General features: G+C 67.7%; 45 protein-coding genes (1 of these 45 running past the window's edge). 17 read left to right on the top strand and 28 right to left on the bottom strand.

Features of this window, described 5'->3' with window-relative positions:
- From G3N62_RS04100 to G3N62_RS04090, 3 genes are all read right to left on the bottom strand, one after another.
- Positions 1 to 1187, bottom strand: partial view of a hypothetical protein gene (locus G3N62_RS04100; protein WP_124669995.1) — the 5' portion only. It extends 118 nt beyond the left edge of the window; the window shows 1187 of its 1305 coding nt (coding positions 1-1187); its start codon is at positions 1185 to 1187; the stop codon falls past the left edge of the window.
- A gap of 363 nt (positions 1188 to 1550) precedes the next feature.
- The gene (locus G3N62_RS04095) at positions 1551 to 1787 is read right to left on the bottom strand and encodes a hypothetical protein (RefSeq protein WP_206141144.1); all 237 of its coding nucleotides are present in this window, start codon (positions 1785 to 1787) and stop codon (positions 1551 to 1553) included.
- A 34-nt stretch (positions 1788 to 1821) separates the two neighbouring features.
- Positions 1822 to 2208, bottom strand: coding sequence for a MerR family transcriptional regulator (locus G3N62_RS04090; protein ID WP_034191796.1), 387 nt, complete (start codon positions 2206 to 2208; stop codon positions 1822 to 1824).
- A gap of 133 nt (positions 2209 to 2341) precedes the next feature.
- Between G3N62_RS04090 and G3N62_RS04085 the strand changes: the two genes are divergently transcribed.
- From G3N62_RS04085 to G3N62_RS04075, 3 genes are all read left to right on the top strand, one after another.
- On the top strand, positions 2342 to 3205 hold the full coding sequence (locus G3N62_RS04085) for an alpha/beta hydrolase (RefSeq protein WP_233623003.1): 864 nt from the start codon (positions 2342 to 2344) through the stop codon (positions 3203 to 3205).
- Between the two features lie 65 nt (positions 3206 to 3270).
- Positions 3271 to 3753: a cupin domain-containing protein gene (locus G3N62_RS04080; RefSeq protein ID WP_034191798.1), complete on the top strand. Its 483-nt coding sequence runs from the start codon at positions 3271 to 3273 to the stop codon at positions 3751 to 3753.
- A gap of 110 nt (positions 3754 to 3863) precedes the next feature.
- Complete coding sequence (locus G3N62_RS04075) at positions 3864 to 4598, top strand: ABC transporter substrate-binding protein (protein WP_034191799.1); 735 nt, start codon at positions 3864 to 3866, stop codon at positions 4596 to 4598.
- 79 nt (positions 4599 to 4677) lie between these two features.
- Here the strand turns inward: G3N62_RS04075 and uvrA are convergent, their stop codons facing one another.
- The gene (gene uvrA / locus G3N62_RS04070; RefSeq protein WP_124669997.1) at positions 4678 to 10572 is read right to left on the bottom strand and encodes an excinuclease ABC subunit UvrA; all 5895 of its coding nucleotides are present in this window, start codon (positions 10570 to 10572) and stop codon (positions 4678 to 4680) included.
- 223 nt (positions 10573 to 10795) lie between these two features.
- The gene (locus G3N62_RS04065) at positions 10796 to 11014 is read right to left on the bottom strand and encodes a DUF3820 family protein (RefSeq protein WP_049035341.1); all 219 of its coding nucleotides are present in this window, start codon (positions 11012 to 11014) and stop codon (positions 10796 to 10798) included.
- 162 nt (positions 11015 to 11176) lie between these two features.
- Here G3N62_RS04065 and G3N62_RS04060 point away from each other — a divergent pair, with 162 nt between their 5' ends.
- On the top strand, positions 11177 to 11365 hold the full coding sequence (locus tag G3N62_RS04060) for a hypothetical protein (RefSeq protein WP_034192021.1): 189 nt from the start codon (positions 11177 to 11179) through the stop codon (positions 11363 to 11365).
- A 79-nt stretch (positions 11366 to 11444) separates the two neighbouring features.
- Here the strand turns inward: G3N62_RS04060 and G3N62_RS04055 are convergent, their stop codons facing one another.
- Together G3N62_RS04055 and G3N62_RS04050 are read right to left on the bottom strand one after the other, a co-directional pair.
- Positions 11445 to 11840: an outer membrane protein assembly factor BamE gene (locus tag G3N62_RS04055; RefSeq protein ID WP_049035342.1), complete on the bottom strand. Its 396-nt coding sequence runs from the start codon at positions 11838 to 11840 to the stop codon at positions 11445 to 11447.
- 44 nt (positions 11841 to 11884) lie between these two features.
- Positions 11885 to 16360, bottom strand: a complete 4476-nt coding sequence (locus tag G3N62_RS04050) for a YadA-like family protein (protein ID WP_124669998.1) — start codon at positions 16358 to 16360, stop codon at positions 11885 to 11887.
- Positions 16361 to 17799: 1439 nt separating this feature from the next.
- Between G3N62_RS04050 and G3N62_RS04045 the strand changes: the two genes are divergently transcribed.
- Complete coding sequence (locus G3N62_RS04045; protein ID WP_059562620.1) at positions 17800 to 18633, top strand: response regulator; 834 nt, start codon at positions 17800 to 17802, stop codon at positions 18631 to 18633.
- Positions 18626 to 20974 (top strand): ATP-binding protein, encoded by a 2349-nt coding sequence (locus tag G3N62_RS04040; protein ID WP_124669999.1) that lies wholly within the window; start codon positions 18626 to 18628, stop codon positions 20972 to 20974. The genes G3N62_RS04045 and G3N62_RS04040 overlap by 8 nt, the downstream gene beginning before the upstream one ends.
- Positions 20975 to 21041: 67 nt before the next feature.
- On the opposite strand, the gene G3N62_RS04035 is transcribed toward G3N62_RS04040, so the two are convergent.
- Positions 21042 to 21932: a LysR family transcriptional regulator gene (locus G3N62_RS04035; protein ID WP_034191804.1), complete on the bottom strand. Its 891-nt coding sequence runs from the start codon at positions 21930 to 21932 to the stop codon at positions 21042 to 21044.
- 119 nt (positions 21933 to 22051) lie between these two features.
- On the opposite strand from G3N62_RS04035, the gene G3N62_RS04030 reads away from it, so the two are divergent.
- The 3 genes from G3N62_RS04030 (at position 22052) to G3N62_RS04020 (ending at position 26720) form a co-directional block, all read left to right on the top strand.
- Positions 22052 to 22792 carry an SDR family oxidoreductase gene (locus G3N62_RS04030; protein WP_124670000.1) on the top strand — a complete coding sequence of 247 codons (741 nt, stop codon included), beginning with the start codon at positions 22052 to 22054 and terminating at the stop codon, positions 22790 to 22792.
- A 281-nt stretch (positions 22793 to 23073) separates the two neighbouring features.
- Positions 23074 to 24594 carry a sensor domain-containing diguanylate cyclase gene (locus G3N62_RS04025; protein WP_124670001.1) on the top strand — a complete coding sequence of 507 codons (1521 nt, stop codon included), beginning with the start codon at positions 23074 to 23076 and terminating at the stop codon, positions 24592 to 24594.
- A 167-nt stretch (positions 24595 to 24761) separates the two neighbouring features.
- Entirely contained in the window at positions 24762 to 26720 is a 1959-nt protein-coding gene (locus tag G3N62_RS04020; protein ID WP_069704837.1) for a phosphatase PAP2 family protein, read from the top strand.
- A gap of 55 nt (positions 26721 to 26775) precedes the next feature.
- On the opposite strand, the gene G3N62_RS04015 is transcribed toward G3N62_RS04020, so the two are convergent.
- The 9 genes from G3N62_RS04015 to G3N62_RS03975 are packed head-to-tail and all read right to left on the bottom strand — an operon-like array spanning position 26776 to position 36358.
- Positions 26776 to 27069, bottom strand: a complete 294-nt coding sequence (locus tag G3N62_RS04015) for a hypothetical protein (protein WP_226229111.1) — start codon at positions 27067 to 27069, stop codon at positions 26776 to 26778.
- Positions 27070 to 27124: 55 nt separating this feature from the next.
- Positions 27125 to 28648 carry an altronate dehydratase family protein gene (locus G3N62_RS04010; RefSeq protein WP_124608731.1) on the bottom strand — a complete coding sequence of 508 codons (1524 nt, stop codon included), beginning with the start codon at positions 28646 to 28648 and terminating at the stop codon, positions 27125 to 27127.
- Positions 28645 to 29808, bottom strand: a complete 1164-nt coding sequence (locus tag G3N62_RS04005) for a mannitol dehydrogenase family protein (RefSeq protein ID WP_124670002.1) — start codon at positions 29806 to 29808, stop codon at positions 28645 to 28647. The genes G3N62_RS04010 and G3N62_RS04005 overlap by 4 nt, the downstream gene beginning before the upstream one ends.
- A 31-nt stretch (positions 29809 to 29839) precedes the next feature.
- Positions 29840 to 30850: a zinc-binding alcohol dehydrogenase family protein gene (locus G3N62_RS04000; RefSeq protein WP_124670003.1), complete on the bottom strand. Its 1011-nt coding sequence runs from the start codon at positions 30848 to 30850 to the stop codon at positions 29840 to 29842.
- 22 nt (positions 30851 to 30872) lie between these two features.
- On the bottom strand, positions 30873 to 31748 hold the full coding sequence (locus G3N62_RS03995) for an amidohydrolase family protein (RefSeq protein WP_124670004.1): 876 nt from the start codon (positions 31746 to 31748) through the stop codon (positions 30873 to 30875).
- A complete protein-coding gene (locus tag G3N62_RS03990; protein WP_059562596.1) occupies positions 31745 to 32761 on the bottom strand; it encodes an aldo/keto reductase in 1017 nt (338 codons plus the stop codon). Before G3N62_RS03990 ends, G3N62_RS03995 begins: the two co-directional genes overlap by 4 nt.
- A 38-nt stretch (positions 32762 to 32799) precedes the next feature.
- Positions 32800 to 33747, bottom strand: a complete 948-nt coding sequence (locus G3N62_RS03985; RefSeq protein ID WP_124670005.1) for an ABC transporter substrate-binding protein — start codon at positions 33745 to 33747, stop codon at positions 32800 to 32802.
- A 42-nt stretch (positions 33748 to 33789) separates the two neighbouring features.
- Complete coding sequence (locus tag G3N62_RS03980) at positions 33790 to 34821, bottom strand: ABC transporter permease (RefSeq protein WP_034191814.1); 1032 nt, start codon at positions 34819 to 34821, stop codon at positions 33790 to 33792.
- Positions 34814 to 36358 carry a sugar ABC transporter ATP-binding protein gene (locus G3N62_RS03975; RefSeq protein ID WP_124670006.1) on the bottom strand — a complete coding sequence of 515 codons (1545 nt, stop codon included), beginning with the start codon at positions 36356 to 36358 and terminating at the stop codon, positions 34814 to 34816. The genes G3N62_RS03980 and G3N62_RS03975 overlap by 8 nt, the downstream gene beginning before the upstream one ends.
- Before the next feature lie 234 nt (positions 36359 to 36592).
- Between G3N62_RS03975 and G3N62_RS03970 the strand changes: the two genes are divergently transcribed.
- Positions 36593 to 37294: a FadR/GntR family transcriptional regulator gene (locus tag G3N62_RS03970; protein ID WP_069704844.1), complete on the top strand. Its 702-nt coding sequence runs from the start codon at positions 36593 to 36595 to the stop codon at positions 37292 to 37294.
- 230 nt (positions 37295 to 37524) lie between these two features.
- Here G3N62_RS03970 and G3N62_RS03965 read toward each other — a convergent pair whose 3' ends face one another.
- Positions 37525 to 38853 (bottom strand): MFS transporter, encoded by a 1329-nt coding sequence (locus G3N62_RS03965; protein ID WP_124670078.1) that lies wholly within the window; start codon positions 38851 to 38853, stop codon positions 37525 to 37527.
- A gap of 541 nt (positions 38854 to 39394) precedes the next feature.
- Between G3N62_RS03965 and G3N62_RS03960 the strand changes: the two genes are divergently transcribed.
- The 6 genes from G3N62_RS03960 (at position 39395) to G3N62_RS03935 (ending at position 47243) form a co-directional block, all read left to right on the top strand.
- Positions 39395 to 40339 (top strand): helix-turn-helix domain-containing protein, encoded by a 945-nt coding sequence (locus tag G3N62_RS03960; protein ID WP_034191818.1) that lies wholly within the window; start codon positions 39395 to 39397, stop codon positions 40337 to 40339.
- A gap of 283 nt (positions 40340 to 40622) precedes the next feature.
- The gene (locus G3N62_RS03955) at positions 40623 to 42062 is read left to right on the top strand and encodes an APC family permease (protein WP_124670007.1); all 1440 of its coding nucleotides are present in this window, start codon (positions 40623 to 40625) and stop codon (positions 42060 to 42062) included.
- Positions 42063 to 42322: 260 nt separating this feature from the next.
- Positions 42323 to 43768 (top strand): aldehyde dehydrogenase family protein, encoded by a 1446-nt coding sequence (locus G3N62_RS03950; RefSeq protein ID WP_124670008.1) that lies wholly within the window; start codon positions 42323 to 42325, stop codon positions 43766 to 43768.
- A gap of 62 nt (positions 43769 to 43830) precedes the next feature.
- The gene (locus tag G3N62_RS03945) at positions 43831 to 45195 is read left to right on the top strand and encodes an aspartate aminotransferase family protein (RefSeq protein WP_124670009.1); all 1365 of its coding nucleotides are present in this window, start codon (positions 43831 to 43833) and stop codon (positions 45193 to 45195) included.
- A gap of 142 nt (positions 45196 to 45337) precedes the next feature.
- Entirely contained in the window at positions 45338 to 45901 is a 564-nt protein-coding gene (locus G3N62_RS03940) for a cytochrome b/b6 domain-containing protein (RefSeq protein ID WP_124670010.1), read from the top strand.
- A 193-nt stretch (positions 45902 to 46094) separates the two neighbouring features.
- A complete protein-coding gene (locus G3N62_RS03935) occupies positions 46095 to 47243 on the top strand; it encodes a porin (RefSeq protein WP_124670011.1) in 1149 nt (382 codons plus the stop codon).
- Between the two features lie 57 nt (positions 47244 to 47300).
- Here the strand turns inward: G3N62_RS03935 and G3N62_RS03930 are convergent, their stop codons facing one another.
- Positions 47301 to 48356, bottom strand: coding sequence for a porin (locus tag G3N62_RS03930; RefSeq protein ID WP_124670012.1), 1056 nt, complete (start codon positions 48354 to 48356; stop codon positions 47301 to 47303).
- 311 nt (positions 48357 to 48667) lie between these two features.
- On the opposite strand from G3N62_RS03930, the gene G3N62_RS03925 reads away from it, so the two are divergent.
- On the top strand, positions 48668 to 49396 hold the full coding sequence (locus G3N62_RS03925; RefSeq protein ID WP_034191825.1) for an IclR family transcriptional regulator: 729 nt from the start codon (positions 48668 to 48670) through the stop codon (positions 49394 to 49396).
- Between the two features lie 42 nt (positions 49397 to 49438).
- Here G3N62_RS03925 and G3N62_RS03920 read toward each other — a convergent pair whose 3' ends face one another.
- The 9 genes from G3N62_RS03920 to G3N62_RS03880 form a co-directional block, all read right to left on the bottom strand.
- Complete coding sequence (locus G3N62_RS03920; RefSeq protein WP_185733079.1) at positions 49439 to 50890, bottom strand: NAD-dependent succinate-semialdehyde dehydrogenase; 1452 nt, start codon at positions 50888 to 50890, stop codon at positions 49439 to 49441.
- Between the two features lie 84 nt (positions 50891 to 50974).
- A complete protein-coding gene (locus G3N62_RS03915; RefSeq protein ID WP_124670014.1) occupies positions 50975 to 51307 on the bottom strand; it encodes an NIPSNAP family protein in 333 nt (110 codons plus the stop codon).
- Positions 51297 to 52925, bottom strand: coding sequence for a bifunctional 3-(3-hydroxy-phenyl)propionate/3-hydroxycinnamic acid hydroxylase (locus G3N62_RS03910; RefSeq protein WP_124670015.1), 1629 nt, complete (start codon positions 52923 to 52925; stop codon positions 51297 to 51299). Before G3N62_RS03910 ends, G3N62_RS03915 begins: the two co-directional genes overlap by 11 nt.
- Positions 52922 to 53806, bottom strand: a complete 885-nt coding sequence (locus G3N62_RS03905; protein ID WP_059562687.1) for an alpha/beta hydrolase — start codon at positions 53804 to 53806, stop codon at positions 52922 to 52924. The genes G3N62_RS03910 and G3N62_RS03905 overlap by 4 nt, the downstream gene beginning before the upstream one ends.
- A gap of 26 nt (positions 53807 to 53832) precedes the next feature.
- Positions 53833 to 54438 (bottom strand): amino acid synthesis family protein, encoded by a 606-nt coding sequence (locus G3N62_RS03900; RefSeq protein WP_124670016.1) that lies wholly within the window; start codon positions 54436 to 54438, stop codon positions 53833 to 53835.
- Between the two features lie 50 nt (positions 54439 to 54488).
- A complete protein-coding gene (locus G3N62_RS03895; protein WP_059562561.1) occupies positions 54489 to 55004 on the bottom strand; it encodes a VOC family protein in 516 nt (171 codons plus the stop codon).
- Between the two features lie 12 nt (positions 55005 to 55016).
- On the bottom strand, positions 55017 to 56054 hold the full coding sequence (locus tag G3N62_RS03890; RefSeq protein WP_034191830.1) for a sialidase family protein: 1038 nt from the start codon (positions 56052 to 56054) through the stop codon (positions 55017 to 55019).
- Positions 56055 to 56069: 15 nt separating this feature from the next.
- On the bottom strand, positions 56070 to 56882 hold the full coding sequence (locus tag G3N62_RS03885) for an SDR family oxidoreductase (RefSeq protein ID WP_034191831.1): 813 nt from the start codon (positions 56880 to 56882) through the stop codon (positions 56070 to 56072).
- Between the two features lie 49 nt (positions 56883 to 56931).
- On the bottom strand, positions 56932 to 57671 hold a 740-nt coding region (locus G3N62_RS03880), incomplete at its 5' end, for a thiamine pyrophosphate-dependent enzyme (RefSeq protein WP_241012837.1).

Below are 57671 nucleotides of genomic sequence, written 5' to 3'. Positions count from 1 at the left end.
TCGAATGCCTTGGAATGAACCAGCTCGTGCCACGGACTCCCGTGATTCTTTTCATCTGCTAGCAGACGCAGCGGTGCTTCCTCCATCCGCGACAATGTGGATGCAAACAGGCGATTTTCAAACGCAGGATCAATTCTTACAGCCTCCTTCCGGTACCCTTCGTACGCTTTGGATACCGAAGCCTTAAATGCATAGTCCTCAGCCAATCGGAATCGTTGACCGATTTGCTTTGTTGCCAGCCATGCAAACCAAAAAGGCGCACCGACGCTTACCAGTGATACGCCGAGGTGCAGAGCAATAGCTCCCCAAGTCGGTGTGGCGCTTGAGAGAAGCCCGTTCAAAGCACGAACACGTTCGTACCCAATGACCGCCGCCATTGCTAGCGTGAGCAACAAGCTACCGGTCCACCATCGAATGGAAACGTTAAGCTTGTTCGCGCGATCATCAAAGGCTCCTGCCAGTCCTTTGGATGTCGCAATTCGGTAAGCGTCTTCGCATTTTTCAACGACTGCTGCAGCGTCTTTTTGATGCTGCTGCATTGAGCGAGCCGCTTCCAAGATTTCGGCCAGAGCTTTTCTAGCTTCTTGCTGTGCCACCCGTGCATCAGCTTCGGATTGTTTGGTTCTCTCTCTTGCCTCGTGAAGCGCAGCAAGATCGATATCAAGAGACTCCGCTGCTGAATGAGCAGCCAGAATCTGTCCCACCTTCGTTTCCAAGTCGCCTGTTTTATCTTCGACCGAGCTGACCCGTGTTTCGGCTGCGTTGATCCGACGCTTCAACTGAGGAGGAATCGCATACAAGTCGGGATGTGTTGGCCACTGAAGCGCGTCGGTAAGCAAGGAATTCAGTGTCTCCAACAGGAGCAGCAACGCAGGCACTGCGTGGACAGCATTGCCACTAAACGCTTGAGGGACGGTATTTCCGATTGCGAAGTTGAGACCCTTGGTCATTCCCTGGATGCGCGCCGCGACGTCATCGGGGAGCTCGACGTCGGCCTGTTTTCGAATCCGGTTCGAAAGCGAGTTAATCAGGGCGACGATATCATCCCGACTCACTCCGACTATGTTCCAGCCAAATGCCTCGTTGAGTTGCCGCTGTTCAGGTACGTTCTTTATTGACGTTGCCATCGTATCGAGCGCAACGCAAAGAGCCAGCAGGTTTGGATCGAATGATTTTTCGTCAGCCATTTTGTTTCCCCGTTTTTTTAAGTTCGATTCGCGCGTCAAGGCCCGAAGCATCGCGAGATGCAAGTTTAAATCACCAACGGCGCATGTTGTCCGAAAGCAACCTGAGCGCTTTCCCCTAGTCAGCGGTAGTCAAAGACGCCAAGGTGGCCATCGCTGTGTCAAGTGACAGCTTCCGATCATTAACTAGCGTTCGCAACGCGATTTCGAAGGACTGTTCCTGGCCGGCAGCCGACAGATGTACAGAACCGCTACCGCCCCCTGAAGCGACCATCAAGATGGTGAAAGCGGACGCTCATCCTCGCGCATCGACTTGCCGATCCACTTAGACGCGCAGGCAATGCCAATTGACGATCATTCGACTACCTACCGCTGCCCGGTCGTTGATTTCCACACGAACGCGGCAATCCTTTCGACGATACCGTCCGCCAACGGGAGATCGGGATCAGGATAAGCCGCGAGGTTGGCTCGACGGTCAGCCATATGTACCGCTTTGAGCACGTGGTTGGCGTCGGCGACAAGCACGAGTTCAACGGCGGGATTTGCCTGTTTCAACCGTTGCGCATCCGCGGAGCCCACCTGAAGATCCTGCAATCCCTGCATGATGAGCACTGGCTTGCCCGCTCATCCCCGGACATCAATCCAACGGCGGCACGGCCCCCTCGGCCAAGGTCTTGAGCAACCGCGCGCGACGGCGTTCGAGATCCGCGATCTGACGTTCGATCGACGCCAGTCGTTTGCGCTGGGCATCAGTGGTTTCAGGGCATGCGCCCGCGCCTTCGATCATGCGCATGCAGTCGGGAAACGAACGAATCTCGGCCAGACTGAAACCCGTTGCGATCATCCGCTGAATCTGCCTGACCTGCGTCACCGCTGCGGCAGGAAACGCGCGGTAACCATTGCTCGCGCGAACGGACGTGAGCAGCCCCTGCTCGTCGTAATGACGGATCGAGCGCACGCTTGCGCCGGTCTGGCGCGCAAGCTCGCCAATGGTCAGCAGGTTTTGTCCGGGAGATCGAGTCATGGAAAAAGCATAGCAGCTTTCGCTTGACCCTCACATCAGTGTCAGGGTTGAAACTCGTGGGCATCTCAACGATTCTCGAACACCGATCATGCCCCATACCCTCTTGCGTCACGTGCTTTCGACACTGGTGGCCATGCTCGCCGCGCTTGCGGTGATATCGACGGCCGGCGCCGCGACAACAAACTATACGGTGACCGCGCCGGACGGCGTCACCCTTGCCGTCCAGGAATCGGGAAACCCGTCCGGGCCGGCGATCGTGCTGATTCACGGCTTGCTCGGCAGTCATCTGAACTGGGATGCACAGGTCGACAGCGCGCTGCTTCAGCGGTATCGCATCATCACGTACGACCTGCGCGGCCACGGCCTGTCCGGCAAGCCGGCGGGAACCGCCGCCTATCTCGACGGGCGGCGCTGGGCGGACGATCTCGCCGCCGTCATTGCGTCATCGCATGCGAACCGTCCGGTACTGGTCGGATGGTCGCTGGGCGGCGCCGTCATCTCGAACTACCTGGCCGCTCATGGCGATAGCCGGATCGCGGGAGCCGTCTACGTCGACGGAGTGATCGAACTGAAGGCGGACCAGCTCGTCGCCCATGCGGACATCTATCGCGACATGATCTCCGCGGACCTGAAGACGCACCTCGATGGCGAACGCGCATTTCTCGGCCAGTGCTTCCACACGCAACCCGACACCGCCACGGCCGACCGGCTGCTCGCGAACGCGGCGATGGCTTCATGGGACATGCAGCGCGCGGTGCCGTCGATGACGGTGGCGGCGGCCGAAGGCCTCGGCAACACCCGCGTGCCGGTGCTGCTGCTCTATGGCGAACGCGACGCGCTGGTGAACACCCACGGGGCGATCGCCCGTGCCAAGGCCATTGCGCCGCGCGTTCAAATCCGACTGTACGCGAACTCGGGCCATGCGCCTTTCATCGAGGAACCGGCGCGCTTCAATCGCGATCTGGCTGATTTCGTCGACCGTGTCGCAACGCACTGAGCAAACCGTGTCCGCGCGGACGCCAAACCGCTACCATCGATGTTCGTCCCCACGGAGAACCGCCGATGAGCCGCCCCGATTTCATCAAGCACTGGACCGAACTCGAAGAACCCGATGCGCATTGCTATCGCGGCGATACCGAGCCGATGGCACTGGATGCCCCGCTTTCCGCCGCGCTCGGCATCACGCGCATCGGTATTCATCACGTGAGGCTGCTTCCGGGCCGGCGGACATCGTACCCGCATGCCGAAAGCACCGAGCAGGAATTCGTGTACGTGCTCGAAGGCAAGCCCGACGTCTGGATCGACGGCGTGCTTCATCCGGTCGCCGAAGGCGATTCGGTCGCGTTTCCCGCGGGTACCGGCATCTGCCACACCTTCATCAACAATACGAAGGACGAAGTCCGGTTGATGGTGATCGGCGAACGCCCGCGCGACGACAACCGCATTCGCTACCCGCTCAACGAGGCCTATGAGCGGACCCGCGCGGATCGCTGGGTCGACTGGCCCGACAGGCCGCTCGGCCCCCATGACGGGATGCCGGACTGACGTTTGCAGCGGCTCGCCCGCGGCATACCGGCCCGGGCCCGGGGCTGGTGATAAGCTGCGAGGCGGTACGCAATCGCATCCGCCCGCCCACGCCCCAACGAGAGCCCGTCATGCCCATCGCTTCCTCCGTCCGCTCCGCCTTCACCCCCACCGGCAAGCTCCGCGCGTCGATCAACCTCGGCAACCCGATCCTCGCGAACCGGGATCCGGCGACCGGCGAACCGTTCGGCGTCTCGATCGACCTCGCGCGCGCATTCGCCGAGCGCCTGTCGGCCGAGCTGGAACTCGTCGTATTCGACACCGCCGGCCAATCGGTGCAGGCGCTGACTGAAGAACGCGCCGATTTCGGCTTCTTCGCGGTCGATCCGCTGCGCGGTGAAACGGTTGCGTTCACCGCACCGTACGTGCTGATCGAAGGCTTCTATCTCGTACCCGACGCATCGCCGATCCGCACCAACGCGGACGTCGACCAGCCGCACAACCGCGTGGCCGTCGGCAAGGGCAGCGCGTACGACCTGTTCCTCACGCGCGAACTGAAAGCCGCCCGGATCGTGCGCGCGCCGACATCGCAGGCCGTCGTGCCGACGTTTCTCGAACAGCATCTGGAAGTCGCCGCCGGCGTGAAGCAGCAACTCGAAGCCGACGCCGCGAAGACGACCGGCCTGCGCCTGCTCGACGCGCGCTTCATGGAGATTCGGCAGGCGATGGGCGTACCGAAGAGCCGCGGCGAAGCCGCCGCCGCGGTGTTGAACGCCTTCGTCGAGGACATGAAGGCGTCGGGCTTCGTCGCCGAATCGCTGCGTCGGCACGGTATCACGGGCGCGTCCGTCGCCCCGGCCGCCTGACCGGACGCGCATGACGAAATGAAACGGCCGCGGTGTCCGGCAAGACACCGCGGCCGTCGACCGAATGGAAGCCCCGCGCTCAACCGACGCGAGCCTCTCCCTCGCGCTCGGCTTCCCCCTCATCCGAACTCGCGCGCGCCAGCACCGGCTTGAGCGCCTGCCCCGTATGGCTCGCGCCGACCTTCACGAGCGCTTCGGGCGGCGCCGCCGCGACGATCGTGCCGCCGCCCACACCGCCCTCCGGCCCGAGGTCGATGATCCAGTCGGCTTCCGCGATCACGTCGAGATCATGCTCGATCACGACGACGCTATGCCCCGCATCGACGAGCCGGTGCAGCACGCGGATCAGCTTCGCGACGTCCGCCATGTGCAGGCCGACTGTCGGTTCGTCGAGCACGTACAGCGTATGCGGCGCCTTCTGACCACGCCGCGTGATGTCGTCGCGCACCTTCGTCAGCTCGGTGACCAGCTTGATGCGCTGCGCCTCGCCGCCGGACAACGTCGGTGACGGCTGGCCGAGCGTCAGGTAACCGAGCCCGACGTCCTTCATCAGCTGCAGCGGATGCGCGATGTTCGAGATCGGCGCGAAGAATTCCACCGCCTCGTCGATCTCCATCGTCAGCACGTCGCCGATGTTCCGGCCACGCCACGTGACGGCGAGCGTCTCCGGATTGAAACGCTGGCCGTGACACACGTCGCACGGCACCTTCACGTCGGGCAGGAAGCTCATGCCGATCGTGCGCACGCCTTGTCCTTCGCACGCCGGGCAGCGCCCGTCGCCGGTATTGAACGAGAACCGGGACGCCGTATAGCCGCGCGCACGCGCCTCCAGGGTGTCCGCGAACAGCTTGCGGATCGTGTCCCACACGCCGATGTAGGTGGCCGGACACGAACGCGGTGTCTTGCCGATCGGCGTCTGGTCGACTTCGAGCACGCGATCGATCTGCTCCCAGCCGCTCAGCGACGCGCAGCCCTGCCACGCGTGCGTGACGTTCAGCGACGGCCGCGGCGCGCTGCGTGCGAGCACGCTCGAGCGGCGGTTGGCCGCCGGCGCGTCCTGCTGCGCGGCCTTGCGTGCGCGCCGTGTGGCGGGCGACGACAGCACCGAGCGGCCGACCGCGTCGAGCAGGTTCGTCATCAGCACGTCGCGCGCGAGCGTCGACTTGCCCGAGCCGCTGACACCCGTCACCGCGACGAGCCGCGCGAGCGGAATGCCGACCGTGACGTCGCGCAGGTTGTGCAGCCGTGCGCCATGCACGGTCAACCACGCTTCCGGCACGGCCGCGCCGCCCTTCTTGCCCGGCAGGCTCACGCTACGGCGCGGCTGCAGCGGATGCGTCATCGGCCGCGCGAGCAGCCGACCCGTGACCGAGTCGGCCTGCGCGGCGAGATCGGCGACCGCGCCCTGCGCGACCAGCGCACCGCCGCGCTTGCCGGCGCCGGGGCCGATGTCGATGATGTGATCGGCGCGACGGATCGTGTCCTCGTCGTGTTCGACGACGACGAGCGTATTGCCCTTGTCGCCGAGCTTGCGCAGCGCGTCGAGCAGGATCTGGTTGTCGCGCGGATGCAGGCCGATCGTCGGCTCGTCGAGCACGTAGCACACGCCCTGCAGGTTGCTGCCGAGCTGCGCGGCGAGCCGGATGCGCTGCGCTTCGCCGCCCGACAGGCTCGGCGCCGCACGGTCGAGGCTCAGGTAACCGAGCCCGACTTCCTCGAGGAATGCGAGGCGGCTGCCGATCTCGCTGACGATGTCGCGCGCGATCTGCGCGTCGCGCCCGGTGAGTTCGAGCGCGTCGATCCAGCGGCGCGTGTCCGACACCGTCCACTGCGCGACCTCGACGATCGGATGCGCGTCGAACGTGACCGCGCGAGCGGTCGGGTTCAGCCGCGTCCCGCCGCAGTCCGGGCACGGCTCGTTGCCGACGCCTTCCGGTTCCTGCTCGTCCGACGGCAGCGTCTGCTCGCGGCCGCGGCCGTCCTCGGCGAGTACCGTGTCGTCGTACGCGGCGCGTTGTTCGCGCGTAAGCGTGACGCCGGTGCCGACGCAGGTCGTGCACCAGCCGTGCTTGCTGTTGTACGAGAACATTCGCGGGTCCAGCTCCGGATAGCTCGTGCCGCATACCGGGCACGCACGCTTGACCGACAGCACCTTGACCGTGCCGACGCGCGCGGTCGAATGGTTGTTCCGCATCGCGTCGTGCAGCCCGTCGAGCGGCGCGAGCAGGTGCATCACGCCCTTGCCGAGCTCGAGCGTCTCGTCGAGCCTGCGACGCAATTCGGCTTCGTTGTCCGGCGACACGACGAGATCGGCGACCGGCAATTCGATCGTGTGCTCGCGGAAGCGGTCGAGCTTCGGCCACGGATCGACCGGCACGAACTCGCCGTCGACACGCAGATGCGTGCTGCCGCGCGCCTTCGCCCACTTCGCGAGATCGGTGTACACCCCCTTGCGGTTCACGACGAGCGGCGCGAGCAATCCGACGTGCTCGCCGCGATGATCGCGCAGCAGCTGCGCGGCGATCGATTCGACGGATTGCGACGTGACCGGCGTGCCGTCGTGGATGCAATGCTGCAGGCCGAGCTTCACGTACAGCAGCCGCAGGAAGTGCCACACTTCGGACGTGGTCGCGACCGTGCTCTTGCGCCCGCCGCGCGACAGCCGCTGCTCGATCGCGACGGTCGGCGGAATGCCGTACACCGCGTCGACTTCGGGCCGCCCGGCCGGCTGCACGATCGAGCGTGCATACGCGTTCAGCGATTCGAGGTAGCGGCGCTGGCCTTCGTGGAACAGGATGTCGAACGCGAGCGTCGACTTGCCGGAGCCCGATACGCCGGTGATCACGTTGAACTTGCCGTGCGGAATGTCGACGTCGAGCGCCTTCAGGTTGTGCTCGCGCGCGTTGACGATCCGCACGACGTCCTCGCCCTCGATCGCACGGCGCTCGCGCGCGGCGTTCAGCACGGCCTGCAGCGGCACGCCTTCGTCGGCGAGCGCCGCCTCGGCGTCCATCGCGCGGTCGTACTGCAGCAGCGCCACGCCCGTGTGCGATTCGGCGCAGGCCTTCACGTCGTCGGGCGTGCCCGCGCACAGCACGAGGCCGCCGCCGTCGCCGCCTTCCGGGCCGAGATCGATCAGCCAGTCCGCCGCGCGGATCACGTCGAGGTTGTGCTCGATCACGATCAGCGAATGGCCGGCCGCGAGCAGCTTGCCGAACGCCTGCATCAGCTTCGCGATGTCGTCGAAGTGCAGCCCGGTGGTCGGCTCGTCGAACATGAACAGCTTCGCGCGCGCGATGCGCGCCTCTTCCGTCGCGACCCGGCGCCCGTTGGCCGCCGCCGCGGATTCGGCGAGGAAGCCGGCGAGCTTCAGGCGCTGCGCCTCGCCGCCCGACAGCGTCGGCACCGGCTGGCCGAGCTTCACGTATTCGAGGCCGACGTCGACGATCGGCTGCAGCACGCGCAGCACCTCGGCGTCGGTCGCGAAGAACGCGGCCGCCTCGCTGACGGTCAGGTCGAGCACGTCGGCGATGTTCAGCGCACGGCCGCCGCGCTCGATGCGCACCTCGAGGATCTCGGCGCGGTAGCGGCTGCCGTCGCAGTCCGGGCAGCGCAGGTACACGTCGCTCAGGAACTGCATCTCGATGTGCTCGAAGCCCGAGCCGCCGCAGGTCGGGCAACGACCGTCGCCCGAGTTGAAGCTGAACGTGCCGGCGCCGTAGCCGCGCTGCAGCGCGAGCGGCGCCTTCGCGAACAGCTTGCGGATCTCGTCGAACGCGCCGACGTAGCTCGCCGGGTTCGAGCGCGTGGTCTTGCCGATCGGCGACTGGTCGACGAACACGACGTCGCCGACCTGGTCCGCGCCCGTGAGGCTGCGGTACGCGCCCGGCGACTCGGTCGCCTTGCCGTGGTGCCGCGCCATCGCCGGATACAGCACGTCCTGCAGCAGCGTCGATTTGCCGGAACCGGACACGCCCGTCACGCAGACGAGCCGCTGCAGCGGAATCTCGACCGTCACGTCGCGCAGGTTGTGTTCGCTCGCGCCTTCGAGCACGATGCGCGGCGTATGCGCGTCGACCGCCCGGCGCGCCCAGTTCGACGCGTGCGCGACCTGCTTGCGGCCGCCGAGATACTCGCCGGTCAGCGTGGGCGCGGAACGGATGTCGGCCGGCGTGCCGTCGTAGACGATCGTGCCGCCGCGCTCGCCCGGACCCGGCCCCATGTCGATCAGCCGGTCGGCCGCGAGCATCACCGACGGATCGTGCTCGACGACGACCAGCGTATTGCCCGCGTCGCGCAGCCGCTGCATCGCCTCGACGATCCGTGTCAGATCGCGCGGATGCAGCCCGATGCTCGGTTCGTCGAGGACGAACAGGGTTTTGGTCAGCGACGTGCCCAGCGCCGTCGTCAGGTTGATCCGCTGCACCTCGCCGCCCGACAGCGTGCGGCTCTGCCGGTCGAGCGTCAGGTAGCCGAGCCCCACGTCGCACAGGTATTTCAGGCGCGTGCGCACCTCGGCGAGCAGCAGCTTCAGCGCATCGTCGAGCAGCGCGCTCGGCAGGCTGATGCCGTCGAAAAAGCGCCGGATGCGCTCGATCGGCAGCAGCATCAGGTCGTGCACGGTCAGGCCCGGCAGCGCCTCGAGCTGCGCGCGGCTCCAGTCGACGCCGCGCGGCATGAAGCGCTCGGCCGGCGCGAGCACGCCGTCGGCATTCTCTTTCGAGCCGAGCCGCCATTGCAGCGATTCCGTCTTCAGGCGCGCGCCGCCGCACACGTCGCACGGCGTGTAGCTGCGGTATTTCGACAGCAGCACGCGGATGTGCATCTTGTACGCTTTCGATTCGAGATAGCCGAAGAAGCGCTTCACGCCGTACCACTGGCTCTGCCACTTGCCGTTCCAGTCCGGCGAACCGTTGACGACCCAGTCGCGTTCGGCGTCGGTCAGCTCGGACCACGCCACGTCGCGGCGGATGCCGGCCTTCGCCGCGTAGCGCATCAGGTCGTCCTGGCACTCTTTCCATGCGGGGGTCTGCATCGGCTTGATCGCGCCGCCGCGCAGCGTCTTGCGCGCGTCCGGAATCACGAGGCCGAGATCGACGCCGATCACGCGGCCGAAGCCGCGGCAGGTTTCGCACGCGCCGTACGCCGAGTTGAACGAGAACAGCGCCGCCTGCGGTTCCGCGTAGCGCAGGTCGCTGTCGGGATCGTGCAGCCCGGTGGAGAAGCGCCACACCTGCGGCTCGGCGACCGCATGTTCGGCCTCGGGGGCCAGCACGTATACGTTCACGCGGCCGCCGCCGCGCTTCAGCGACGCCTCGATCGCCTCGACCACGCGCACCTTGTCGGCCTGCTGCACGCGGAAGCGGTCGGCCACCACGTCGAGCACCTTGCGCGGCCCGGTGGGCGACGCGACTTCGCGCTGCGCCTGCACGCGCGTATAGCCGCTCGCGGACAGCCACTGCGCGATTTCCTCGTCGGACACCGCTTCCGGCAATTCGACCGGGAACGTGACGACGACGCGCGGATCGTCCGCCCGCGTGCGAGCGACGAGATCCGCGTAGATCGTTTCCGGCGTGTCGTGCCGCACCTGCCGCGCGGTCTGGCGGTCGAACAGCTCGGCCGCGCGCGCGTACAGCAGCTTCAGGTGATCGTTCAGCTCGGTCATCGTGCCGACGGTCGAACGCGAACTGCGGACCGGGTTGGTCTGGTCGATCGCGATCGCGGGCGGCACGCCGTCGACGCGCTCGACCTGCGGGCGGTCCATCCGGTCGAGGAACTGGCGTGCGTACGCGCTGAAGGTTTCGACGTAGCGCCGCTGCCCTTCCGCATACAGCGTGTCGAACACGAGACTCGACTTGCCGGAGCCCGACGGGCCCGTGACGACCGTCATTTCGCCGGTGCGCAGGTCGAGATCGAGGTTCTTGAGGTTGTGCTGACGTGCTCCGCGAATGCGGATCAGATTGCTGGATGACAATTTGCCTGCCCGTCTGAATGAGTTAGCCGGAATTCACGGTGCCGGAACGCTGCGGCGGATATCCGCAGGCGCGGCGCACGCGCCGCAAGGGTTGCACCTGTGCGGCTCGAGTTCGACGGGTACTATACTGTATATTCATACAGTTTTCCATGACGACCCTGCGGGCGTCATGGGCAGGCGGCCGGGGAACGGCCGGCAAGCGCCCTGGCGAAAGCGGCGTCGCTCACGACGAACGCGTGCGCAACGGTTCCAGCACGTCCCTCAGGCCGTTGTGATCGATTTCGTGCATCAGCGCCAGCTGCCGGCCGATTTCGCCGCGCGGGAAGCCTTCACGGGCCAGCCAGTTGAGATAAGGTCCGGGCAGGTCGGCGATGAGCCGGCCCTTGTACTTGCCAAAGGGCATGGTGACGGTGACGAGGTGTGCGAGGTCGGCGGTCTGCATCCGCGTATTGTGCACGCCTTTGGGCCCGTGTCGCGCGCCGGGCCGATGCGGCACGCGGCAAACCCGCCGGCCGCGGCCTCGCGAACAGGCCGCCACGAACCGCCCGCGCCCCTTTTCCGGCCTGCTAGACTGGAATTCCCCCTGCAAACGATGGAGGGCGTCATGTTGTCCGTCTACGTCGTGAAGACCGGCGAGCAGTTCCTCTGCACCGCCGAGGATGGCGATATCGGCATGGCACCGGCGGTTGAAGATGCCACGTCGTTTCGTTCGTATGAGGAAGCGGAAAAGGCGGCGCACGTGCATGCCGACCCCGGGTACGAAATCGTGGCCGTGTGCGTGCTCAGGCACTGACCCGACGCCCGGTGGCGGGCGCCGATGGACCCTGCGCCATCGACGCCCGCCGCCCGGCCCGAGAACCGGCCGTGCCGCGTCAGCCTGCGTTGCCCGCCGCCCCCTTCCCGCCGAAGGCCTCGCACTCCGGCTTGTCCCACCGCGTCTTCGCGACGCGGCTATCCGAATCGAACTGCACCTGATACTGGCAGGTCGCGACCTTCCCCGCGTCGCGGAACTGGAACAGGTAGTTCCACGTCCGCACGTGGAAGATCCACTCGTGGAAATGCGGCGGGCCGAGCAGTTCGTACAGCTGGTTCTTCGTCACGCCCGGCTGCACCTGCGCCAGGTTCGCGAGATTCGGATACGTGCCTTCGGGCAGCGTGGCCGTATCGGGCGACGGGAACGGCGGATCGCCCTGCTGCGTGGCGCATCCGGTCAGGCCGGCGGCGGCAACCAGTGCGGCGGCCGCGAACTTTGCAAGATTTGCGTTCATGTTTGCCATTGTCTGAATGGAAGGGAAACGGCGCGCGCCGCGGCTCACCACTGATACCCGGCACCGACCACCGCGCCATACGTGCCACGCGTGTTGGTCGAGACGGCCGCCTTGTAGATCCAGTGGTTGTTCTCCGAAATCGTCGAGATGCCCAGCGCCTGCCCCGACTGGCCGCGATACACGCTGCCGGCCAGTGCGACCATGCTCTTGCCGGGGCCGGACGGCTGCGGCAGGCCGGCGACGGCCATCGCCGTCGCCGTGCCGCCGTCCGCATCGCGGCGGTAGCTGTCGAGGCTGTTGCGCAAGCTCGCGACCTGACCGTCCGTGTAGCTGTTCGCCTGCGACAGCGTGTTGCCGACGCTCGCGTTCAGCTGGTTCACGTTGACCGCGTCGGTGCCCTGCGTGCCGGCCGCGACGTTGACGACCTGGCGCGCCGAATCCGCGGAGCCGACCGCCACGACGTTCGAGCGGCCGCCGTCGTTGCTGCCCGTGCCGATCGCGGCCGAATTGCTGCCGGACGCGGTCGACCCGACGCCGATCGCGGTCGAGCCGTTGCCCGATGCGAGCGCCCCGTTGCCGACCGCCGTGCTGTTCGAGCCCGATGCGACCGCGCCCGAGCCGCCCGCCGACGAGTTCGACCCGGTCGAGCCCGGCGGCACGTTCGTGCCGCTCGGATTCGTCGTGTACGAGCCGCCGAGGTTCGACGTGCGCTGGTTGATCAGCGTCGTCAGCTGGTTGGCGACCGAGTCGAGCTGCGACACGTTCACCGCATCGGTGCCGTTCTTGCCGGCCGCGAGGCCGGTGATCTGCCGGTTGCCGATGTTGACCTCGCCGGCCGACGACTGCGGGCTGCTCAGGCCGTACGCGATGTAGTTCGTCTGCGCGCCGACCGTGGTCAGCGAACCCGCTCCGAGCGCGACGCTGTTCGCATAGGTCGCCGACGCGCCGGCGCCGAACGCGAGCGCATCGGTCGCCGTGGCGTGCGCGCCCGACCCGAGCGCGACGCTGCCCACGCTCGCCGCGACCGCGTTCGCGCCCTGCGCGACGGACTGCGCGCCGGTGGCCGTCGCCCCGCTGCCGAGCGCGATCGCATCGGCCTGCGCGACGCTCGCCGCCTGCCCGATCGCGACGCCGCCCGGCGCGGTGGCATCGACGATCGCACCGTTGCCGATGCCCACGCCGTTGTCGCCGTTGACGACCGTCGTCGGGCCGACCGCGACCGATTCCGCGCCGACCGCAAGCGAATCCACGGCCGTCGAGTTCGCGTGGAAGTACTTCGTGGTGGTGACGGCGAACGATTGCAGCGCGCCCGCCAGTTGTCGCACGGTGACCGCATCCTGCTGGCCGGTGCCGTCCGCGACGTTGGTGATCTGGCGGTACGTCTTGCTCGTCGCGTCGCCGACCGATACCGCGCCCAGCAGCGTCTGGTCGGTCGTGTTGAACGGAATCGACGCGCTGCCGTTGCGAATCGTGCCGGATGCCGGCACCGTCGCGCGGTCGGCCACCGAGCCGGCGCCGAGCGCGATGCTGCCGTCGACCTTCGACACGGCGTTCGGGCCGATCGCGACACTGTCGAGTCCGAGCGCCTGGCTGTCCGGCGCGGTCGAGTTCGCGTGGAAGTACTTGATGCCGTGCGCGTTGATGTTGTCGACCGCGGAACCGACGTTGTTGTTGACCGTCGTCGTGCCGTCGCTGTTGTACGTCACGTACGACGGCGCGGAGATCGTGCCGGTCGTCGGGTCATAGGTCGCGCCGCCGCCGATCGCGCCCGCCGTGCTGTTGCCGAGGTTGGTGTTGTTCGACGCGATCGAGCTGAGGCCCGTCGACAGCGAGCCGATGCCCGTCGACGTCGCGGTGGACAGCGACGTCAGGTTGCTGTTCGTGCTCGACAGGCCGGTGGACAGCGAGCCGACGGTCGTCGACGTCGACGTCGACAGCGACGAGATCGAGCTGGTCGTCGAACTGAGGCCGGTGGACAGCGAGCCGATACTCGACGACGTGGCCGTCGACAGCGACGTCACGCTGCTGTTCGTCGTGCTCAGGCCGGTGGACAGCGACGCGACGCCGGTGGACAACGAACCGACGACCGTCGACGTGGAGGTCGACAGCGACGTGACCGTGCTGTTCGTGCTCGACAGGCCGGTGGACAGCGACGTGATGCCCGTTGACGTCGATGTCGACAGCGATGTGACCGTGCTGTTGGTCGAACTCAGGCCGGTGGACAGCGAACCGACGACCGTCGAGGTCGACGTCGACAGCGACGTGACCGCGCTGTTGGTCGAGCTCAATCCGGTGGACAGCGACGTCACCGAACTGTTGGTCGAACTCAGGCCGGTAGACAGCGAGCTGATGCCCGTCGACGTCGAGGTCGACAGTGACGTCACCGTGCTGTTGGTCGAACTCAGGCCCGTCGACAGTGACGTGATGCCCGTCGACGTCGAGGTGGACAACGACGTGATCGCGCTGTTTGCCGAAGACAACCCGGTAGACGTCGACGTCGACAGCGACGTCACCGTGCTGTTGGTCGAACTCAGGCCCGTCGACAGCGACGTGATGCCGGTCGACGTCGAAGTCGACAACGACGTGATCGCGCTATTCGCCGACGACAACCCGGTGGAGGTCGACGTCGACAGCGACGTCACCGTGCTGTTGGTCGAACTCAGGCCCGTCGAGAGCGACGTGATGCCCGTCGACGTCGACGTGGACAGCGACGAAATCGCGCTGGTTGCCGACGACAACCCGGTGGACGTCGAGGTCGACAACGACGTGATGCTCGATGCCGTCGACGTCGACAGCGAATCGACCGCCAGGTTCGTCGCAGCCAGTTGCGAGCCGTTGATCGCGTCCGTGCTCGACGAACTGATCCGTCCGGCCGCGACGTTGGTGATCTGGCGCTCGGTACCCGCCGCGCCGACGCTGACGACGCTGGTCGGCGACGTACCGTTGAAGTTGTACGTGACACCGCCGATCACCGCGCTGGCCGTCGGATTCGGCGCGGCCGTCGTCGAGCCCGAGCCGAGCGCGACATCGTTCGCATTGTTCGCCACGGCCGAGGCGCCGAACGCGACCGCCCCCGCTGCTGCTGCCGTCGACGTATTGCCGAGCGCGAGGGAACCAGTGCCCTGCGCGTTGTTGGTATTGCCGATCGCCACCGCCCCGTCGCCGTTCGCGGTGTTGTTCGCCCCCAGCGTGACCGCGCCCGTGCCGATCGCGGTGCTCGGATCGCCGATCGCTACCGCGCCGTTGCCGCTCACGGTCTGGCCGAAGCCGAGCGCGACTGCGCCGGTACCGCCCAGCACCTTCGAGCCGTAGCCGCCGGCGACCGAACCGGCACCGGCCGCCGCGGCGACCGAGTTGGAATCGCCGATCGCCACGGTCGAACTCGCCGCCGCGACGCTATTGATACCGACCGCCGTCGCATTCGTGGCCGACGCCGTCGCGCCGGACCCGAGTGCGGTCGCCGAAATGCCGCTGCCGCGCGCGAGATTGCCGAGCGCGACGGCGAACTGCTGCGTCGCGGTCGACTGCACGCCGGCCGCGATCGAGCTGACGCCCGACGCATTGGCGCTCAGGCCGAGTGCCATTGCCTGATCGGCGCCCGCAGTCGTGGCGGAGCCGAGCGCGATCGAACTGGTGCCGAGCGACTGCGTGCCCGAGCCCGGTACGCCGGCCGTGCCGCCCCAGCCGATCGCGATCGACGTTGCACCCTTCGCGCCGCTGTTGACACCCATCGCGATCGACGAATTGCCGGTCGTCAGCGCACCGCTGCCCACCGCGACACCGGCAGCGCCGGAACTCGTCGACTGGTTGCCGAGCGCAACCGCGCCCTGATTGGTCGCCTGCGCGGAAAAACCAAGCGCGACGCTGCCGATACCCGACGAAACGGCGCCGAGTCCGAGCGCAGCCGCACTCTGACCGGAGGCCGTCGCATTGTTCCCGAGCCCGATGGCGGACGTGCCGCTCGCGGTCGCGCCACTGCCGATCGCCACCGTACCGGACTGCGTCGCCTGCGCTGCATTACCGACGGCAACCGAAAACGCGCCCGACCCGATCGCCTGCACACCGAACGCCGCGCTATTGACACCGGTCGCCTGCGAATTGATGCCGACGGCCGTCGAACCGTCCGCCATCGCATGCGCGCCCGGCCCCAGCGCGGTGGCCGACACGCCCTGCGCCGTCGACAAGTTGCCCAGCGCGGTGGAATTCTGCTGCGCGGCACTCGACCCGACGCCGATCGAGATCGAGCTCACGCCGCCGGTCGCGGAGCCGCCATCCTGCGCATACTGCGCGTGCGCGCCCGCATGGAACAACGCAAGATAAGTTGACGCCATCAGCACGGCCAATCGCCGCGGCGACGGCATCGAAGACCGGCCCGCGCGGCTCGCGGCGCCCTCGCTCGCGGCATGCCCGGACCTGGCTGCCGACGACGCAACCCGCTTGCCGCGCGCACGGTCAAGCTCGGACGCCGCGACCCAGGCCCCCAGTGCTTCGTTCCAGATCGACTTGAACGACTTGTTCATCTTGTGTTCCCTCGGTTCTCATGTGCTGGATGACGCAGCAGCGAGCGCGACGGCAAGCGATGATGCATCGGCCCGCCTCCTCGCCCGTGTCGCGACGCTTCGCGATTCACTTTGGATAGCTAACTAAACGATCGAACAACGCTGCTCGGCAATCGCGATCGCCACGGCGATCGCGCGACGGCACGCCGCACGCGCGCGTCGGCACGCTGCGCGGCGGCACTCGCCGGTTATCGGATCATGGAAGCCGATGGCACGCGAAGACGGCGGCACGCTGCCCCGCGCATCGCGGATTCGCGTGCGCGCGCCGTCGCGCCGAGCCGGCGGCGACCTTGAATTTCATGGGAAGGCGCCGTTCAGACGCCGGATGAACGAAAGCCGGCTCCGAACCCGGGGCGGCTTTCGTCACGATTCATTCAGGAGGAGGATGACGCCGTGTGGTCCCCGGGTATGAAGCATGCGCATCCGGTCCGTTCGAACCGGTGCGTTGACCTGTCATGCCTGTCGTATTCATGTTTTTCGTGCCCGCCTGATTCGAGAACGCGCCGCGCGATCGCGCCACGACGGATCAGACCGTCGGGCGGACCATGCGCAGCCGCTCACCCTCTCCGCCGGCAGTCGAGCGCTTTCCGGATTTCCGGAAAAATCGCCCGACTTGCAGAACGGCCCCCGCATCGATTGAGTCGATCGAATTTTCTTGACGATTTTTCTTGTCGATGCGTCACACCCGAACCAATCTCACAATTATTCCACTTTTCTTGTATACGAACACATTCGGAAAATTATGAAATTTGTATTACCCTCGTGCCAATTTTCTTGTTCATCATCGCACTCTCAAATTCTGAGAATTGCCATCATTCGATGTCACATTGAATATCGCAACATCCGAACGTGGCAGCGGCAAGGAATCCACGAACATCCGTTCCCCTCGAAGAACCGATTCCAGCCGCGCCGGAGCTAGTGTGCAGGCATCCGTTCAAACAAACCTTTTCCCGAGCGGAAAAATCCTTTTCCAGAGCGGATGATATTTACATTCATACATTTCCACTCGAAATCGGTTTTTCATCAAAACAAATCCTGACCGGCCAACCCAAAAAATCAACCTGACGAGCGCCGATTCGACGCGCCTGTTTCAAATCGAAAGACATCACCTCTCGACACAATTCACCCTAATTTATTCCGCGGGCCAATTCGATCACATAATCCATAAAAATCGGAAATAAAGACCGAAATAAAAAAGACGGCTCGGCATGTTTTTCCACTCCATTTCTTCCGGTCTAGTAACGCTGCCGAAACCGTTCAGTGTCCCGGCGGATAAGCCCACACAGTCCGCACGGAATCCTCACAATCGGTATTGTTGTCGACATATAATTTTTCGCAACAATCGCACCCACTGCGATGCTTTCAATCCGACCGACCACCCTTCCCTCGCGTCCGCCACCATGCCATCCCGCTTGCCCAGTTCGGCGCCGCCTCGTACCACGCCGGATCTCGCGGGCGCGCATATTCTTGTCGTCGACGACCGCCCGAACGACCTGCGGCTCCTGACCGAAATCCTGCGCGCGGCGCGGTGCCGGATCAGCGTGGCGTTCGACGGGCTGCAGGCCTATCACCGTGCGCAGGCCATCGCGCCCGACCTGATCCTGATGGACGTCCGCATGCCGCGCATGGACGGCTTCGCCGCGTCGCGGCTGCTGGCATCGACGCCGTCGACGCAAGCGATCCCGGTGATCATCCTGACGGCGGCCGGCGAGCTCGAGGATCGGATCGCCGGGCTCGAAACCGGCGCGATCGACTACATCGTCAAGCCGTTCGAGCCGGCGGAAGTCATCGCGCGGATCCGCAATCACCTGAAACGCGCGCGGCGCAGCCAGCCGTTCGCGCACTTGCCCGAGCTACCCGACCACCCCGACGCCGCGCTCGTACGCGCGGCGACCGACGTGCTGCTGCGTGACCTGCGGCATCCGCCGGCGCTCGACGATCTCGCGAAGCAGGTCGGTACGCACGAAAAGCGCTTGTCCCGCGTGTTCCGCGACCAGCTCGGCCAGACCGTATTCGAGTACCTGCGCGACACGCGCCTGCGCGCCGCGATGCACTTCCTATCGGATACATCGATGGGCATCGGCGACATCGCCGAGGAAATCGGCTTTTCCACGCCCGGCAATTTCGCGACGGCGTTCCGCGAACGTTTCGGTATCACGCCGTCCGACTGGCGGCGCCAGCGCCACACCGGCGACACGCCGGCCGCACAGGGGGGGCGCCACGGCGATGCGTAGGCGACACGCGGCGTGGGCAGCCGGATGGCGCGCGGTGCTGCTGCTTGTGATCGCACTGGCCGTCACCTGCGCGACGGCCCGCGCGGCATCGACGCCGAACCCCGCGCAACTGGACGGCGTATCGGTGTTCGAGGACGCGAGCACGACGATGACGGCCGAACAGGTCGCCGCGCGGCTCGCCGGGCCCGCTCGACGCGTGCCTGCGGCAAGCACGTCGACGTTCAACGTCGAGTTCTCGCGGTCGGCATGGTGGGTCCGGGCGACGCTGACCAACCGCGGCAGCGTCGCGCGTCCGCTGGTGCTGGTGATTCGCGACGCGCGCATCGACCACGCCGACTTCCATGTCGGCCAGGACGGCATCTGGACGCTCGTCAGCCGCTTCCCGGCTGCCGACGCCGGCAGCGACGCGGCCCGTCAGCCGTCGCGCTACCCGGTACTCGACGTCACGCTGCCCGCCGGCGCAAGCCTCCCCGTGCTGATCCGCGTCACGTCGCGCAAGGAAATGCGGCTCGCGCCGGCCGCGTTCACCCGCGCGGCATGGGATGCGCAGGAACGGCGCGCGACGATGTGGGACTTCGGTTTCTTCGGCGGTCTGCTCGCGCTCCTGTGGTGCGCGCTGCTGATCGGGTTCTTTTCGCGCAGCGGCGTGTTCCACGTACTGGCCGCGATGGCGCTGGGCACGACGCTGTTCGAGGCCGCTTACCGCGGTTACGTGGCCATGGCGTTGCCGCCCGCACTGCGCGAGTGGTCGGCGCGCGGCGAGGTGATCGCCGTGTACGCGGCGATCGCCTGCTTCATCGTCTTCATCCTGACGGTCGCCCGGCGCGAACAGGCCAGGCTGCCCTTGCGCGCCGTCTACATGGCGTTCCTCGCGCTCGAATGCATCGGCATGGCAGGCGCCGCAGGCGGCGACCTGCTGACCTTCACGTGGTTCTGCCTGCGGCTGAACGCGGTGCTCGGGATCGTCAACATCAGCCTCGCGCTGATGCTCGCGATCCGCCGGACGCCGACCGGCCGCGTGATGCTGATCGCCATCGTGTTCGCCACCTTCAACATGCTGATCCGCGTGCTCGACGGCATGGACGCGCTGCCGCCGCTGCTGTCCTGGCTCAAGTCCGATATCTATCCGAACCCCGTCATCGCGATCGTCGGGCTCGCCACGCACCTGCTGGTGCTGGCCGCGTGGATCCACCACGTGGGCCGCCAGCGCACCGAGGCCAGGAAGCGGCTCGAACATTGGCAGCTCACCGAACAGGATCGCCTGCGCGACGAAGTCGCGAGACGCACGGTCGCGCTCAACGACGCGTTGCAGCAGGTGACGACCCACATGCAGCAGAAGATCGAGACGCTCGGTTATGTGAGCCACGACCTGCGCGCGCCGCTGTCGACGATCAACGGTTATGCGAAGCTGCTGCTGCAGAGCGCGACGCGCAGCCAGGCGCGGCTGATCCGGTCGATCGACCGCAGCATCCGCTACCAGCTCACGCTGATCGACGAACTGCTCGCGTTCACGAAGGCCGAACTGCAGCCGCTCGGTGTGGCGCCGGACGCGACCGACCTGCCCGGCCTGCTCGACGACATCGGCCACTATGCGCTCGCGCTGTGCGCGCAGCAGGACAACCGGTTCGTCTACCGGCCGGCCACGCCGCTGCCGCGCATGGTGTCGATCGACGGGATGCGGCTGCAGCAGGTGCTGCTCAACCTGCTGTCGAACGCGTCGAAGTTCACGCGGGACGGGACGGTCACGCTGTCGGTGCACGCGGCGCGCGAAGGTAATGCGTGGCGCCTGCTGTTCGAGGTCGCCGATACGGGCATCGGCATCGACATCAGCGGCACCCGCGACATCTTCCGCGCGTACCAGCAGGTGCAAGCCGTGAACGGCGGAACCGGGCTCGGCCTGTTCATCGCGCAGCGCATCGTCGGCGCGATGGGCGGCGAGCTGGCCGTCGCGAGCCAGCCGGGCGTCGGCACCGCGTTCTCGTTCCCGGTCGTCGCACCGGCGCTCGGGCACGCGCTCGTGCCGGTGTCGGAACTCGTCCGGCGGTTTCATCCGGGTGACGGGGCCGGGCCGGAGCGCGTCGCGCCCGCGATGGATGGCCCGCCCGACGATGCACTCGACGCACTGATCCTGCTGGCCCGTGACGGGCGGCTCACCGATATCGAGACATGGCTCGGCCAGGTTGCGGACGAGCACGGTTACGCGGCCTTCGTGCAGCGCGTGCGCGAGCATCTCGATACGCTCGACCTGCACGCGATCGAGAAGCTGGCCGGGGCGCTCAAGCGTGCGCGCGGCGCGGACGCTTCGTTCGACGCCGAAGCGGACGCGGCCGGGCCGGCTTGACCGCGCGTGGCGCGGGCACCGGTCGCGCGGCACCGCACCGTGCACCGTGCCGTTCGAATCCGTTCGCTCAAACGCGCCGCGGCAGCGCCGTCGCGAAGAACTCCGTCGCGCGGCGCACGCGCGCCGGAACGAATCGGCGCTTCGGCCAGACGACGCTGATATCCCTGACTTCGCTGACGTATTCGTCGAGTATCGTCATCACGTCCGGGTGGCGAAGTTCATCGGCGAGCGAGATCCGGGCGAACAACCCGATTCCGACGCCGGCCAGCACGCCAGCCCGGATCGTCTCGACACTGTTGGACGACAGGTTGCCGCGCACGGCGACGCTGAACCTGCCTTGCGGGCCCGTGAACGGCCAGTTGACCGCTTCCGTCAGGCCGCCGTACAGCAGGCAATTGTGATCGACGAGCTCGGCGGGCGTCCTGGGGATGCCGTGTTGCTCGAAATAACGACGGGATCCGACGCACACGAGCGGGGTGCCGGCCACCCGCCTGACCACCGCGTCGGGATCGTGAACCGCGCCGACCCGGATCGCCAGGTCGATCCGATCCTCCACCATGTCCCGCACGAAGTCGGAAAGGACGAGGTCGACCTGCAGGCCGGGGTTCGACGCCAGCAGCTCGGGAATCAGTGGGAGCACATGCAGGCGGCCGAAGGTCGCGGAGACCGCGATCCGGATCAAACCGGATGCGTCGTGCGTGCTGCTCGCCAGTTCGCTGTCGGCGTCATCGAGCTCCTCGATCAGCGGTTTGGTCCGGTCGTAATATCGCTGCCCGTCGTCCGTCAGCGTCACGCTGCGCGTGCTGCGATTGAACAGCCTCACGCCGAGGCGGCTCTCCAGCGTGCCGATGGCCTTGCTGATGCCCGACTGCGAGTCGCCGGTCCGGCGGGCCGCGGCGGAAAAGCCGCCCGCCTCGACGACGGCGATGAAAGCGTTCAATTCGTGAAACCGGTCCATTGCGCTGCTCCGTTCGACCCATTCTCCCGAAGAATAGAGCTTATGCAGGCTCGGCCGATTATCATTTCCGGCAGCGGCAATTACGATGATTCCGTCAAACACATCGACGGAAGGTTCTCATGCCCACGCTTGCAGGCAAATTTGCGGTCGTCAGCGGCGCAACGACCGGTATCGGGTTCGCGATTGCCCAGCGCTTCGTCGCCGAAGGCGCGCATGTCTTCATCTTCGGCCGTCGGCAGGCCCAGCTCGACGCGGCAGCCGAACGGCTCGGACACGGCGTCACGGCGCTCCAGGCCGACGCGGCCAGCCTCGCCGACCTCGACCGCGTCGCGGCAGCCGTGCGCGACGAAACCGGACGCGTCGACATCGTCGTCTCGAACGCGGGCTTCACCGAGCAGGCCCCGATCGACACGCTCACCCCCGAGCATTTCGACAAGGCCTTCAATCTCATGGCCCGCGGCCCCGTGTTCCTCGTGCAGAAGCTGCTGCCGCTGATGCAAAACCGCGGCTCGATCGTGCTGGTTTCGTCGGCCATGCACGTGATGGGCATTCCGGGGCACACCGCGTACGCAGCGACCAAGGCGGCGCTGCGCTCCTATGCGCGCACCTGGGCCGCGGAATTCAAGGATCGCGGCATCCGCGTCAACATGTTGAGCCCCGGCGTCACCGACACGCCCATCCTCGACGCGCAGACGGCGACACGCGACGAACTGGTCAGCATGTACCGGAGCATGGTGCCGCTCGGCCGGCTCGCGCGCGCGGACGAGATTGCGAGCGCGGCGTTCTTCCTCGCATCCGACGAAAGTTCGTACGTAACGGGTGCGGACCTGATGGCCGACGGCGGCATCGGTCAGGTCTGAAACGTGCGGGCCCCGGATCCGCCCGTTCGGCGCCCGGCGGCGCGTTCAATGAACGAAGCCCCCGCCGGGCCGGGCAAGACCGGCACGGCCATTGCCCGCGCGTTCGCCGCGCCCGCCGCCGGGTCGCGCGTTCCGATATGAGCCCGGGGCCGCACACGTTTGCGGCCGCGCCCCGCCCATTTGCGTTGCACACGACCCTCGATTTCCCCGCGGACCTGCCGTTAACCCGGATTTAAGCGCAGCCCGGTTCATCGCGCCGGGCCTTCCCCGCGAGCGCCAGCATGTCCGCATCCACCTCCATCGAGAAAATCGCCGACTGGGCGGGACGACACTACCTCGTCGTCGGCGCGCTGGGCACGCTGATGTCGCTTGCGGCGCTGAGCATCAGCGCGATCACGCTCTGGGCCACGAGAAGCGAAGTGGTCGAACATGCGCACGAAACCTCGCGCAACGTCGCCGCCGTGTTGGTGAGCGAGATCGCGCGGACCGTCGAAACGTCCAACAACGCACTGGTCGCGCTCGCCGCCGACCTCGGCAAGCCGGCGGTCCGGCACATGGACGCCGGGCTGCGGCACGATCTGCTGTTCCAGCGCTCGGCCGCGCAATACGTGACGGGGATGGGCGTGACGGACCGGGACGGCCAGTTGATCGACGCGTGCTGCGGGCCGTCCCACCACTGGAACTTCAGCGATCGCGATTATTTCAAGGTCCATCGCGACGCGCCGAATGTCGGCCTTTACGTGTCGGAGGCCTATCGCGCGCGCTCGCGCGGCGGCAAGGAATCGATCGCGCTCTCGCGGCGCATCGAACAGCCGGACCATACGTTCAACGGGATCGCGGTGGTCGCGATCGACCTCGCCTATTTCGATCAGTTGCTGTCCCGGCTGGACGTCGGGCCGCACGGCATCAGCGCGGTCCTGCGCGCGGACGGCACCATCCTGGCCCGCAACCCGTCGCTGAACGACCACCAGATGGTCCGCCTGCGCCGTTCGAACACCTTCGATCGCATGCTGAACCAGGACTCGGGCTTCTATGCGGCGCATTCGCGCATCGACGGAACGTTGCGCCTGTATACGTTCCAGCGGGTGCCCGGCACACCGCTAATCGCCGTCGTCGCGCCGGCCGAAGGCGACGTGCTGGACGGCTTCATCCGCATGTCATGGTCGGTCGGCATATCGGCGTCGCTCCTGTGCGCACTTTTCTGCGCGGTCGTCTGGCTGCTCGCCTTCGCGTTGCGGGACAACCTGCGCAAGCAGACGCTGCTGACCGGCCTCAGCCGCACCGATCCGCTGACCGGCCTGCACAACCGGCGTGCGCTCGACTTCGCGCTGGCCGACCAGTGGGAGCGGCTGCATCGAAACGGCCACGGCAGCCTGTCGCTGCTGTTCATCGATGCCGACCACTTCAAGCAGTACAACGACCGGCACGGGCACGCGCGAGGCGACACGGGGCTCCGGTTCCTCGCCGCCTGCATCCGCGCGCACACGCAGCGGCGCGGCGACTTCGCCGCGCGCTACGGCGGCGAGGAATTCGTCGCGGTGCTGCCCGATACCGATGAACGCGGCGCCGCGAAGGTGGCGGAGGCGATCCGCCGGGAAGTGGAACACAACCGCCTCGACGGGTTCGACGACCCGGTGCCGGCCTTCACGGTGAGCATCGGCTGCGCGACCGCCCGCGCCGGATGGCCGGCGTCCGTCGACGCGTGGTCGCGCGAGGCGGATCTCGCGCTGTACGCCGCCAAGCGTGACGGACGCAACCGCGTCCGTCACGCGCCGTCGCCGCGGAACGAACAAGCGGCGTGACGGCCGGATCGATCCGCCATCCGTACCGCGTTTAGGATATCGGAGTAAACAAACCCGTCGGCGGGTTCGATCCATGCATCGCTCGTGACGCACAGCCGATTCGTAACCATCGCGTCACGATCGGCCACGACAATGCGCCATCTTTCACACCCAGGATGGAGTCTTGCATGTTTGTGTCATCGAGCCGTCTCCCGCTGCACGTCGCAGCCCTGTCGACCGCGGTCGTGCTGGCCGCGTGCGGCGGCGGCGACGACGTGGTCGCCACACCCTCGACGAACGCCGCGATCCCGGCGCCGCCGGCCGATCCCGGTTTCGTCGACAGCGCGCCGGTTCCGAGCGTGCCCGCATTCGTCGACAATATCGCGACCAACCAGCGCGGCGACGCGCGTTACGCGACGCTGTCGACGAACGCCGCGGTGCGCGTGGTCAGCCGCTTCCTGGACCTCTGGCAGCCGTCGACGATGCTCGTCGATGCGGGCGTGACCGCGCCGGCCAACGGCGCGTTTCCGGCCATCTCGCCGTCGACCTGCACGGGGCTGCCCGGCAACGGCACACCGTGCGGCACGATCCTGAACGATGCGGTGCTGCAGGCGAACGTACAATACGTGGTCAACGCGACGACCGCACGCACGCCGCAGCAGGCCGACGCCGCGTACTACGACGACCGGCGCGGCAAGGGCTACAGCGTGACCGACGGCATGGGGCCGCTCACGTCGGCCTGGCGCACCGCCGCCCAGCAGACGACCAGCATCACCAGCGTGCCGGCCGACGCGACGAGCGTGCTGTACAACGACACGGGCAACAACGTGGGCGTGGGCGGCAGCGCGAACGCGAGCTTCGGGAAAGTCGTCGATCTGCTCAATGAAATGGGCAACAACGCGTCGACCGAACCCTCGAAACGTTTCTACAAATATGCGCGGCCGTACCGCTGGAGCACGAGCGTCGTCGTCGACCCCACGCTCGTACCCGCGGAAAGCACGACGCCCGCGACCGACGGCGGTTTCATCAGCGGCCATCAGGCGGAAGCGATGCGCGACGCCGTGACGATGGCGTGGCTCGTGCCGGAGCGCTTCCAGGAAATGGTCGGCCGCGGCCTCGAACTCGGCGAGAACCGCATCCTCGCCGGCATGCACTCGCCGCTCGACGTGATCGGCGGGCGCATGCTCGCGCTGGCGATCAGCGCGGCCAATCTCGCGGTGTACGCGAACGATGCGCAGGCCGCCTACGGCCAGGCGCACCAGACGCTGCAGCAGCTCACCGGCACGACCGACGCGACGTTCCAGGCATTCGCGCGCTCGGGCACGACGGCGACCGACCGGTTCGCCGATTACACGACGAACAAGACGGCCTTCGCGCGCCGCATGACCTACGGCTTCGGCGCGCTCGACGCGACCGGCGCGCCGCCGGTCGTGCCGAAGGGGGCGGAGATCCTGCTGCAGACGCGTTTCCCGTACCTGGGCGCGGATCAGCGGCGCGTCGTGCTGAAAACCACCGAACTGCCGTCCGGCTACCCGGTGATGGACGATGCGGAAGGCTGGGGCCGGCTGAACCTGTTCGCGGCCGCCGACGGCTACGGCGCATTCAACGGCAACGTGACCGTCGCGATGGATGCGTCGAAGGGCGGCCTCAACGCCGCCGACCTGTGGCGCAATGACATCGCCGGCTCGGGCAAGCTGACGCTGCAAGGCAGCGGCGTGCTGACGCTGGCGGGCAACAACAGCTACACGGGCGGCACGCAGGTCGGCGGCGGCACGCTCGCCGCCGCGTCCGCGACGGCGTTCGGCAACGGCGACGTCTACGTCGGCGCGGGCGGCGGCGTCAGGATCGCGGCCGGCGCGCCCGTCACGATCGCCACGCGCTACACACAGCTCGACGGCGCCACGCTCGAACTCGACATCGACGGCAACGGCGGCGGACGCCTGCGCGTGGGCGGCGCGTTCACCGTCGCGGGCGGCACGCTGCACGTGAAGTTCGTGAACGGCTATCAGCCGAAGGCCGGCGACACCATCGCGCTGATCGACGCGGCAGCGGGCGCGGCGAAATTCGCGACGGTGACCGTCGACGGCTTCAAGGCGACGCCGGTCTACACGGCGACGGGCGTGTCGATCACGCTGTCGGCGGCGTAAGCGGCGCCGCAGCGACCCGGGCGACCCGGGCGACGTCGCCGCCGAGCGGCGGCGGCTACGCGAAGCGACCGGGCACCGGCCCGTCGCCCGGGGTGCCGGCCTCGCCCGACGGACGAGGCCGCGTCCCGAAACGCCGTTGCAGATCGATGATCGCGGGCAGGTTGAAGTCGTGGACGTCGGGCGCGGCGCCGCCTTGCCGCCGGTTCACCTCGGCACAGAGCTCCAGCGCCCGGGCGCGTGTCTCGGCGAGCATCCGCAGCGCCTCGCCCAGCAGTCGCTGCTCCAGGTCCGACAGCGGAAAATCGCGGCCGGTGTCGCCGGCCGCCGGCTTGCGCATCAGGGTCGTCATCGCGGGGTCTCCTTCGAAGCCGGATCGCGCGGGCGGCCACATGCCGCCCCGCGCGTCACATGATCGCGCCGCGCAGCCACGGCACGAACTCGCGTTCGCCGATACCGTTCTCCTCGCTGCAGGTCCTGCGCCCGGACGCGACGTCGAGCATCAGCCGGAACAGCCGCGCGCCCGCGTCGTCGACGCTCGACGAACCGGTGACGATCCCGCCGCTGTCGAAGTCCATGTCGGCGCGCATCCGCTCGTACAGGCCGGTCGTCGTCGCGATCTTGACCGTCGGCACCGGTTTCGACCCGAACACCGAACCGCGGCCCGTGGTGAAACAGACGAGATTCGCGCCGCCGGCGATCTGCCCGGTCGCCGACACCGGGTCGTAGCCGGGCGTATCCATGAAGACGAGGCCGCGCTGCCGCACCGGCTCCGCGTAGTCGTAGACGGCGCGAAGCGTCGAGCGCCCGCCCTTCGACACCGCGCCGAGCGATTTCTCGAGAATGGTCGTGATGCCGCCGGCGATATTGCCGGGCGACGGGTTGTTGTTCATTTCGCCGCCGCCGTCGGCCACGTAGCGCTCCCACCACCGCAACCGGCCGAGCAGGCGTTCGCCGATGTCGCGCGATGCCGCGCGGGCGATCAGCAGGTGCTCCGCGCCGTAGATCTCGGGCGTCTCGGACAGGATCGCGGTGCCGCCGTTGCGCACCAGCAGGTCGACGGCCGCGCCGAGCGCCGGGTTCGCCGTGATCCCCGAGTAGCCGTCGGATCCGCCGCATTGCAGGCCGACCGTCAACCGCGCCGCCGGCACCGCACGGCGGCGCGCGCCGTCGGCCGCTTCCAGCAGCTCGCGCACGATCGACACACCGCGCACGACCGTTTCGCGCACGCCGCCCTCGTCCTGGATCACCAGCGTGCGGACCGTGCCCGGCGCGGCCGCGTCGAGCCGCTCGGCCAGCACGCGCACCTGGTTGACCTCGCAACCGAGACCGACCAACAGCACGCCGGCGAAATTCGGGTTGCGCGCGTAGCCCACGAGCGTACGGCGCAGCAGCTCGACCCCGTCCCCGTTCGCCGCCATCCCGCATCCGCTCTGATGGGTGATCGCGACGACGCCGTCGACATGACCGAACGGCGCGAGCGCCTCGTGCCGGTACGCATCGGCAATCGCGTGGCACACGCTCGCCGAACAGTTGACGCTCGCGATCACGCCGATGTAGTTGCGGGTACCCACACGGCCGTCGGGCCGCACGAACCCGTCGAAGGTGTCGCCGAGGTCGGTCGGCGCGTCGGGCGCCGCACCGGCCGCGCCGTGATCGAGCACGTGCCGCTCGGGCATCCCGACGTTGTGCACGTGCACGTGCTCGCCCGCGGCGATGTCGCGCAGCGCGACGCCGATCGGCTGGCCGCACTTGACGATCCGCGCGCCGCGCGCGATCGGCGCCGTGGCGAGCTTGTGGCCGGCCGGCACCGCGGCCGCGACGCGCAGCGTCGTGCCGTTCGCGTCGACCGGCACGTCCGGCGCCAGCGCGTCGAGCGCGACGGCGACATTGTCGTCATGATGCAGGATCACTACTGCCGGCTGGTTCACGATGCGATGCTCCCTGTGGTGGCGCGGCGCGCCGGATCGCAGCGGGCCGCGATGCGTCGCAGGCGCGGCTGCCGGTCCAGCAGCGCCAGCGAATCCGCGAGCGCGAGCAGCGGCGCGATCCGCCGCGCCACCTTCTCGCGATGATTGCCGGCGATATCGGCGAGGCGATGCGCGAGATACGGATTGAGAAAACGTTCGCGCACGCTGTCGAGGTAGCGTTCGGCCGTTTCTTGCTGGCCCAGCGCGGCGAATACCGGCGCGACCTCATCGCGCCATACGGCCTCGAGGCCGTCGCGCAGCCGCACGTCGTTCATCGCGTCGAGCACCGTTTCCGATTCGGGCCGCCCCGTGACGAGCCATTGCTCCGCCAGCCAGCTGTGCCCGAGGTTGAGGAAAAACAGTTTCAGGCGCTCGTGGCTGCGCAGGTCGTCGGTGACGACGATCCGCGCGTGCCGGCACGGCAACGCCATGCCGGCACGCCGCTCGATCGCCCACAGCGCGTAAGGCTCCGCGACCGCGCCGACCGGGTGGATCGGCTCGGACACGATGCGGTCGACGAGCGAGTTGACCCAGATGCAGCGGTGCTGCAGGTAGTCGACGAACGCGTCGGGCAACCGCCATTCACGCGCGAGCGCGAGCACGCTGCCGCGCAGCGTGTCGCCGTTGTCCGCGACCAGTTCGCAGGGCAGCACGGTGACGCCGTCGGCGGGCCGCACCTGCCAGCGCACATGCAGCAACACGAGCAGCTTCGCGGGAAAACCGCGCGGCACGCGGTCGGGATGAGCCAGCACCTCCGCCGAATCGTGCGGGTCGGCGCGATAACCCGCGTCGCCGGTGTTCGACACGATCGCCCGCACGGACTCGATCGCCGCGCGGCGGATTTCGGCCCAGTCCGACTCCGCATCCCACGCGCGGTGCACGGCGCGGCACTCGACCACCTCGTCGACGATCCGGCCGCCGTCGCGTCCGCGTATGCGCACCGGATAGTGCGCGCCCGAGCGCAGCGCGTCGATGCGCGCGCGGCTGGCCGGGTTCCCGGTCGACTGCACGATGCCGATGCCGCCCATCGCGCCGCCTTCGTCGAGTGCCTGCGACACGAACAGGTCGACGTGCGCGAGCAGGAAGCGGCTTGTGCCGAACTGCAGGATCGGCGGCGTCATGACGTGCGCTCCGCAGCTTGCATGGCGCGGCTCAGCATTCGACGAGCGCCTTCACGACGGTCTGCCCCGCGTCGAGCAGGCGCGGCAGCGCGTCCGGCACGTCCTCGAGCCGCATCCGGTGCGTATTCAGCGCGCGGTCCGGAATCCGCCCCGCACGCATCGCATCGAGCACCGTCGCGAAATCCTCGGCCGTGGCGTTGCGGCTCGCGAGCAGCGTGGTTTCGCGCTTGTGGAATTCCGGATCCGAGAACGCGACGTGCCCGCGCACGATCGAGATCAGCGTGTATTTGCCGCCGTGCGCGACGAATTCGAAACCGCGGTTCATCGCATCGAGGTTGCCGGTCGCATCGAACACCGCATCGAAATACTCGCCGTCGGTCAGCGCCGCGAGGCGTGCGGCATCGTCGGGCCCGACTTCCACCGCCGCGTCGACCCCCAGATGCTGCCGGCAAAACGCCAGGCGGTCGGCCCGCGTATCGAGGCAGGTCACGTCGGCGCCGCGCAGCTTCGCGAAGATCATCGCCGCCATGCCGATCGGCCCGGCGCCGACCACCAGCGCTCGCTGGCCGGCCCGGATGTCCGCGCGCCGCACCGCATGCGCGCCGATCGCGAGAAATTCCAGCATCGCCGCCTGGTCGAGCGAAATGCCGTCGGCCTTGTGAACGAACTGCGCGGGCACGCTGAGGTATTCGGTCAGCGCGCCGTCGCGATGCACGCCGAGCACCTTGATGTTCACGCAGCAGTTCGTGTTGCCGTGACGGCATGCGACGCAGTGCCCGCACGACAGGTACGGCATCACGTACACCGCGTCGCCAACGCCGAGCCCCGACTCGGGTTCCGCCTCGACGACGACCGCGGAAAGCTCGTGGCCCATCACGCGCGGATATTCGAGGTACGGCTGGTTGCCGGTGAAGATGTGCAGGTCGGTGCCGCAGATGCCGACACGTTGCACGCGCAACAGCACTTCGCCGCTGCCGCGCACGGGCAGTTCGCGATGCTGCACGCGCAGCACGCCGGGGGATTCGCAAATCACGCTGAGCATGTCGGTTCCTTTCGTTCGGGGTTCATTCGTCGTGGCGTGCGGTGTCGATCCGGTAGAAGCGGCGCGCGTTGCCGCCGAAGAGGCCGGCCAGCGCCGCGGAGCCGAGCCACCGCGCGCAATCGTCCTCGCACGCGGCCAGCCATTCGCCGTAGCCGCCGCACGCCGACGCGAGCCGCAGCACCGGCCAGTCGCTGCCCCACATCAATCGCGTCGGCCCGAACAGCTCCGCCAGCGCGCGAACATACGGCCGCGTGCGCGCCCGCACGGCGTCCGGCCCGGCCGACGGCCCGGCCTCCGTCCACAGGCCGGACAGCTTGCAATGCAGGTTCGGCAGGCTCGCCAGCCGGCGCATCGACGACAGCCACGGCTGCAGTTCGCCGCGCTCGACGAACGGCTTCGCGCCGTGGTCGATCACGATCGGCAGATCCGGATGGCGTCGCGCGAACGCATGCAGCGCATCGAGGTGGCGCGGCATCACCAGCGCGTCGAAACTCAGCACATGCTCAAGCATCGCGGCCACCGCGCGATCCAGCCGCGGATCGTCGATCCACGCGTCGTCGGGCAGATCCTGAAGCATCGGCCGCAGGCCGCGCGCCTTCGGCGCGCGCGCAAATGCCGCGATCCGCGCCGGCGCGTCGTCGGCCTTCATGTCGATCCAGCCGACCACGGCGCCGACCGTCGGGGTGTCGGCCGCGAGATCGAGCAGATAGCGCGTGTCGGCTTCGCTCGGCAACGATTGCACGAGCACGGTGCGCTCGATGCGCGCGGCGTCGAGCAGCGGCGCCAGATCGGCGGGGCCGAAATCCCGATGGATCGCATCGAGCTCGGCCGGCGGCCAGTTGCCGGCTCGCGCGCCGATGCGCCAGTAGTGCTGATGGGCGTCGATGCGCACAGTCATGCGTGCGCTCCCGGAACCGGCGCGTGCGCGTCGATCAGACCTTCATCGCGCAGCGCGTCCCACAGTTCGGCCGGCGCGGCGCGCTCGAACCATTCGATGTTCTGCGTCAGCTGGGCCACGCTGCGCGCGCCGATCACGCACGACACGACCGCCGGATGGCCGAACGGAAACTGCAACGCGGCGGCGGGAAGCGGCACGTCGAAGCGCCGGCACAGCGCGTCGAGGCGCGTCGCCCTGTCGATCACGTCGGCACGCGCATCCGAATAGTTGAACTTGCCGTTGCCGGCGAGCACGCCGGAATTGAACACGCCGCCGATCACGATCCCCGTCCCTTCGCGGGCGCACGTGTCGAGCAGCGGTTCGAGCGCCGTCTGTTCGAGCAGCGTGTAGCGGCCAGCCAGCAGCACCGCGTCGAGCGCCGCCTCGTTCAGCGCATCGGCCGCGACTTCCCATTCGTTCACGCCGAGACCGAACCCGCCGATCTCGCCGCCCGCCCGCAGCGCCTCAAGCGCGCGGAACCCGCCCCCGCTGGTCAACTGATCCCAGTAGTGCGCATGGCGCTCGCCGTGCGTCATCGCGCCGATGTCGTGCACGTACAGCATGTCGATCCGCGCGAGCCCGAGCCGTTGCCGGCTGTCGTCGTGCGAACGCATGATGCCGTCGTAGCTGTAGTCGTAGACGGGCCGGAACGGCAGCGGCTCGGCCCAGCCGTCGTCGCCCGGCCGCACGCTCGCGTCGGCGCGCATCAGCCGTCCGACCTTCGTGCTGAGCGTGAAGGCGCCGCGCTCGCGCGGGGCAAGCCCCGCGCCCACGCGCCGCTCGGACAGCGTGTAACCGTAATACGGCGCGGTGTCGAAATAGCGCAGGCCCGCCGCCCACGCGGCGTCGACGAGCGACGCGGCATCGGCCGCCGACATCGGACGATAAAGGCCGCCGAGCTGCGAGCAGCCGAGACCGAGCGCGGATACCGTCAACCCGCTGCGCGGCAAGGTGCGCGTATCGTTTGCGTTCATGAGGCGTGACAGGTAGTACGGAAAGGACGCATGGGCGGTCAGTACAGGACGTTCTTCGACGCCTGCGAATCGAGGTTCTGCTTGTCGACCATCACGACGCCGGTATCGATCAGCTTCGGCGCGGGCTTGCGCGCGATCACGTCGAGCGCCGTGCGCACGCCCTGGTTCCCCATTTGCCACGAGCCCTGCACGGCGATCGCCTGCACGGTGCCGTCGCGCACGAAGCCCTGCAGGTCCTCGTTGCCGTCGAACCCGATCGCCACCACCTTGCCCACCTTGCCCGACTGCTTCAGCGCACGGCCCATCCCGACCGCGGTCGGCTCGTTCGCGCCGAAGATGCCCTTCAGGTCCGGGTTCGCCGACAACACGTCGGTCGTCTGGTTCAGTGCGGTCGCCATTTGCGATTGCGAGTAATACGGGCCGACGATCTGCAGCTTCGAGTGGCGCTCGATGTACTTGCGGAAGCCGCCGACGCGGCTGACCTCGGACCCCGCGCCCGGCACGTACGACATGATCGCGATCTTGCCGGACTGCCCGACACGATCGATCAGCGCCTTCGCGCACAACGCCCCCGCCTTCTCGTTGTCGGTCGACAGGAACGCCTGGTAGTACGGCTTGCCGGCATCCGAGATGGCCGAGTCGATCAGCACGACGGGAATGTGCGCTTCCCACGCCTTCTTGATCGCGGGTACGAGCGCATCGGGATCGGACGGCGCGAGCACGATGGCCGCCACATGACGCGTGACCGCGTTGTCGACCATGTTGACCTGCCCGCTGATGTCGGATTCGGCCGCCGGCCCCTGGAACGTCATCGTGTAGCCGCTGGCCCCGTCGAGCGCCGCCTTCGCGCCTTTCTGCACGTTCTGCCAGTAGTTCGAATTGACCGTCTTGACGATCACCGCGATCTCGCCGCCGGCCGCATACGCGCCGCTGTTGCATGCCGCGAACAGGCACGCCGAGGCCGCCAGCAGGATGGATTTGTTCATGTCTCGCTCCGCTTCTCGTTGGTAGGGACTGCTTGCTGCCGGTCAGGGCCGGCGATTGCGCAACTGGTCGATCCAGACCGTGCCCAGAATCACGACGCCGATGATGATCTGCTGGATGAAGCTCGACACGCCGTTCATGTTCAGGCCGTTGCGCAGCACGCCGATCACGAACGCGCCGATCGCCGTGCCGGAGATCGTGCCGACGCCGCCCATCAGCGACGTGCCGCCGATGACCGAGCTGGCGATGGCGTCGAGCTCGTACATCACGCCTTCGTTCGGCTGCCCGGTGACGAGCCGCGACATCAGCACGCAGCCGGTCACGCCCGCGAGCGCGCCGGACAGCACGTAGGTGAACAGCTTCACGCCCTGGACGTTCACGCCCGACAGCCGCGCCGCCTCGGCGTTCGAGCCGACCGCGTAGATGTGACGGCCAAGCGACGTCCTCGACAGCAGCACGGACACCACGACGAACAGCACGATCATGATCACGACCGGATACGGAATGCCGGGAAACGTCGTGTCGGGGAACCCGTCCGCGCCAATGTGCGAGATCCGCAGCAGCGCGCCGTTGCCGAGCGCGCCGAACGCGTCGCCGAGATCCGATACGGGCCGGGCGCCCGTGATCTGGAGCGCGATGCCGCGCGCGACGAGCATCATGCCGAGCGTCGCGATGAACGGCGGCAAGCCCATGCGCGTCACGCAGATGCCGTTGACGAGCCCGCACAGCGCGCCGACCAGGATGCCGGCCGCCATCGCGGCGGGCACCGGCACGCCCGCCTTGACCAGCAGCGCGGCGCACACGCCGGCCAGCGCGAGCACCGAGCCGACCGACAGGTCGATGCCGCCCGTGATGATGACGCAGGTCGCGGCCACGCCCAGATAGGCGATGGAGGTCACCTGCAGGCCGACGGTCATCAGGTTGTCGACCGAGAAGAATGCCGCGCTCGATATCGAGAACGCGAACACGAGCACGACGAGACTGCCCAGCGCCGCGAACTTCTGGATCAGGTCGCGCCGCCGCTGTCGCGCCGCCCGCTCGTCGGCCTGGCTCCGATCGGATGTCATTTCAAGCATGGGAACGCCCCGACGCATAGTGCATGATCTCCTCCTGACTGGTGTGTTTCGTGTCGAGCACCGCGGTCAATCGACCTTCGTGAAAAACGGCGATCCGGTCGGTCATGCCGAGCAGCTCGGGCAGTTCCGAACTGATCAGCACCACGCCGACGCCGTCGGCGGCGAGCCGGTCCATCAGCCCGTAGATCGCGAACTTCGCGCCGACGTCGATCCCGCGCGTCGGTTCGTCGAAGAACAGGATCTTCGAGCCGCGGTAGAGCCATTTTCCGATGACGACCTTCTGCTGGTTGCCGCCGGACAGGTTGCGCACGCGCTGGTGCACGGACGGCGTGCGAATCGCGAGGTCCTGCACGTAGCGGCGCGCCACGTCGAGCTCGTCGTCGAAGCGCAGGAAGCCCAGGCGCGACGAGATACCCCGCACGTTCGCGAGCGTGAGGTTCGCCGCGACCGGCATCGGCAGCGCGAGCCCCTCCTTCTTGCGGTCCTCCGACAGATACGCGATGCCGTGCCGGATCGCCTCGCGCGGCGAGCGGATCGTCACGGGCCGGCCGTGCAGCGCGATCGTGCCGCCGTCCGGGCGATCCGCGCCGAAGATCGCGCGGGCGATCTCGGTGCGGCCGGCGCCCATCAATCCCGCGAAACCCAGAATCTCGCCGCGGCGCAGCGCGAACGACACCGGTCCGAACACGCCGTCCCGGCGCAGCGCGCGCACGTCGAGCAGCACGTCGTCCGTCGGCACCGATTGCCGGGACGGATAGGCGTCGTCGAGCGTGCGTCCGACCATGCGCGCGACGATGTCGTCGAGGCTCACGTCGGCGAAATCGTCCGTCGAGATATGGCGCCCGTCGCGCAGCACGGTCACGCGATCGACGATCTGCGCCATTTCGTCGAGGCGATGCGAGATATACAGAATCGCCACGCCGTCGGCCCGCAGTTCCTCGATGATGCGGAACAGCTGCACCGTTTCCGACTCCGTCAGCGACGACGTCGGCTCGTCCATGATCAGCACGCGCGCGTCGTGCGACAGCGCCTTCGCGATCTCGACCATCTGCTGCTGCGCGATGGACAGCACGCCGACCTTCGTCGTCGGCGCGACATTCAGGCCGATCCGCGCGATGCAGCGCGCCGCGTCCGCGTTCATGCGCTTCGTATCGACGAACGGCCCGCGCCGCGGCTCCCGCGCGAGGAACAGGTTCTCCGCCACGCTCAGGTGCGGGACGAGATTGAGTTCCTGGTGAATGATCGCGATGCCGGCCGCCTGCGCTTCGGAGGCCGAACGGAATTGCACCGGTGCGCCGCGATAGTGAACGACGCCCTCGTCGGGCAGGTACTGACCGCTGATGATCTTCATCAGCGTGGATTTGCCCGCGCCGTTTTCGCCGCACACCGCATGCACCTCGCCGCGGCGCAGGTCGAGGCGAATGCCGTCGAGCGCCACGACGCCCGGGAAGCGCTTGCGAATGCCGTCCAGGCGCAGGATCTCCCGGTCGGTTTCGTCCTGCGCGGCCTGGCCGGGCAGATTGCGAGGCAATGCCATTGCGTCTCCTGGGGGCGGATCGACCTCGGCTTCGTCTGGTCAGTCCAATTTGGAGGGATTACATCAATCAAACCTATTTTGGTCAAGCCAATTTAACTATCTCAATCCCGATCTTACCAATAGTGAAAACCCGGACATCCGGATGAACCCGCCACTGCAAAGGGCGATGCGGCGGGCGTGATAGACTCCGCGACACGCGCTTGCGCCGAAAGCGCATTGACCCCAATCCATCGGATGAAATCGACAGAACCCAAGCGGCTTTACCAATCGGTCGCGGCCCAGATCGTCGCGTTGATTCGCCAGGGCGAATTCGCGATCGGCGAGCGGCTGCCGCCGGAGCGCGAGCTGGCGCTGACGCTCGGCGTATCGCGCCCGTCGCTTCGCGAGGCGCTGATCGCGCTGGAAATCGGCGGGCAGATCGAGATCCGGATGGGCTCCGGCGTCTATGTCCGCGACACGGCGGCCGACGATGTCGGCACGATGGTCACGCTCGGCGACAGTCCGTCGGAATTGATGCAGGCCCGCGCGGCCATCGAAGGCAGCGTGGCCGCGCTGGCCGCCGCGCGGATGACGGCCGCGATGCTCGACCGCCTGCGCCGCACGCTTCAGCGCATGAAGCGGCTCGCGGAAGCCGGCAAATCGCCGGTCGAAGCCGATCGGCAGTTCCACATGCTGATCGCGGAAGCCGCCGGCAATTCGGTGCTCACACGCTTCGTCGGCGAGCTGTTCGACAGCCGCCACGATCCGATCGCGACCGCGATGCGCGGCCACGCGGAAAATCCGCAGACGTGGACGGCCGCCGTGCGCGAGCACGAGGACGTGCTCCTCGCGCTACAGGCCGGCGATCCGATCGCGGCGCAGACGGCCATCCGCGCGCATCTTCGCGCGTCCGAAGCGCGGTGGATCGAGGGTGGCCTGAAAGCCGAGCCGGATTGACCGCTGCGGGCGTCGGCACATGCGGGCGAGCGCGTTGCCAAACGAGGCCGGCCCGATATCCGTCCCAATCTCCGTCCGGATCTCCGCTGAAAAAATTCCGGCGCTTGCCGCGTGAATGCGGCAGCGCAATCGCGCGTCACGCCGACCGGGTCCGGCCGATTCGCGCGAGCCGCTGCCCGCGACGCCGAGGGCAGGCCGTTGGCGCCGCGACACGCGGGCCCGGCCACGCGCTATTCAACGCCCTGCAACGCCGCCCGTTCGCTCGCCGTGCGGCGCGGCGGCAATGAGCGCGGGACCAGGCTCGTCACCAGCACCGAGCCCACCACCAGCAGCCCCGCGACCACCGCGAGCCCGGCATACGGCGCGCCGGTCCGCGCAAACAGAGCGCCGACCAGCCACGAACCGAACGCGCCGCCGAGCGAACCCAGCATGCTGATGACCGCGATGCCCGCCGCCGCCGCCCGCCCGGTCAGTTGCGCCGCCGGAATCGTCCAGAACACGATCGGCACGGTGAACGCGCACAGCTGCGCGATCGCCAGCAAGGTCACGGTGAGCCAGACATGGCCGACAGCGAAGCGCAGGAACAGCAGAGCGCACGCGGTGACGAGCATGCAGGCCGCCGTATGCCACCGGCGCTCGCCGTACCGGTCGGAACTCCATGCGATCGCCACATTGCCGATCATCGTGAACACGGAAATCAATCCGGACAACCAACCGATTCCGGCGACACTCGTCACCCCGGCCGCCTTCAGCACCGTGGGCGACCAGAACGTCACCGTGCCCATCCCGACGTACACGCAGAAATAGATCGCCGCAAGCCCCAGCACGCGCGCGTGGCGGACAATGTCGAGAACGCCCACCCGGCCATGGCCGATCACGGCCGAGGCCCGCTCCGCGTCAAGATCGCGCAAGAGCGCCTGCCGGTCCGACGGCGACAACCATGCCGCCTGTTCCGGCCGGTCGCTCAGCATCAGCGGCGCAACCAGCCCGAGCGCGATGGCCGGCAATCCCTCGATCAGAAACAGCCACTGCCATCCGCGCAACCCCATCGCGTCCTGCATGTGCGCCATGATCCAGCCGGACAGCGGCCCGCCGATCATCCCGGCGACCGGAACGGCGAGCAGCAGCACGCTGTTGACACGGGCGCGCACCGCATCCGGAAACCAGTACGACAGGTACAGGATCAGGCCCGGAAAGAAGCCGGCCTCGGCGGCGCCGAGCAGAAAACGCACCACATACAGCGACGCGCTGCCGGTCACGAACATCTGCGCGACCGTGCAGAGGCCCCATAGCACCATGATTCGCATGAGCGTGCGGCTCGCGCCGATGCGCGCCAGCAGCAGATTGCTCGGCACCTCGAATGCGGCGTAACTGATGAAGAAGATGGCCGCCGCGGAGCCGAATACGGCTTCGCTCAAGCCGAGGTCCTGCAGGAACTGCAGCTTGGCGAATCCGATGTTGACGCGATCGACGAAGTTGACGACGTAGCAGAGGAACAGAAACGGAATCACGCGTAGCGCGATCCGACGATACAAGAAGGCAGGGGATGACTCGGACATGGACCGCTCCCGGTATGTGGAAATGCGTCGACCGTCGTTTGCATTGCGTGGGGGCCGCCAGCGATGGCGTCGACACACGTTGCGCGCGCACGAGCGGGCGAAGCTTTGCCGGATGATTATACAAATCCCGTAATTCGGTATTTATCGGTAGTTAACACGAGAGAGGCCGTTGGACGCTACGCACGCGATGCCGCCGCAACCCGAACCCGTCAGTTTCGTAATAAATATCGAAAAAACTCGATCACCAGGCCCTCTTTTCCGCGTGCAAGGTATCGCGCGACACCCTATGTAAACCCCATCATAAAAATAAATACAATCCCTTATAATGAGATTTACAAAAAATAGATCCCCGAGGGTTGAGATCGCCTCCCCCCGTGTTTTTTTCTGGATATGATCGTCGGGGAAACTGGCCGCGTCGTACGGCACCTTCGGAAGCCATCCAGGCGAACCGCGCGCATGGCGCGAGCCCGCTGCCCGCGCCTGGCAGCATGAGCCGGCTTCGGCCGGCGTCGAATTTGAGACGGAATGCATTAGCCACGCCATGAACCTGCACGCTGAAACACTGTGCTTCTCGGATGTGTTCCTCCATTCGCAGGCGATCGTGAACTGGTCGCAGCACTACGATCAGATCAGTCCGGGCACGGCCACGACCACGTTGCGCCAGGTCGCCGGCCAGCGCTTTCACGTCTTTCGCGAACGCATCAACCAGCGCGTGATGCAGCACGGACTCGCGCCGCGCGGCCGGCTCTGCTTCGCACTGCCGATCGCCAGTGCGGTTGCGCCGGTGGTCCAGGGCCGTACCGTCGAGCGCCCGAGCCTGCTGACGCTGCGCGGCGGCGAGGAATTCGTCGCGCACCTTCCGAGCGACACCGAAGTGCTCGCCTTCACGATCGATCGCACCCTTACCGCCGATCGCGAGGTCGACGAACTCGCGCACCTGCCGGCGCGCATCCTGCAGCAGCCGGTACTCCCCATCGCGCCCGCGCGTTACCGCGATGCACTGGACGGCCTCGAGCAGGTACTCTGCCAGGCGCTCGACCGCGATTCGCTCACGGCGCGCGATGCGTTCGACGAACGCGTGCTCGCGCACAGCGTCGTCGGTATCCTGCTCGACCTCGTGCAGACCGACGCGTCCGGCGCCGGCGCGCTGCCGTCGGCGTCGACGCAGAGCTACATCGTGCGCCGCAGCCAGGAGATCGCGCTCGACAGCGACGACGTGCCGACCGTCATCGATCTCTGCCACCACCTGCGCATCAGCCGCCGCACGCTGCAATACAGCTTCCAGAACGTCGTCGGCACGACGCCGACGGCCTACCTCCGCTCGATCCGGCTGAACGCGGTGCGGCGCTTCCTGATGACGACGCCCGAGACGATACGCATCGGCGACGCGGCGGCGCAATTCGGCTTCTGCCACTTCGGGCGCTTCTCCGCGTACTACCAGCAACATTTCCACGAGTTGCCGTCGCATACGCCGCGCCTGAGCTGAGTCCGTGCGCAAGCGCCGTGACGCCGCATCCGGGTAATCCCCTGCCGCTCGACGCATGCGGATTGCCGATAGCGGACAACGCCCGGTTTTTCGGCACCGTAAATTGCGTCGTCGGCCTGCTCCGCGGTGCGTTGCACCGGGCGGCCGGCCAAGCGCACACCGGTGTCGCCGGCGAACATCAGCCTCCATGGCCGGTTCGTCAGGATCGGCCCGCGGCACCGGGATATTGATCAGACATGCCGGTGTCGATTCCTGATGGACGATCCGGTCAGCGGGACTACTCATGAACGAATCGTCATCCCGGTCCGACGCGGGGCTCAGCAGGAACGCGGTCGGACTCTCACACATCGTCTTCTTCGTCGTCGCCGCGGCCGCGCCGCTCACCGCGATGGTCGGCGCGACGCCCGCGGCATTCTCGCTCGGCAACGGCCCCGGCGTGCCCGGCGTATTCGTGCTGGCCGGCATCATGTACCTGATCTTCAGCATCGGTTATGCCGCGATGAGCCGGCATATCTCCAATGCGGGCGCGTTCTACGCGTATATCGCGAACGGGCTCGGACGTCCGGCCGGCGTGGGTGGCGCGTTCATCGCGATCGTCGCGTACAACGCGGTGCAGATCGCGATCTACTGCATGTTCGGCTTCTTCCTGAACGACAGCATCCAGCGCCACTACGGCGTCGACGTGCCGTGGTGGGCGTTCGCGCTCGCCTGCGTCGTCGCCGTCCATGTCTGCGGCGCGCGGCGCATCGAGTTCAGCGGCCGGCTGCTCGGCATGCTGATGATCGGCGAGATCGCGATCGTGATGCTGCTCGATCTCGCGATCGTCGCGCACGGCGCGAGCACCGGCGGCTTCAGCGCGAAACCGTTCAGCCCGTCGACGGTGTTCGCGCCCGGGCTGGGCACCGCGCTCGTGTTCGTCCTCGGCTCGTACATGGGTTTCGAGGCAACGGCGATCTTCTCCGAGGAGGCACGCGACCCGAAGCGCACGATTCCGCGCGCGACCTACGTTGCCGTGCTTCTCATCATGGCGTTCTACGCGCTGTCGTCGTGGGCGATCGTCGAGGCATGGGGGGAGAGCCGGATCGCCGCGCAGGCGGCCCACGACCCGGCCAATCTCTGGTTCGCCGTCAGCGGCCGGCTGCTCGGCGGCATCGCGACGGACGCGATGAACGTCCTGCTCGTCACGAGCCTGTTCGCGGCCATCCTGTCGTTCCACAACACGATCACGCGCTATTTCTACGCGATGGGCCGTGAACGTGTGCTGTGGCGCAAGCTCGGCCATACGTGCCCCGTGCATCGCTGCCCCGACGTCGCCGGCAAAGTGCAGACGCTGATCGCGCTCGCGGCCATCGCCGGATCGGCCGCCTTTCGCCTCGACCCGTTCGCGGTCGTGTTCTCGTGGATGAGCGCGCTGGCCACGATCGGCATCATCGCGGTGCAGATCCTCGTGGCGGCCTCGGTGATCGCGTTCTTCGCGCGCGATCGCCGGGATGCCAGCGTCGTGCACCGCCTGATCGCGCCGCTCGTCAGCATGATCGCGCTCGGTGCCTGCCTCGTGCTGGTCGTACGCAACCTGTCCGTGCTGAGCGGATCGGATTCCACCTTTGTCGCGATGTTTCCGTATTTCCTGGTCGCCGTCGGCGCGCTCGGCATCCGCGCCGCCTTGCGATTGAAGCGCAGCGATCCCGACCTGTACCGCGCACTCGGGCGCGCCGTCCAGTAGCCGCCCCCGGACGGTGCCGCACGGCACCGCCGTCGCACGACGCCCCGTCGACGCTGTCCCGGTGCCGGCGACCCGCGCCCGCTGCGTCGCGCCGGCGCGGGTATTCCCTGTCCCGATCGCCTCGCAACGATTGCCGATAGCGGACAAGGCCCGCGATTTCATCGACATACAGTGAAAGCGACGTTGAAGCCGCACCGTGGCCGCTGCCCTCGCCGCCACCGGTTCGGCCCGACGATTCGCCCCTGGGAAACACGGACACCATGATGAAAATTCAGAATCTGATCGGCGGCCGGCATTGCGATGCCTCCGCCGGCCGCACCTTCGAAAAACTTGCGCCGGCGACGGGCGACTACGTCGCCGCGGTGCCCGCGTCGAGCGCCGAAGACGTCGATCGCGCCGCGCGTGCCGCGCACGATGCCCTGCACGACGACGCGTGGGCCCGCGCGGGCGGGCCGGCCAGAGCCCGCTGGCTGCTGCGGCTGGCGGACCTGGTCGAACGCGACGGCGATGCGCTGACGCAGCTGCTCGCCGTCGAGCAAGGACGGCCGCTCGCCGAGATGCGCATGATGGACCTTCCGATGTGCATCGACACGCTGCGCTACTTCGCCGGCTGGGCCGACAAGCTCGAGGGCCGCACGATTCCGACCGATGGCTTCATGGGCCGCCCGACGCTCAGCTACACGCGGCGTGCGCCGGTGGGCGTGGCCGGCCAGATCATCCCGTGGAACGCGCCGCTGATGATCGCCGTGTGGAAACTCGCGCCGGCGCTGGCGGCCGGCTGCACGGTGGTCGTCAAGCCGTCGGAGGATGCGCCGCTGGCCGTGGCCCGGCTCGGCGAACTCGCATGCGAAGCCGGCCTCCCTGCCGGGGTCGTCAATATCGTCCACGGCGTGGGCGCGGAAGTCGGCGCCGCACTGGTCGCGCACCCGCTCGTCAACAAGATCAGCTTCACGGGCAGCACCGAAGTGGGCCGCGCGATCGCAGGCGCCGCGGCGAAGACCTTCAAGCGCGTCACGCTCGAACTGGGCGGAAAAGCCGCGCAGATCGTCTTCGCGGATGCCGATCTCGACCGTGCGATCCCGTCGCTGATGGCCGGCATGTTCGCGAACCAGGGCCAGACGTGCGCCGCCGGCTCGCGCGTGCTCGCGCACCGCTCGATCGCGCCCGCACTCGAAGCGCGGCTCGCCGATGCGGCCCGCGCGATCCGCGTCGGTCCGCCGTCGGAGCCCGGCGTGCAGATGGGCGCCCTCATCAACCCGCGTCACCTCGCACGCGTCCGCGCGCTGGTCGACGGCGCGCTCGCCGAAGGCGCCGTGCTGCTGGCCGGCGACGAACAGCTGCCGCCGCGCGGCTGCTTCATGCGCCCGACGGTGCTCGGCGGCGTCCATCCGGGCATGCGGATCGCCCGTGACGAAGTGTTCGGCCCGGTCGGCATGGTCATGCCGTTCGACACCGAGGACGACGCCGTCCGCATCGCCAACGACACGCCGTTCGGCCTGTCCGCTTCCGTGTGGACGCAGGACGTCGGCACCGCGCACCGCGTCGCCGAGCGGCTCGACGTCGGCGCCGTCGCGATCAATGCGTGGAGCCCGATCGACGCGCGCCTGCCGTGGGGCGGCACCAAGCAAAGCGGGATCGGGCGCGACCTGTCGAAGGCCGCGCTCGATTCGTACCTCGAGGAAAAGATCGTCACCGCAGCCCTGTGATCCCGCGGCGCACACCGCGCCGCCTCCTGTTCAAGCACTTCGTAAGAGAGACGAGAGACACCATGGACTATCAAAAGCGTCAAAAACGATTCTGGCATCCGATGAGCTCGGCGGCCGCCGGGCATACGACCCCCACCGTCGTCATCGCGCGCGGCGACGGCAACTATGTGTACGACGTCGAAGGCCACCGCATGCTCGACGGCGTCGGCGGCCTGTGGAACGTCAACGTCGGCCACAACCGGCCGGAAGTGAAAAGCGCGATCGCCCGGCAGATGGACGAACTGTCGTACTACCAGACCTTCGACGGCGTCGCCCACCCGCGCGTCTACGACCTGGCCGACCGCCTGTGCGCGATGTTCGCGCAGGAAGACATGCAGCGCGTGATGTTCGGCAGCGGCGGCTCCGACGCGATCGAGACCGCGCTCAAGATGGCGCGCCAGTACTGGATCGCCGCGGGCGAGCCGTCGCGCACGAAATTCCTGTCGCTGCGCAACGGCTATCACGGCGTGCACATGGGCGGCACGTCGATCGGCGGCAACGGCGTCTACCATTACAATCACGGCCCGCTGCTGCCCGGCTGCGTGCTGCTCGATACGCCCTGGCTCTATCGCAACCCGTGGAACTGCGACGATCCGCAGCAGCTCGTCGAGCATTGCATCGGACAGCTCGAGGAAACGATCGCGTTCCACGGTCCGCAGACCATCGCCGCGTTCGTCGCGGAACCGGTCCAGGGCGCGGGCGGCCTGATCGTCCCGCCGGCCGATTACTGGGCGCGCGTGCGCGACGTATGCGACCGCAATGGCATCCTGCTGATCGCCGACGAGGTGGTGACGGGCTTCGGCCGCACCGGCAGCATGCTCGGCAGTCGCGGCTGGGGCGTCGCCGCCGACATCCTGTGCGTCGCCAAGGGGATTTCGGCCGGCTACGTGCCGCTCGGCGCGACGCTGTACAACGGGCGCATCGCGCAGGCGATCGAACACGGCGCGGGCTTCTCGCACGTGGTCATGCACGGCTACACGTACAGCGGGCATCCGCTCGCGTGCGCCGCGTCGCTCGCGGTGCTCGACATCGTCGAGGCCGAGGATCTGCCGGGCAATGCGGCACGGGTCGGCCAGCGCCTGCTCGAGCAGCTTCAGCCGCTGAAAGCCGACTTCGAGACCGTCGGCGACGTGCGCGGCAAGGGGCTGATGCTGGCGCTCGATCTGGTGACCGACAAGGCCAGCCGCACGCCGCTCGATCCGGGCCAGGGGTTTGCGGCGCGCGTGGCCGATGCCGCGCGCAAGCGCGGGGTCCTGGTCCGCGCGATCGCGAACAAGGTCGTGATGTCGCCGCCGCTGACGCTGCTGCCGGACGAAGCCGACTTCATCGCGGTCACGCTGCGCGAGGCGCTGCAGGCGTGCTGCGCGGATTCGCGGTCGATCGCCTGACGCCGCCGGCCTTCGTGCACGGGCCCGGCATCCCGGGTTCGTGCGCATGGCCATGCCCCCGCGCGCCGATGGGCACCCTCGCGGGACGTCGATGCCCGGCGCCCCGCCCGCCGTTATTTCGTTTTCGAGGATCACACGCCAAATGGAAAACCAGGCCGTTGCATTCACGGTGGAGAAATACCCGCTCGCCCTTCGGCTGCTGCACTGGGCCCGGGCGATCCTGATCGGTGCGCAGCTGTGGACCGGCTGGACCATGGTCCGGCTCGACGACAACCTGCCGGCCAAATTCGACTGGTACTACCCGACCCACAAGGAATTCGGCGTGCTCACGCTGCTGGTGGTCGTCACGCAACTGGCGATCCGCTCGATGAAGCCGTTGCCGCCGCTGCCTGCGACCCTGCCGAGGCTCGACCGCAAGCTCGCCAAGATCGGCCACATCCTGCTGTACACGCTGGCGATCGTCGTGCCGCTGATGGGTTATTCGATGTCCAGTACCTATACGCAGAGCGACGGCGTGCCGTTCTTCCTGTTCCGCGTGCCTGAGCTGCTGCCGAAAAACGACCACTGGTTCGAGGCGTTCCAGTGGCTGCACCGGACGCTGGCCTACACGTTGCTCGCGCTCATCGTCCTGCACGTTCTCGGCGCGCTGAAACACCGGTTCTTCGACCGCAATCCGGAAAACGACGTGCTGCGGCGGATGCTGTAACGCCGCCGCTGTCCGGGCGCGCGGCCCGGTCGGGATTCGCCTTCGGGCCGCCTGTTGACGGCGGCCCGGTTTCCTGAATTTTCCTTACTTCGTTTTACTAACTACTACCGGACCGGTTCGGGCGTCCGATGCCCCTGCACGCCCTCGAAACCGGTACCGCGCCGGCAATCCGGCGCTCACCTGGAGATCGACGATGAAGAAGATGATTGCGGCCGTATCGGCCGCCGGCGCGATGGGATTCGGCCTGACGGCCCATGCGCAGAGCAGCGTGACGCTGTACGGGCTGATCGACGAAGGCGTCAATTTCACGAGCAACGCGGGCGGCAGCAAGGCCTACCAGATGGTCAGCGGCGACACCGTCGGCAGCAACTGGGGACTCAAAGGCACCGAAGACCTCGGCGGCGGCCTGAGAGCGCTGTTCCAGCTCGAAAACGGCTTCAACGCAAGTACGGGCGCGCTCGGCGTGACGTCCCGGATGTTCGGCAGGCAGGCTTATGTCGGACTCGATTCCGACCGGTTCGGCACGCTCACGCTCGGCCGCCAGTACGACCCCACGCTCGACATGTGGAGCCCGTTCACGGCCACCGGAAACTGGCTCGGCGACTTCGGTGCGCACCCGTACGACAACGACAACGCCGACTGGGACTACCGCATCCAGAACAGCGTCAAGTACGTGTCGCCCGCGTATGCCGGCTTCAAGGGCGAAGTGCTCTACGGCCTCTCGAACCAGGCGGGCGGCTTCGCGCGAAACCGCGTCTACAGCGCGGCCGTGCAGTACCAGATGGGCGCGTTCTCCGCCGCCGTCGCCTACCTGAAGGCGAACAACGGCGGCGCGACCGCGGGCGGCGCGCTGTCGAGCGACGACACGGTATTCAGCGGCCGCTCGCAGCAGAACATCGATGCCGGCGCGTCATACAAGTTCAGCGACACGTTCACGCTCTCCGCCGCGTATTCACACGTTGACGTGACCCACCCCGAGTCGAATCTCTACTTCGCGAACCCGCCCGCGGCAGGCACGCAGAACGCCTGGAAATTCGACAACTTCGAGGTCAACGGCCAGTATTTCTTCCGGCCGGACCTCTGGCTCGGTGCCGCCTATACGTTCACGCACGCGCATGTCGCCACGACGGCCGGCGACGCATCGCCGAGCTGGCACCAGTTGTCGATGATGCTCGACTACGACCTCAGCAAGCGGACCTCGACCTACATCCAGGGTGCGTACCAGCATGCGACCGGCAACACCGGTACCGACTTCGACTATGCGCACGTGCTCGGCACGGCCGGGCAGTCGTCGGGCCGCAACCAGCTGGCGCTGCGGATCGGGATGATGCACCGGTTCTGAGCGCGGCGACCCGCGAGCCGGGTTGCCGCACGCGGCAACCCGGGCTTTCCCGTGCGGTCAGAACTGATGCCGCACCCCGACGCGCACCGCGGTCTGCGACGCGCCTGCCGCCGCTGCGCCGAGCGCGGCCTCGACCTGGGCGCCGTAAGCACTGTCGTGCCCGCGCGCGAACACAGCGTACAGCCCGGTGCGCTTCGACAGCGAATAGTCGGCGCTCAGCGTGATCTGGTTGGCCGAGCCGATGTCCCCGCCGCGCTGCTGGTACTGGAAACCGCCGCCGAGCTGCAACGAGGGCGTGACCGCATAGGTCAACCCGGCGTCGTAGGTGGTGGCGCGCAGCGGCGCGGCGGCGCTGATCCGGACGTCCGACACCATGCCGAAGACGCGGAACGCCCCGACGTTGTAGCCGGCCCCGCCCGAGAAGTTGCGCAGATTGCCGCCGGCCGTCACGTCGTGCTGGCCGAAATAGGCGAGCGCGGCGCTGAACGCGCCTTGCGTGTAGGACAGCATCGCGCTTTGCACACTGCCGCGCGCGACCGTGCCGGGCACGTTGCCGAACCCCCACATGCCGCCGAACGCGACACCGCCGAACGTCGGACTCACGTACTTCACCGCGTTGTTCACCTGCACACCCCACACGCGGTTGTCGAGCGCGCCGCCCGCCGACGCGTTCGCCGGCAAGCCCCACGCGAGCAGCCCGGCCGGCGTGTTTGCGCCAATCGCGAACGACGGCATGAGATCGCCGACGAAATCGAACTGCCGCCCGAGCGTCACGGTGCCCCAGTCGCCGCCGAGCCCGACGTAGGCTTGCGAACTGAACGCGGAGCCCGGCACGGTCAGCGTGCCGTCCGATGTCTGGAACTGGCTTTCGAGCCGGAATACCGCGAAGTTGGCGCCGCCGAGATCTTCCCTGCCCGTCAGACCCCACACGTCGTTGCGCGACACGCCCGCCTGCAGCGCGAGCTGGCGGCCGCCGTGCGGCGCGGATGCGACGTCGCTCGTATAGGTGATGCCGGTGTCCAGCGAACCGTAGAGCGTCACGCTCGACTGCGCGAACACCGGCGAAACGGCACCGCAGCCGCACAGCGCCATCATCTTCAACCACGTTCCCATCTTCTTCTCCTCATCGAGTTTTCGCGCGTCGCGTCCGCGAGCCGGACGCACGCAGTCCGCGTCGGGTTGCACGATTTTCACCATTAACATAGGATTCCATATTGATTTGATGCGCAGCACCCGCCGTGCCGTCGCTTGCATATGCCAGACGCGTTCCTTGATGCAAGTCCCGTTGCCGCCGCCACGACTTAAGTTAGACTACGGCCCTGCCGTCGCCGATGTGTCGCGTCACCCGCGACCGCGGCGCGGCGCGAGCCGTTTCCGATCCTCCCGTTCCATTGCCGCAAGCCGCCTGATTTCCGGATCACGTCATGTCGAGCCTCACCAAAATGCTGTCCATCCTCGACGTCTTCTCTTCGTCCGCGACGTCGATGACCGCCGAGGAAATCGCCGAACACCTGGGTTTTTCACGCACCACGTGTTATCGCTACGTGAAGGAACTGGCTTCCGTCGGCCTGCTCGTCGGCACCAACGGCCGCTATACGCTGGGCCCGCGCATCATCCATCTCGACTACAACATGCGGCAGTCGGACCCGACGCTCACCGCCGCGAAGCCCGTCATCCAGAAACTGGTCCAAGTCACCGGCGGCGATGCACTCGTGTCGACGCTGTTCGACGAACAGATCATCAACGTCATGCACGAAACCGGCGCCGAGAACCTGCAGCTCGGTTTCGGCCGCGGCCGCATCATGCCGCTGTTCCAGGGCGCGTCGTCGAAAGTGATCGTGGCCGCGATGTCGCGCGCGCGCCTGAAACGGCTGCACGAACGGCACAATGCCGCGTTCGGCGAGTTCGCGGCCGACTGGACGCAGTTCTGGCGGCACTGCCAGCAGATCGTCGAGACCGGCTACTGGATCTCGCGCGGCGAACTCGACGCCGGTTTCGTCGGCATCGCCGCCCCGATCCGCACCGCCAGCAGCGGCGAGATCAACAGCAGCCTGTCGCTGGTCTTCCGCGCCGAGCACTTCGCGCTGTTCGACGAGCACGTGCTCGGCAAGCTGCTGATCGACGCCACCGCGCAGATCGGCGAAGCTACCTGAAGGCTGGCGCGACGCCGCGCGCGGGCGCCGGCGCGCGCACCGTCAGTTCAGTTGCGTGATGAATTTGGTGACCAGATAACCGTCGAAGGTCTCCGTGCCTCCCTCGCTGCCGAAGCCGCTGTCCTTCACGCCGCCGAACGGGATCTCCGCCGGCCCCATGCCGAAGTGATTGATGTTGACCATGCCGGCCTCGAGCGCGCGGCCGATGCGGTGCGCGTTGCGTGCCGATGTCGTGAATGCGTACGACGCCAGGCCGAACGGCAAACGATTGGCCTCGGCGAGCGCATCGTCGAGTGCATCGAACGGCACGATCCCGACGATCGGGCCGAACGGCTCGTCGTTCATCAGGCGCGCCTCGCGCGGCGGCGCCACGACGACCGTCGGCGCGAAGTAATGGCCGGGCCCCGGCAAACGCGTGCCGCCCGCGACGATCGCCGCGCCGTTCGCCTTCGCGTCGGCGACGAACGCGTCAATCTCCGACACGCGCCGCGCATGCGCGAGCGGCCCCATCGTGACGCCCTCATCCAGTCCGTAGCCGACGCGGATCTTGCCGACCGCTTCCAGATACGCGGCAACGAAGCGGTCGAATGCCGCGCGTTGCACGAAGAACCGCGTCGGCGACACGCACACCTGCCCGGCATTGCGAAACTTGTACGCGGCCAGCATCGTCGCGGCGCGCTCGATCTCGGCATCCGCGCAGACGATCACCGGTGCGTGTCCGCCCAGCTCCATCGTCATGCGCTTCATGTGCGACGCGGCGAGCGCCGCCAGCCGCTTGCCGACCGGCACCGAACCGGTGAACGAGATCTTGCGCACCTGCGGCGCCTCGATCAGCTGCGTCGACACGTCGCCCGGCACACCCCACACGATGTTCAGGCAGCCCGGCGGCAACCCCGCATCGTGGAAGAGGTGCGCGAGCGCGACGATCGCGCTCGGCGATTCCTCGGGCCCCTTCAGCACCAGCGTGCACCCGGACGCAAGCGCGGCCGCGATCTTGTGCATCGCCTGGCTGAACGGGAAATTCCACGGCGAAAACGCCGCGCACACGCCGATCGGCTCCCGCAGCACCGTCTGCATCACGTCCGGCGAACGCGCGGGCACGACGCGGCCGTAGGTGCGACGCCCCTCCTCCGCGTGCCATTCGAGCTGTTCCGCGGACGACACGACCTCCGCGACCGCCTCGCGAAGCGGCTTGCCCTGGTCCATCGTGATGTGGCGGCCGATCGAATCGGCGCGCTCGCGCACGAGCGAAGCGGCGCGCCGCAGGATGTCCGAGCGCAAGAGCGGCGACTCGCGGCGCCATGCCGCGAACGCGCGATGCGCGGCATGCACGGCGGCGTCGATATCGGCCCGCGTCGCATGCGGCAGGTCGCCGAGCACGCGGCCGTTGCCCGGATCGACGACGGGCTGCGTGCGCCGGCCGTCGGCCGGCAGGAACCGTCCATCGACATACAGACGAAGCGGCGGATAATCGGCGCACGCATCAGGCACCATGCGCGAAGTCAGCGGCGTAAACGGAATCAAGACGGTACCCTCGGTTGAAAGTGCGCGGTGGGCGCGGACGGTGCGGCGGTCGTGTCACGCCGCCTGTTGCGGCGCTTGCAGCAAGCCGCCGATTTCCTGCCGGAGAATCTGGTTTTCCTGCCTGACGAGCAGATGCCGGACCTTGCCGCGGAACGTCCCGAACTCGGGATCGGCCATCAGCGCGGCCCGCCGCCGCGCACGCATGTCGAGCGAATCGAATGCCCACAGATAGACGAGCTGGTTCAGCGGCCCGACTTCCGTCGCGAAACAGCCGATCATCGTGCCGAGTGCCCGCTCCTGCGCGGCGCGCCCGCATTCCGCATACAGCCGCAGATATTCGGCGACGCCGCCCGGCACCAGCGTATAGGTGCGTTGCTCAACAAACATGCGCTTCCTCCCGTTGTCGCGGCGCGAACGCCTGAAAGGCCGCGGTCGCGCGGGCCATCCCCGCGGCGTCCGTCTGCGCCGCCACGTAGCGATCGGGGCGCACCACCACGAGCGGGCCGGCATGCCGGTCGAACCATGCCGCCAGCGCGTTGTCGACGTCCTCGACGCAGGCGCTGCCGTGCACACTGGTCACGCGCCGGGCGCGACTCGTCCCGCTGCGCGAACGGCTGACCTGCACGAAGGTCGCGCCGAGCGACGTCCAGTACGCACGATCGTCGTCACTCAGGCACGCTTGCGGATCGCACTGCCAGCCGACGATCGAGAACCACGGGCCCAGCACGTCGTCGAGTTTGCGGCGCAGGCCATCGGCCGTTTCGACGTCGGGCTGCACGATCATCCTGCCGACCGCATCCGAGCGGCCCGGCAGCACGATGCCGCGCGTGTAGCTCGGCATCGGCTTGAACCGCATCTGCAGGATGTAGTCCTTCAGCCCCGGTGCGAAGCGGACGAGCCCAAGAACGCGATCGCGCAGAAACGCGACGAGCCGGTTGGTCGGCATCAGCATCGCGCCGAAGGTGTCCGCGAGGTCGATCATCGCCTTCGCGTGATCGCGCCGCTCGGATTCGTACGTCGAGATCACGCCGGGATGCAACGCGCCACGGACGATGCCGGCCAGCTTCCACGCGAGGTTGCCCACGTCGCGCAGGCCCGCGTTCAGGCCCTGGCCGATCCACGGCGGACTCAGGTGCGCGGCATCGCCGACGAACGCCACGCGACCGACGACGAAACGCTCGGCCACGCGCGAATGGTGCGTGTAGGTGCGCGCCCGCACGATCTCGACGCGCTCGATGTCGTCGACGTACGGCGCGATCAGCGCGCGAATCGAGTCGGGCTGGGCGATCGCCGCTTCGTCCTCGTGCGGAAACACGAGAAATTCCCAGCGCCGGAAATCGAACGGCAGATAGATGCAGACGTTCGGGCGACGCGGGTCGCAGTTCAGCGCCGTGCAAGGCTGGTCGAGGCCGGCGTTCTTCACGTCGACCACGACCCACTTGATCGGATGCGTCGTGCCGGCGAGCATGACGCCGAGCAGCTCGCGCATCGGGCTGCGTCCGCCGTCGGCCGCGACCACGTAGTCGGCCTGGAGCGCGTACTGCCGGCCGTCCGCGCGGCGCACCTGCAACGTGACGCCTCCGTCGTCCTGTTCGACATCCACCACTTCCTGACTGGTCCGCAGCGACACGTGCGGATAGCGGGCCAGCCCGGCGCGCAGCGTTCGTTCGGCCAGTTGCTGCATGAAGATGTTGCGCCGCCACCAGCCGAATTCGCGGATCGACGGGCGGATATCGGCAAAGCATGCGCCGTTCGCCTTGAACATGCGCAGCGGCACGTTCTGGATGATGTCGCGGCTCAGTTCGTCGGCGAGCCCCGCTGTCTGAAACATCCGCAACGCTTCGTCGTCGATGCCGACCGCGCGCGGAAATTCGACGATCTCCGCGGCCTTCTCGACGATCACCGTCGCGATGCCGTAGAGGCCGAGCAGATTCGCCATCGCCACGCCGTTCGGCCCCGCGCCGACGATCGCGACCGAGGTCCGCTCCGGATTGTTCGCCTTCATGCGTCGGCCCCCGTCCGCCACGCCGGATCGTCGAGACGATCGAGCCATGATCGCAGTGCGCGATTGAATGCATCGGGCTGGTCGTCATGCACGTAATGCGTCGCGCCGGGCAGGTCGATCCGTTCGATTCCCGCATTGGCGGCCGCCATTTCGGCCGCCACTTCCGCGGACAGGAAGTCCGACGCGCCGCCGCGCAACAGCAGGGTGGGCACGTGCAGGTTGAGGACGAGCGGCCACAGATGGACGAGCTGCTCCGGCGTCGCGGCCAGCCGTGCCGCCGCGATCCCGGCGGCGTCGTGCCGCCACACGATCCGTCCGTGCGCGTCTTCCTTCAGCGAGTGCGCGACGCGCGAATCGAGCGCGGATTCCGCGATGTTCGGCCGCTGATGCCGCCAGAATGCGCGCGCGTCGTCCCACGACGCGAACGCGTCCGGCGTTTCCTTCAGCTCGCGCTTGATGCGCTCGGCACCTTGCGAGCCGGCCGACGCGCCCGGGCCCATGTCCTCGATCACGAGACCGGCAAGCCGGTCCGGATTCGATGCCGCGTAGACGAACGCATTGGCGCCGCCCATCGAATGCCCGGCCAGCACGAATCGTCGCAGGTCGAGCGCGCGCACCAGCGCATCGAGATCGCGCACGTAGGCCGCCGCGTAATAGTCCCGCCGCGGATCCCAGTCGCTCAGCCCGCGCCCGCGCTGATCGAGCGCAACGACCCGGTAGCGGTCGGCCAGCGCGTCGGCAACGGGCTCCCACGTCCGCGCGTAGCTGCGCAAGCCGTGCAGCATCACCACGGCCGGCGCATCGTCGCGCCCCCAGCTCACGTAGTGCAGCCGCAACCCGTCGCTCTCGACCCATCCATCCTTGACGGACACCGTATTCATCATTCGCTCTCCGGCAGCCCCTGCTTTCACACCAGGCCGTCGCGACCGACGATCTCGCTCGCCTTCAGGCCGCCGAGCCGCGCGTGCAGGCGGCCGCGCGTCGCGAACGCGAAGATCACCAGCACTTCGTCGTCGTTGGGCGCGTCGGGAAACAGGCAGGTCACCGTGTCGTAATGCGAGCGCACGTAGAGCGCATCCTTGTGCGCGAGCGGCACGTCGATCACCGTGTTGATCGGGCCGCGCTTGCCGCTCGACGGCACCCACGACTTCCCGCCGCCGAGCGCGGCACGGATCGGCTCCGCGAAGATCGACGTGAGGAACGCGTTGCCGTGTTCGTATTCGCCGGCCGAGCCGACCAGGCACGCCTTGCCGTAGCTCTCGATCGCCTGGCCCGCCGCGAGCGACGCGATGCGTCGCGCGAATTCCTGCCCGAGCGCCGGCGACGGGCGTACGAGATCGTCAAGATTTTCGCTGTACCGCCCCGCATACGGGTTGTGCACGGCCGCGGCGATCACGATCTTGCGCAGCGGCTCGCCGTCCGCGAGCTGGCCGGTCTCGTTCGCGAGCGAATCCTCGATCTGCGTATACCACTTGCGGATATGAAAGCCTTCGAAATTGGCGATCTTTCTCATCAGTAATCCTCTATAAAGTATCGATGATGTCGGAATGAATGGACGGCGCGTCAGTCGAACAGCGGTTCGAGCTGGAACGGATCGCTGGGCGCGTTGTACCGGTGCAGCACGCGCTTGCCTTCCTCGTCGTCCGTGACGGTTTCGCAAAAGAATTCGAGCCGGTTGCCGTCCGGGTCCGAAAAATACACGCCGATCCCGACCTTGTGATCGGTGATCTTCACGATCGGCACGTCGCGACGGATCAGCATCCCGTACAGGCGGCGCAGTTCGGTCAGGCCGCCCGCGATTTCGAGCCCGTAGTGCTGCAGGCCGATCGTGCCGAGTTCCGCATCGGACGCCGCGCGAATCAGCGCGATGTCATGGTGTTTCTGGCCGAACGACATGAACACCCACTGCTCGCCGCGAGCGGTTTCCGTCATGCCGAGCACGTCGGCATACCAGATGCTCGAGCGCACCGGATCGCGCACGAACAGCGACAGGTGCGTGCGCTGCACGCGCGGTACCGGCAGCGGCAGCCCAAGCGCGTTCGCATGCGCCGCCCGTTGCTGGAGGTCAGGCTGGGTCATCGCTCGCTCCGCTCAATGCGTCGACTGCGCGTGGGCAACGAGCGGCGCTTCGAACGGCGTCCACGCCACGGCCGTGATCTCGCTGAAATCGCGCCATTCCTTGGTCCAGCTCCGGCCGCCGTCGTGCGAACGGAACAGGTGCCCGTACTTGGTCCCCGCATAGACGAGCCCGGGCCGCGCCGCATGGACGCCAAATGCCCAGAACGTCGAATTCGGCGGCGTGCGCAGATCCGTCTCGTGCCATGCACGGCCGCGATCGGGCGAGCGGTAGATACGGCTGCGCGTGCCCGGCGTACCGTCGCCGATCGCCATCAGCAGGTCGCCGCCGGGCGCCGCCAGCTGGACGACCGTGCGCGTGTAGTACAGCCCGTCGAAGCGGTCGCGCGACAGCTTGCCGTCCCAGGTCAGGCCGTCGTCGTCGCTCACGTGCACCGCGTTCACCGTCAGCAGCACCGTCGTCTTCGGCTGGTGCGGCCCGGCGGGCAGCACGGCGATCGCATGAATGTCGCTGTTGCGGATCGCCGTGCCGGGGCCGTCCACGCGCGTCCAGGTCGCACCGGCGTCGCGGCTGCGCCATGCGCCGCCTTCCTCCACGCCGTACCACACGTTGCGGCCGTCTTCCGGGTCCACGCAGATCGTCAGCAGCCGCGGACGATTGACGCCCGAACAGAACTCCGGGAACTCGGGAGCCGTTCGCGCCCAGGTCAGACCCGCGTCGCTCGACTTGTAGAGCGCGGCGCGCGACGGCGCGCCGGTGCCCGCATACAGCACGGCCGGATTCGCGGGATCGATCGCGATGGACCAGACTGTCTGCCCGTTCAGCAGGTTCTCGGGGCGAAACCAGTGCGCGCCGCCATCCTCGCTGATGCACAGCCCCGAATCGGCGCCGGCATACACCCGCGACGGCGTCGCGGGGTCCACCGCGAGCGCGCGCACGATGCCGTCGAACTCGATGGGCTCGTCCAGCCCGAGGCGATGCCAGGTCTTGCCGTCGTCGTTCGAGCGCAGGATGCCTTGTCCGGCGGTGGCGACCAGTACGGTTGCGGTCATGCGATGTTCCTTGTGTCAGAGAAAAATGCCGCGCGTGAGCCCGCCGTCGCAGCCGATCGACTCGCCGGTGATCGAGCCGGACTTCGGGGACGCGAGAAACGCCACGATCCATCCCATTTCCTCCGGCTGCAGCACGCGCCGGATCGGCGTGACCTTCACGTAGTTGGCCTCGACCTCCGCGGCCGTCAGCCCCTGCTTCCGCGCTTCCTTCTCGTAGAGCTCGTGAATGTGCGGCGTCTCGACCACGCCCGGGTGAATCGTGTTGACCGTGATGCCGAACGGGCCGAGCTGGTCGGACAGCGTCTTGGTCAGGTGCACGATCGCGACGTTGCGCATGCCGGACAACTGCTTGCTGCCGCGGCCCGTGAGCCCGCCGACATTGACGATCCGGCCGAAACCGTGGCGCCGCATGTAGGGCGCGGCCGCCTTCGCGCAACGCAGGTAGCCGACGACCTTGATGTCGATGTCCTGGAGCAGCCCCTGCGGATCCGCGTGCTCCAGCTCCGCGCGCACGAGGCCGCCCGGATGCGCGGCGCCGTTCAGCAGGATGTCGAGCCGGCCGAAACGTTCGACGCTCGCCGCCATCGCCGCTTCGACGGACGCCATGTCGGTCGTGTCGAGCGTGACGGGCAGGATCGCGCCGGCCGCGTCGCCCAGCGGCGCGAGCGTCGCGCGAATCTCGGCGGCGGCGGCCTCGAGGTGTTCGAGGCGTCGCGCGGCAATGGCGACGTTGACGCCTTCGCGCGCCAGTTCGAGCGCGACCGCCTTGCCGATGCCCATGCTGCCGCCGGTGATGAATGCGGCTTTTCCGTGGAGTTGCAGGTCCATAACGATGAAAGATCAGAGTCGGGAGTGAAGAAGTCGGCGGGCGACGCGATCAGGGCAGGCACATTTCGATGAGCCGCGGCCCGTCGGTGTGCGCGAGTGCGTCGTCGAGCGCCTGGGACAGCGCCTGCACCGTGCTCGTACGCTCGGCCGGTACGCCGTAGCCGCGCGACAGCGCGAGCCAGTCGATCGGCGGATCGTCCAGCAGCGTCAGGCGGCTCGCGTGCGGCGTGTCGGCCGGCAGGCCGCCGCGTGCGAGCTCGGTCTGCAGGATGCCGTAGCGCCGGTTCGAGGCGATCAGCATGACGATCGGCAGACGCTCGCGCGCCATCGTCCACAATGACTGGATCGTGTACTGCGCGCTGCCGTCGGACTGCAGCGCGAACACGCGGCGTGCCGGGCACGCGACGGCGGCGCCGAGCGCCACCGGCAAACCCTGGCCGATCGCGCCGCCGGTATTCGTGAGGATCGTGTGACGGCGCGCGCGCGCCGACGCGGTCACGAACGGATAACCGCACGTGCCGCCCTCGATCGACACGATCGCGTCGTCGGGCAACGCATTCGCCAGCACGCGACCGACGGCTTGCGGCGTCAGCGGCCCGCTTTCCACCTGCCAGCGCTCGACGGGCACGCCGCCGGCGCCCTCCGGCGCGCCGATGCGCGCGGCCAGCGCGTCCAGCGCGTCGTCCGCCGCGTCGCCCGGCCCGGCCAGCGTCACGATGTCCTCGGGGCGCGCGAGTTCTCCGGGAATGCCTTCGTAGCCGAAGTACGTGACGGGAGCGAGCGCCCCCA

This window comes from Burkholderia sp. Tr-20355, assembly GCF_017104685.1.
In the GTDB taxonomy this organism is placed as follows: Bacteria; Pseudomonadota; Gammaproteobacteria; order Burkholderiales; family Burkholderiaceae; genus Burkholderia; species Burkholderia seminalis.
This window is presented reverse-complemented; position numbering and strand designations above follow the sequence as displayed.

What these genes read in the sequence shown, in the direction of transcription:
- G3N62_RS04095 (WP_206141144.1), bottom strand. Translation starts at nt 1,787, where the DNA reads ATGCAGGGATTGCAGGATCTTCAGGTGGGCTCCGCGGATGCGCAACGG.
- G3N62_RS04090 (WP_034191796.1), bottom strand. Translation starts at nt 2,208, where the DNA reads ATGACTCGATCTCCCGGACAAAACCTGCTGACCATTGGCGAGCTTGCG.
- G3N62_RS04085 (WP_233623003.1), top strand. Translation starts at nt 2,342, where the DNA reads ATGCTCGCCGCGCTTGCGGTGATATCGACGGCCGGCGCCGCGACAACA.
- G3N62_RS04080 (WP_034191798.1), top strand. Translation starts at nt 3,271, where the DNA reads ATGAGCCGCCCCGATTTCATCAAGCACTGGACCGAACTCGAAGAACCC.
- G3N62_RS04075 (WP_034191799.1), top strand. Translation starts at nt 3,864, where the DNA reads ATGCCCATCGCTTCCTCCGTCCGCTCCGCCTTCACCCCCACCGGCAAG.
- G3N62_RS04065 (WP_049035341.1), bottom strand. Translation starts at nt 11,014, where the DNA reads ATGCAGACCGCCGACCTCGCACACCTCGTCACCGTCACCATGCCCTTT.
- G3N62_RS04060 (WP_034192021.1), top strand. Translation starts at nt 11,177, where the DNA reads ATGTTGTCCGTCTACGTCGTGAAGACCGGCGAGCAGTTCCTCTGCACC.
- G3N62_RS04055 (WP_049035342.1), bottom strand. Translation starts at nt 11,840, where the DNA reads ATGAACGCAAATCTTGCAAAGTTCGCGGCCGCCGCACTGGTTGCCGCC.
- G3N62_RS04050 (WP_124669998.1), bottom strand. Translation starts at nt 16,360, where the DNA reads ATGAACAAGTCGTTCAAGTCGATCTGGAACGAAGCACTGGGGGCCTGG.
- G3N62_RS04045 (WP_059562620.1), top strand. Translation starts at nt 17,800, where the DNA reads ATGCCATCCCGCTTGCCCAGTTCGGCGCCGCCTCGTACCACGCCGGAT.
- G3N62_RS04040 (WP_124669999.1), top strand. Translation starts at nt 18,626, where the DNA reads ATGCGTAGGCGACACGCGGCGTGGGCAGCCGGATGGCGCGCGGTGCTG.
- G3N62_RS04035 (WP_034191804.1), bottom strand. Translation starts at nt 21,932, where the DNA reads ATGGACCGGTTTCACGAATTGAACGCTTTCATCGCCGTCGTCGAGGCG.
- G3N62_RS04030 (WP_124670000.1), top strand. Translation starts at nt 22,052, where the DNA reads ATGCCCACGCTTGCAGGCAAATTTGCGGTCGTCAGCGGCGCAACGACC.
- G3N62_RS04025 (WP_124670001.1), top strand. Translation starts at nt 23,074, where the DNA reads ATGTCCGCATCCACCTCCATCGAGAAAATCGCCGACTGGGCGGGACGA.
- G3N62_RS04020 (WP_069704837.1), top strand. Translation starts at nt 24,762, where the DNA reads ATGTTTGTGTCATCGAGCCGTCTCCCGCTGCACGTCGCAGCCCTGTCG.
- G3N62_RS04015 (WP_226229111.1), bottom strand. Translation starts at nt 27,069, where the DNA reads ATGACGACCCTGATGCGCAAGCCGGCGGCCGGCGACACCGGCCGCGAT.
- G3N62_RS04005 (WP_124670002.1), bottom strand. Translation starts at nt 29,808, where the DNA reads ATGACGCCGCCGATCCTGCAGTTCGGCACAAGCCGCTTCCTGCTCGCG.
- G3N62_RS04000 (WP_124670003.1), bottom strand. Translation starts at nt 30,850, where the DNA reads ATGCTCAGCGTGATTTGCGAATCCCCCGGCGTGCTGCGCGTGCAGCAT.
- G3N62_RS03995 (WP_124670004.1), bottom strand. Translation starts at nt 31,748, where the DNA reads ATGACTGTGCGCATCGACGCCCATCAGCACTACTGGCGCATCGGCGCG.
- G3N62_RS03990 (WP_059562596.1), bottom strand. Translation starts at nt 32,761, where the DNA reads ATGAACGCAAACGATACGCGCACCTTGCCGCGCAGCGGGTTGACGGTA.
- G3N62_RS03985 (WP_124670005.1), bottom strand. Translation starts at nt 33,747, where the DNA reads ATGAACAAATCCATCCTGCTGGCGGCCTCGGCGTGCCTGTTCGCGGCA.
- G3N62_RS03980 (WP_034191814.1), bottom strand. Translation starts at nt 34,821, where the DNA reads ATGCTTGAAATGACATCCGATCGGAGCCAGGCCGACGAGCGGGCGGCG.
- G3N62_RS03975 (WP_124670006.1), bottom strand. Translation starts at nt 36,358, where the DNA reads ATGGCATTGCCTCGCAATCTGCCCGGCCAGGCCGCGCAGGACGAAACC.
- G3N62_RS03970 (WP_069704844.1), top strand. Translation starts at nt 36,593, where the DNA reads ATGAAATCGACAGAACCCAAGCGGCTTTACCAATCGGTCGCGGCCCAG.
- G3N62_RS03965 (WP_124670078.1), bottom strand. Translation starts at nt 38,853, where the DNA reads ATGTCCGAGTCATCCCCTGCCTTCTTGTATCGTCGGATCGCGCTACGC.
- G3N62_RS03960 (WP_034191818.1), top strand. Translation starts at nt 39,395, where the DNA reads ATGAACCTGCACGCTGAAACACTGTGCTTCTCGGATGTGTTCCTCCAT.
- G3N62_RS03955 (WP_124670007.1), top strand. Translation starts at nt 40,623, where the DNA reads ATGAACGAATCGTCATCCCGGTCCGACGCGGGGCTCAGCAGGAACGCG.
- G3N62_RS03950 (WP_124670008.1), top strand. Translation starts at nt 42,323, where the DNA reads ATGATGAAAATTCAGAATCTGATCGGCGGCCGGCATTGCGATGCCTCC.
- G3N62_RS03945 (WP_124670009.1), top strand. Translation starts at nt 43,831, where the DNA reads ATGGACTATCAAAAGCGTCAAAAACGATTCTGGCATCCGATGAGCTCG.
- G3N62_RS03940 (WP_124670010.1), top strand. Translation starts at nt 45,338, where the DNA reads ATGGAAAACCAGGCCGTTGCATTCACGGTGGAGAAATACCCGCTCGCC.
- G3N62_RS03935 (WP_124670011.1), top strand. Translation starts at nt 46,095, where the DNA reads ATGAAGAAGATGATTGCGGCCGTATCGGCCGCCGGCGCGATGGGATTC.
- G3N62_RS03930 (WP_124670012.1), bottom strand. Translation starts at nt 48,356, where the DNA reads ATGGGAACGTGGTTGAAGATGATGGCGCTGTGCGGCTGCGGTGCCGTT.
- G3N62_RS03925 (WP_034191825.1), top strand. Translation starts at nt 48,668, where the DNA reads ATGTCGAGCCTCACCAAAATGCTGTCCATCCTCGACGTCTTCTCTTCG.
- G3N62_RS03920 (WP_185733079.1), bottom strand. Translation starts at nt 50,890, where the DNA reads ATGGTGCCTGATGCGTGCGCCGATTATCCGCCGCTTCGTCTGTATGTC.
- G3N62_RS03915 (WP_124670014.1), bottom strand. Translation starts at nt 51,307, where the DNA reads ATGTTTGTTGAGCAACGCACCTATACGCTGGTGCCGGGCGGCGTCGCC.
- G3N62_RS03910 (WP_124670015.1), bottom strand. Translation starts at nt 52,925, where the DNA reads ATGAAGGCGAACAATCCGGAGCGGACCTCGGTCGCGATCGTCGGCGCG.
- G3N62_RS03905 (WP_059562687.1), bottom strand. Translation starts at nt 53,806, where the DNA reads ATGAATACGGTGTCCGTCAAGGATGGATGGGTCGAGAGCGACGGGTTG.
- G3N62_RS03900 (WP_124670016.1), bottom strand. Translation starts at nt 54,438, where the DNA reads ATGAGAAAGATCGCCAATTTCGAAGGCTTTCATATCCGCAAGTGGTAT.
- G3N62_RS03895 (WP_059562561.1), bottom strand. Translation starts at nt 55,004, where the DNA reads ATGACCCAGCCTGACCTCCAGCAACGGGCGGCGCATGCGAACGCGCTT.
- G3N62_RS03890 (WP_034191830.1), bottom strand. Translation starts at nt 56,054, where the DNA reads ATGACCGCAACCGTACTGGTCGCCACCGCCGGACAAGGCATCCTGCGC.
- G3N62_RS03885 (WP_034191831.1), bottom strand. Translation starts at nt 56,882, where the DNA reads ATGGACCTGCAACTCCACGGAAAAGCCGCATTCATCACCGGCGGCAGC.